We start from the raw sequence: 52,277 nt of genomic DNA on the forward strand, positions 1-52,277 counted from the left end.
GATCGCATTAGTAAGCATTTAATCTAAATGGCAGTTACACAGAATCTGGGATGGGCTCGTTGGCGATCGACCTATTCTTGTTAGTCGACAAGAGATAGAAAAGCGCCGCCGCATCAACTCTGATACTTTGAGCAGCTTTGCAATAGATAATATCCCTGTTAATCCAGATACTCAGCATTTTTTTAAAGATTTTGAAGAAGGTAAAATTGCAACTAGCAAGGAAGTAAAAGCTTTGCTACATGCTCACTATACTAAGATAGCGCTCGAAGATAATTAGCTCTTATAATTTGAGCCCGACGTTGCTAAGCTATTATAGTATTGCTTTTCACAGCCAGTATCGAAAGATGAAACATAATTAATTGTGCTATTCAATCATATTTATCAAATCATTTCACCTATGTAAGATTACTAGTCCAGCATCACTAACTCTCGTCCAGCCATCTCCGAAATAAAGAATAACTACCCTGCCCACAAACATAATAACGTTATAGCTAGTCAGCTTATTCGCTTAGTGAATAGATAAGCATTAAGACCTGATATCACCGTGATGAATTACATCCTTGGGTCTGCTTCTATCTACACTCGCTTGCTTTAATATTACCATCATTATATCCGTGTTCATATGATTCGATATCTTGCAACTGACAATACTATGTGCAAAGACGTTAATGATAAACATGAATAGCAGAAAACTACTTTTATTTCTACCTATCTGACATAGATAAAATCTACTGGATTAGAGGATGGTACGATTGATCAAAAGTAACCATTAATAGATAGACGTAGCGAAGCGCATCATGTCCGCGTTTATAGCTTAGATAGGATGATATTAGAAAGGATGTTTCTGAAGATGTGAAAGATACCTGAAAAACTTAATTATTATGATACCTAATTGATAGAACGACCATTATCTTTTGGATAGGTAAAAGTGATTTTTTCTGATAGGTGGTAAGAATCACCGAAGTGATAGTTTTAATTTAGATGCCTACAAATAATATAGCGATGTACACTATTAGAATAAGAGGTTTCTAGCATGTCAACCTATAAGGAGATGTGTGGCACTCATGCAGAGCACTAGCAAAAAAGCCATGAGCAAATTCAATTCGAGCGGGTTCATTATCTTGAGCTGGAAAATACTCGGGTTCATCATTGCTACGAACCAATATAACTTGCTGATCAGCAAATAAAATATTAAATAACTGTATGAGCCAATCGGTAGCTAATCGTTCGCCATCAACTATCGATTCTGTTGAGTGAGTATCGTCAAGCTGAGTAGTAGACAACTCTTGCCACTGACTTCTGCATTCGTTTAAATACTCATTTTTATCAAGATGTAGTTTGTTGTTGGTTGAATCTTCAGTATGACTCCCTAACTGAGTAAGATGTTGCAGCAACGAACTTGCTTCAGTAGAAGAAAGTAAATCAGAAAAATTAATTTTATTATCGGATAGATTCATAGAGAAGACATTGACTTAATAAATACTAAAGACAAAAAACTTTAGGTAAAAAGGTAAGTAGTAAAAGAGCTTAAACAAATTTGTTATCAAAAAATCTTAACATACTAGCGCTAGCAGAATATGGCACTTTCCGTTAGTATGGCAGGCAATATTATACACCGTTTTTATGAATGAGGCCGCGCATGTCAAGCACTCCAGAAACTAAACCGTCAGCACCTCACGCTGACAATAAAAAAGCGCCTGTATTTACTGGCATGCCTGAGCACATCTCCTTAGATAAGTGGGCAGACACTGGCTATGAATGGTCAGGAGAGGTCAAACCAAGCTTGTTTGATCGTCTTGCTACTACTCTGAGCACTGAACATGAGCAGTCAGATATACAGCTCAACGCTAACTTGTATCGTCGCAATAATGTTTTACATTTAGCATTTACTCTAACAGGTGATGTTTGGCTAACTTGTCAGCGCTGTTTACAACCAATCGCGATAGACTTGTCTGATGATTATGACATCGCGCTACTAGAAAACGACAGTCAGGTTCGTTTAGTTAAAGATGAACAAGATTATTTATTACTGGATGAAATCGTCACCGAGCAGTCGCCAGAGCGTCTGTTACCATTTAAGAAATTGGTAGAAGACGAAATCTTGCTCAAAACGCCAATGGCGCCAAAGCATGACGATTGTGAGATGTCTGTTGAGCAGTTTGGTGAAATACCAGAAGAAGAGGAAGGTGAAAATCCTTTTGCTGCTTTAGCCTCGCTAAAAGGCAAGCTATAAGCACCAAAACTATCTACTCGATGCATTTAAAAAACCTTTTATCAGCTTTGTACAGAAGAGTGCAAGGCAGGGCTTTATTAATTTAATAAACATGCGTATAATGTCCGGTTTATTGCATTCGAGCAACCTGTTGCTTGCTGATAGAAACTGACTGGGTAAATTTTTTATAAAATTCAGCCTTGGTCAGTGCTTTATGTGAGTGGCAATCTATTTAACTAATGATGCTTAAGACTTAGGTTGTTGTGATTATATAGCCTCTGTCAGTATCGACTTAAGCTGAATTTCAAGCTTATCCCTTTTAAGTATAGGAGCTATATCATGGCTGTTCAAAAAAGTCGTAAAAGCCGTTCTCGTCGTGACATGCGCCGTTCACATCACCGTATGGAAATTGCTGAACTAAGCGTAGATGCTACTACTGGTGAAAAACATCGTCGTCATCACATGACTAAAGATGGTTTCTACCGTGGTCGTCAACTGTTCAAAGTCAGCCAAGACGCCTAAGACATTGGCTCTATGATAGCTTAGGCGAAGATAATAATAGTACTGGTGACTATTATTATTTTTGCCTAGTTATTATTAGTCAATAAGCTTTGAGCTAAAAAAAGCCAAGTTATTTCGCTATCATATATTATGTGGCTGGATAACTTGGCTTTTTGTTATTTATAGCTAGACTTATTGCTTAATTCGCTTGTTATTTTTAGTAGATTTAAAAATGTGCTGATATAATCTGCTCGTTTAATTTGGGCAGCGTTACTCTTGCTGTTTGGTTTGCATCCGCTATGATAATCGTGTCTGTCAGTGTATAGTTTACTGACAATCCGTTTTCTTGCATAAATACTTGAAGTAGCGGCCTTGTATAACATCTAATAATATAATACACCCCATTGTTTTTAGGGATATTTCTAATCAGATAAGGAATATTGGTTATGGCTTCTGTACCCGATATGGTAAAAAAGCAACCCGCTCGTATCGCGGTTATTTTTCCTGGACAAGGATCTCAAGCAGTCGCAATGACGAGCGAGCTTGCTGAAATCTATCCAGAGATACGTGATACATTTACCGAAGCGAGTGATGCGCTTGGCGAGGATTTGTGGGCAATCTGTCAGGACGAAGAAAAACTCAATCAAACCCAATATACTCAGCCTGCGCTTTTGACAGCTAGTATTGCTATTTGGCGTGTCTTACAACAAAAAATAGAAGAGACGCCTTGTTATTTAGCTGGTCACTCTCTGGGCGAGTACAGTGCCTTGTGTGCTGCCAATGTGATATCGCTGGGTGATGCAGTCACTTTAGTACATAAGCGCGGTCAGTTGATGCAAGAGGCCGTTATAGGTGTCGATACTGCTATGGCAGCAGTACTAGGACTAGAAGACAACCGAGTCGAAAACCTGTGTGAACAAGCAACCGAACACGTTGATGATGCCGTAGTCGGTGCAGCCAACTTTAATAGTCCAGGACAAGTGGTTATCTCGGGTAACGCTGCTGGTGTTAATGCTGTTATTGATAAAGTCAAAAACACGGGCAAAAAATCTGTTCCTCTAAAAGTGAGTGTGCCTTCTCATTGCGCACTTATGGAACCTGCTAGCAATGCATTGGCTGAGATACTAGCGGGTATCAAGTTTGATCAGGCAACCATTCCTGTTATACAGAATCGCTATGCACGCGTCGAAACCAGTGCGGTCGGTATCAAGCAAGCATTGACCGAACAGCTGAGCGAGCCAGTACTGTGGTCAAAAACCATGCAAGAGTTAGCTGACAAGCAAATTAATATCTTAATCGAATGTGGCAGTGGTAATGTACTGAGCAATTTGGCGAAGCGTCAAGCGCAGCCAATCGCAAGCTATCCTACTGATAAGCCTGCCCGTCTAGAAAAATTATTGGAGGTGTTATTATGAGCCGTACGATTACATTAGTGACTGGCGCTAGCCGAGGTATTGGCAAAGCAGTGGCCAAACGTTTTGCTAAAGAAGGACATTTTGTCATTGGAACTGCGACCACTGAAAAGGGCGCAGAGCTTATCGATGACTACCTTCATGACACTGGTGGTATTGGTCGTGTTTTAGACGTACGTGATACTGCTCAAATTGACAAATTATTTGAAGAGATCGAAAGCGTTTATGGCGCGGTACAAGTATTGGTTAACAATGCCGGTATCACTCAAGATGGTCTACTGATGCGCATGAAAGATGAAGATTGGGAAAACGTTATTGATACCAATCTGACATCGGTATATCGCATGAGCAAACGTGCCGTACGCGGTATGATGAAAGCACGCCGCGGCCGTATTATCAACATCACCTCAGTAGTAGCTCAAATGGGCAATGCAGGCCAATCTAACTATGCGGCGACCAAAGCTGGCGTAGAAGGGTTTAGCCGTACGCTTGCACGTGAGATTGGTTCACGCCAAGTGACCATTAACTGCGTGGCACCAGGCTTGATCGAAACGGATATGACAGATGAGCTTGATGAGCGTCTATTGAACTCTATGTTAGATGCTGTACCTATTAGTCGTCTTGGTCAGCCAGAAGACATCGCTGCAGCGGTACATTTCTTGGCTAGCGACGAAGCCAGCTATATCACAGGTGCTGTCATTCCTGTCAATGGCGGCATGTATATGTAGTCAATATACGAGCGTTACATAGTTATAATAAAAAACTGTGTGAACGAGTGTAAACTATAATAAAGGGTGCTATAATGACGGATACTTTTGAGTCAAAGCCCTGTATGATAACAGGGCTTTATTAGACATCAGACAAACTGTATAACATGTCATAGAGTACTCAGACAGCATTGCTGGTCTGGCAAACGCATTTTATATACCATGCTATAGCGTTAAATAAGGCGATATAGCAGTTTATTAAAAATAATAGATGATAACGGAGTGATCTACATGAGTAATGATATCGAGCTAAGAGTAAAAGCAGCAGTGGCTGAGCAACTAGGTATGAACGTTGAAGACATCAACAACGATGCTTCATTCATGGAAGACCTAGGTGCAGATTCTTTAGACCTAGTTGAATTGGTTATGTCATTTGAAAGTGATTTTGGTATCACTATTCCTGATGAAGATTCTGCAGAATTGACTACTGTTCAAAAAGCAATCGATTACGTACAAGCCCAACTATAATTTGCTGCTTATTTAGTAGATTTATAATGCCGCTTATCTGATTAGATAGGCGGTTTTTTTATGTGTGTATGACTGATATTTTTAAATACAGCAATCGAATTTAACATTGACTACGTCAATTCAACATTATTCAACATACTGTTACTATCTACATTGGCTCACTTTATCTATACTCATAATAGTAAGTCGTAGAAAAAAACGCCAGTTAGACATTTAAAATATTGTTTGATTGCGTGTTTTATTAAAAGAATGACAAATAATAATATTTCAAGGAGTAGATATATGGGTATGTTTAGCTTTGCAAAAGATATCGGTGATAAAATTTTTAACCGTGATGACGAAAAGCATGATGCTAAGACAGAAACGAAAGCAGATGCTAATACACCAGTACAAAGCAGTGAGCCGAGTGCACAATCAGTTGCTAATATTCTGTTGCGCCGTATTCAGCAGCAGAATCTTAATATCAGTAACCTAAAAATTAAATATAATGGTTCTACAGATACTGCAGAAATCAGTGGTAATGCTAAAACTCAAGCTGACCGTGAAAAAGCCATTATCGCTATCGGTAACGTGCAAAATGTTGCAAAAGTTATTGATAACATCGATATCGAAGAAGATGCACCTGAATCTACAATGTATACGGTAAAGTCTGGTGACAGTTTATCTAAGATTGCTAAAGAAGTTTATGGTTCATCTGGCGATTACATGAAGATATTTGAAGCAAACAAGCCAATGTTATCTGATCCAGATAAAATCTATCCAGGTCAAGTATTACGCATTCCTAAGCCCTAATGCTAGAAGAAGCGTATAGAAAAATAATCCTTTAAATATGATATTCTAATCAAAAAAGCCTCTTATCATTAAGAGGCTTTTTTTATATCGTACACTTTAAATAACCATTTTATCTCAGGGAGATTTGATAGTCATAGAGTGATTGGTTAATTAGTCGAGTCTAGCTTATTGTGCTGCTCAGCTAGAGCCCATTCGATATGCTCATCTAGCATGTCATTATGTATAGTTAATTTAGATTTTAACTGTTCGACTACTTCTAAGCTGGCATTAGCATTGCCAAGTCCGATAGCGATATTACGTAAAAAATTCACATAGCCGGTGCGTCTTAGTGGGCTACCTTGAGTGTTCTTCATAAAGTCGGTTTCTTGCCACTGCCATAGTTCAAGCAAGCTACTATTATCCAATCCATGCCTTGGTGCGAAGTCATCGACGGTAGTAAGGTTGGCATAACGATTCCATGGACAGATTAACTGGCAATCATCACAGCCAAAGACCCGGTTGCCTATCGCGTGTCTATATTTAGTATCGATGACGCCATCATGCTCGATAGTCAAATAAGAAATACAAGCAGAAGCGTTGAGCTCATGGGGAGCTACAATTGCTTGAGTAGGGCATATGTCAATACAAGCGCTACAACTACCGCAATGCTCCTTGACTGGTTTGTCATCGGGTAGCTCAAGGCTCAAAAACAGCTCACCAAGCACAAAAAATGAGCCAGCTTGCTTATTTATAAGTAGTGTATGTTTACCTGTCCAACCGAGACCTGCTGCATCTGCAATCGGCCGCTCAAAGATAGGCGCCGAATCGCTAAAAGGTCTAAACACAAATTCTTTTTCTGAACCGATATCCAAATGTTGCCATTCAGGCAGCATTGTTTCTATCTTTAAAGCCAATTGCTTTAAACGGCTACGCATTGTCTTATGGTAGTCGCGCCCTCTTGCATAACGCGCAATGATGCCTTTATTAGGATGGTCGTTATCACTGACAGCACGCGGTGTGGGTGCTTGAGTTAGATAGTCCATACGTACGCTGATGATGGTCTTTGCGCCCTCGACTAACTGATCAGGATGAGCGCGCAGATCATGATTATTATGCATAAACTGCAGCTGGCCCTCATAGCCTTTATCTAGCCACTTCTGTAGTTGTTCAATTTGCTTAGTAAACAAAGGATGATGCACAGATAGAAAACCACAATCAGCAAATCCTAGTGCCTGTGCTTGTGCTGTAATCCACTGCTTAATATCAGCTGTGGTTGTAAATACAGTTGGGTTCGTAATGGTGATTTTGTTTTTATCAGTAGGCATAGATAGTAGGTGCTTATTAGATGGTTTTCTCGTTTGTTTTAATCAGATCATTCATATCTGACAATCAGAGATAATGTAAATACGGCTATGATAAGCCAGTGAGCAATGAGTGCAAGTATAAAAGAAAATAAACTCACATTCATATTGATACATAAGTCGAGGTAAGCTTTTGCTAAGCTGATACGAGAAATGAGCAACCAAATTTAAATAAAATAAAAAATGAGTAGAAACACCAAGGATAAGTTATGAGAAATAATACCAATTTATTACCTATAAAAAATACAAAACCTATCGCGCTATATAATAGTAAGCAGGTTTATGCGATGGAACAGGCTTGGTTTTCACAAGGATACGACAGTTTTGGTTTGATGAAACAAGCGGCTTGGCAAATGACACAGCAAATAGAGCAGATTTATGAGCAAAGAAACGTCAGTGCCAGCCATTCTACCAACACTAACATTTATCACCGTAGTGCTTATCCACGTCAAGCAAGTATCTGGGTAGGGAAAGGTAACAATGGTGGTGATGGCTGGCTTATCGCTTATTATTTACAGCAAGCTGGCTGGCAAGTAGAAGTAATAACAGTTGGCTTTAGTGAAAATTATTTTGATCTCCATGATCAATCAGTAACTTCTAAAACTCCTAACAATGGAGACAGCGATAGTAGCAATATTACTGACTCGATAAAGGCATTACAGATAGCTTTAGCTAGCAGCTGTCACTATCAACGATTTGAAGACATTGTTAGTCACGATGATGCGGATAAAAGAGTTTTGCCAGCTGATATCTATATCGATGCATTATTTGGTATTGGCTTAGATCGTGCACCAGAAGTCGTTTATAAATCAGCTATTAAAGCTTTTAATAACTTTACTCAACAAAATAACGCCTTAGCAATAGCAGTCGATATTCCAAGTGGGTTAGTGGCTTCTACTGGTGAGGTGTTCGAACGCATAGCAATACAAGCTGACGTGACTCTATGTTTGATTGCGCGTAAGTTTGGTCTGCATACTAAAGATGGTACAGACTATAGCGGAGATATAGTCGATATACCGTTGATACCTTATCAAATGGCGCTTCAGCAAACAGCCAGCAATGACACGATACCTGAAAAAAATGCCAGTCAAGCATTTGGGCCAGTTGCCACGCTGCTGACGGCTGCGCATAGTATGAAGCCGCGGCGCCAAAACAGCTACAAAGGTAGCTATGGTCATGTGCTAGTCATTGGCGGAAATCGCATCGATGGCTCTCAGGGTATGGGTGGTGCTGCCATACTGTCTGCAGCCAGTACGATGGCGACAGGTGCTGGTAAAATAACAGTTGCCTGTCATGAGGCTTTTCATGGGTCGTTACTGACTTCATTGCCAGATGCGATGACTATTAATCTACATGACGCAAGCGGCGTAAGAGATTTAATCAAGCAGGCCAGTGTCGTTGCCATTGGGATGGGACTTGGCCGTGACGAAAAAGCCAACGCATTATTTATTGATTATGTACAGGCTGCTATAGAGAGTGAAAAATCAATTGTGATCGATGCTGATGGTCTTTATCACTTGGCATCACTGCACATGGGTAATCATGAGCTAATAACAGAGTTACGAGAATACAGTACTAATCATCGGGTTTGCTTGACGCCACATAGTGGGGAAGCAGCTAGACTACTTGATCAAAAGATAAGTAAGATTGAGTCAAATAGACTGCAAGCTATAAAACAGTGTGCTGCAACATATGGCGGTGACTGGGTGTTAAAAGGGGCAGGATCTTTAGTGCTAGAGCAAGAAAAGGGAGGAGAAAACGTATACGTATGTAATGTAGGGAATGCTGGCATGGCAACCGCTGGCATGGGTGATGTGCTATCTGGGGTGACCGCTGGACTATTGGCACAGCAAGATTTATCAGCAGAGGTACGTAGCTTACATCAAGCGGTTCTTATACATGGGTTTGCAGGAGATGTATTGGTGAGTCAAGCGAATAACAACACCAATACATTGCTAGTGGGGCAAAGAGGGCTACAAGCTCAAGATATGCCAGCAGCCATTCGTCACGTCATGCAGCTTATGATAGTTTGATATTTGCTTTCAAGAGATTTGACTAGGTAGAAGGGTTGGAGCAATACTGAGTAATCGCTTGCTGTACGCGCTCGCGCTTAAGCTCAATCTCACGACCATCTAGATACTGGCGTTTGCCGTTAGCATCCATCTCATAGATACGGCCGCCGACATTGAGGTTAGTTAAATTGTTACGTAGTGATTGGCAGCGTTGAGCATTAGCCTGAGCTTCTTGTTCTTTAATACGTGCTTCAAGTGCTGCTACTCGTTGTTCTTCTGCCGTTTGAGCATTGCTGCTCTGGTTGGGATCTGTTTTTCCTGCCATTTGTCCTGCATTGTTCTGTCTGCCGTCACTACGAAACTCAATCAGTTCAATATTTTTGCCGACTTGCGGCGCATGTTGGCTATATTTTACTTCACCATGTGCCCCAATAGATTTATAAACTTGAATAGCCTGACTGGCATTCATGGACAGCATTAGCATACACGCAGTACTCATCAACAGTTTGGCAGCGGTATTTATCTTAGACGCATATGCCATAGTAGCAATCCTCTTATTTAATAAAAATCAAATGTATATGGGTGTAAATATAACACTTGAACGTTTTATTGGTAGTAATAATGTATCGACTATCGATTCTAGCAAATAATACTTATCAATGTATATTATTTAATAACTAATAGTTTGGGATAGGCTTTAGAAGTTTTTCTTGACAATAACTCGTAAACCATCGAATATAATAGCAGTTGATTGGTCAGTGAGCGGCTTTTACGATGTTGCCGTGGCACTTGAGAAAGAAAACGACGAGTTACTTATCGGTAGCTTATGCAGTTTTATTTCCTTTGTGATAATGATATAGCAAGCGTAGTGGCAAAACGACCACTATTGATAGCGATACATTGTCTCCGGACTTATCTGTCTACAATGACTAAGATAAACTTATTATTTGAAATGTGCTAAATGTGTTTTTAGCAGTTGTATCAAAAGCGATATAGTACGCCGTTGAGAGATTTCCCCAAAGCCTATTGTAAGTTGTAAAGATCTTATAATTTAGCATTGGCTATGAAGTTTTTTTGCTTGTATATATTGATGCATCTGTACAAATAAAGTCACACGAATAAAGTCACAATAGGTACTTGCTAGTATCGAACCTCAATAATAAGCACCTTCTTTTATAGATGCACTCGCATCTTGTCACTGTATATCGATAAACATCCATCACAAAGCTGACCTAAAATACACTGCTATGTTTGATTAGTATTGTCCTATCAGACAGTTTTAATTAAACCTATTGGGCAGATATTCTTGATATGGACAAGAATTAGCGATCATTCAATAAGTAAAAATAACGACGGTAAGTAGTTATTTTTGCTCATAGAATCCCGCAAATTCTCGCCGCAAAAAAAGGTGATGACAGTGACGCAAACCACGCAAAGTCCGAACATGACGGGACATACCCAAACGGGTAATGCCGCCAAAAATTTTGAACAAAAGCAACAACGTCTTGCAGAAGGTAGTGCACAGCCTGTGATGCTATCGGGCGCTGAAATGCTAGTGCAAGCACTGACTGACGAAGGTGTCGAATACATCTTTGGCTATCCAGGTGGCGCGGTCTTACACATTTATGATGCGCTGTTTCAGCAAGAAAATATTGAGCACATCTTAGTACGTCACGAGCAAGCAGCGGGCCACATGGCCGATGCTTATTCGCGAGTCACTGGCAACACGGGTGTTGTATTAGCAACATCAGGCCCTGGTGCAACCAATACCGTGACAGCTATTGCTACTGCCTTTATGGATTCTGTACCAATGGTTGTAATCGCAGGTCAGGTGCCAAGCAGCCTAATCGGTGAAGATGCTTTCCAAGAAACAGATATGGTAGGTGTATCACGTCCTATCGTTAAGCATAGCTTCCAAGTACGTCATGCTAGCGAAATTCCAATGATTGTAAAAAAGGCATTTTATATTGCCCAGACTGGTCGCCCAGGCCCTGTTGTCATTGATGTGCCAAAAGACATGACTGCGCCTAGCGAAAAGTTCGCTTACGAATATCCAGAAGAAGTATTTATACGTTCGTATCAGCCTTCACTCAAAGGTCACAGCGGTCAAATCAAAAAAGCCATTGAAACGCTATTAGCAGCGCAGCGTCCTGTTGTATATGCAGGCGGCGGTGTGATTTGGAGCAATGCGCACGAAGAGTTAACAGATCTTGCACATCGTCTGAATTTACCAGTGACTAATACTTTGATGGGTCTTGGTACATTCCCTGGCTCTGATCGTCAGTTCTTAGGTATGCTTGGCATGCACGGTACTTACGAAGCCAATATGAGCATGCATCATGCTGATGTGATTTTAGCCGTCGGCGCGCGTTTCGATGATCGTGTGACCAACAACGTTAAAAAATTCTGCCCTAACGCAACCATTATTCATATCGATATCGATCCTGCGTCAATTTCAAAAACGATTCTTGCGCACATTCCTATCGTAGGCGATGTGAAGTCGGTCTTAACGGACATGCTAGAGATCGTTGGTCAAGACAAGCAGTTAGAGCAGCACGCATTGCTCGATTGGTGGTCACAAATTAATGAGTGGCGTAAGCGTCATGGTTTACGTTATGACACCAGCACAGATAATGGGATTAAGCCACAAAGTGTCGTACAAGCTTTAGATAAAGTGACTAACAGTAACGCTATTATCACAAGTGACGTTGGTCAGCATCAGATGTTTGCGGCACTTTACTATACTTACAATGAGCCACGTCAATGGCTGAATTCAGGTGGTCTTGGTACCATGGGTGTTGGTCTGCCGTATGCAATGGCTGCCAAACTTGCCAATCCTGAGCGTGATGTGGTTTGTATTACTGGCGAAGGCTCTATTCAGATGAATATCCAAGAGCTATCGACCTGCTTGCAATATAACTTACCAGTTAAAATTCTCAACATTAACAATGCGCAGCTTGGTATGGTGAAGCAGTGGCAAGATATGCTGTATGAAGGTCGTCATGCCCAGTCTTATATGAACTCCTTACCAGATTTTGTCAAATTGGCTGAAAGCTATGGTCATGTCGGTATCAAAATTACTGACCCTGCGACCATGGAGGCACAATTGGCTGAAGCAATGGCTATGAAAGACAAACTGGTATTTATCGATGTTTACGTCGATCGTAATGAGCATGTATATCCAATGCAAATCGCTGGACAGGCCATGCGTGATATGTGGTTAACAAAAGGGGAGCGTACCTAATGCAACAACAACATCTGATTTCGGTATTGATGGAAAACGAAGCGGGTTCGTTGTCGCGGTTAGTCGGCTTGTTCTCACAACGTGGCTACAATATCGAAACTTTGAACGTCGCACCTACTGATGACCCAAGTATCTCACGTCTAACGGTTACGACCATTACTTCACCAGAAAGAATTGAGCAAATCACCAAACAATTGCATAAATTGATTGAAGTGGTTAAAGTGCTTAATCTGACAGAGAACGTACACGTTGAGCGTGAATTGATGCTCATTAAAGTCCGTGCAACAGGCGGTGTTCGTGAAGAGATTAAACGTAGCGCAGATATTTTCCGTGCACAAATCGTTGATGTAAATTCGAACTTATATACGATTCAAATCGTGGGCGACAAAGCCAAACTTGATGGTTTTATCGATGTGATTGGCCGTGAGCGCATTATGGAAGTGGTTCGCTCAGGTGTGATTGGTATTGCCCGCGGTGAAAAAACCCTAAGCATTTAATTGTTTATCAAAACCAGTTTAAACCAATATTTATTTATCTAATCAACAAAGCGCTTATCTTAGTTATTATATTGACTACAGCATAAGCGCTTACTATCCATGGCAAGCCATGATTGAGAACAAGGACTCTATTTATGAACGTTTATTATGACAAAGATTGTGACCTATCTATTATCCAAGGTAAAAAAGTTGCCATTATCGGTTACGGTTCACAAGGCCATGCACACGCGCTCAACCTACAAGATTCAGACGTCGATGTAACTGTTGGTCTACGTGCAAACTCAAGCTCATGGAAAAAAGCTGAAAATGCTGGCCTAAAAGTTGCTGAAGTAGAAGAAGCGGTAAAAGCTGCTGACGTTATCATGATTTTGACGCCTGATGAGTTCCAAAAAGAGCTTTATAATGATGTAATCGAGCCAAACATCAAAGAAGGCGCTACACTAGCTTTTGCTCACGGTTTTGCAATCCATTACAACCAAGTTGTCCCACGTGGCGATCTTGATGTCATCATGGTTGCACCAAAAGCACCAGGTCATACTGTACGTTCAGAGTTCGCTAAAGGCGGCGGTATCCCTGATCTTATCGCTATCTATCAAGACGCTTCTGGTCAAGCCAAACAGTTAGCATTATCGTATGCTGCAGGCGTTGGTGGTGGTCGTTCAGGCATCATCGAAACAACGTTCAAAGATGAGACTGAAACGGATCTATTCGGTGAGCAAGCGGTTCTTTGTGGTGGCGCAGTAGAGCTAGTTAAAATGGGCTTTGAGACACTAACAGAAGCGGGCTATGCACCAGAAATGGCTTATTTCGAATGTCTACATGAGCTAAAGCTTATCGTTGACTTGATGTATGAAGGCGGCATCGCTGACATGAACTACTCAATCAGTAACAACGCTGAATACGGCGAATATGTTACTGGCCCTGAAGTTATCAATGAGCAGTCACGTGAAGCTATGCGTAATGCACTAAAACGCATCCAGTCTGGTGAATACGCGAAGATGTTCATCTCTGAAGGCGCAACCAACTATCCATCAATGACTGCGCGTCGTCGTAACAACGCTGATCATCAAATCGAAATCACTGGTGCTAAGCTACGTGGCATGATGCCGTGGATTGGTGGTAACAAAATCATCGATAAAGACAAAAACTAAGTTTTATACAAATGAAAATCTTATTCAGATAAAAATCTGATTTAGATGAAGTAGCCCGTGTTATCACTTGATAGCATGGGTTTTTTTATGCAAAGTATTTGATAGATACTTTTCGCTTTGACTTGAATATGGGCTATCAGTTGAAAACCAGTAATTGCTGCCCAATATAAGCAGGCACCTTAACATTGGCCAAAGCGCCTTTGCGATTAACATCCGTCATTGTTCTTACCCGTTTCTAAGTATTCGAAGCGGGCGGATGCTTCATTCTCACTTTCTATAGATAATAGGTTGTATGCTGTGCAAATATCTTATGCAGACTGGCTAACGCCGCAATTCGTATATATTACTCTTAGCGCTGTGGTAGCAGTTTTAATTTGGATAGAAGGGGAAATGCTCAAACAGACCGATGGTAAACTGCCTCAATCTAAATTCTTCAAAGTCAGTTCATTGTTAGATACTCTATGGTTCTTCATATCAGTGGTGATTTTATACGTTATTGATTTGACCCCATTAGCTATCGCAGTGCCTGCTGCATATGGCATATACACGACCTTTGGCTGGATATATGGTACCAAGCTACTGAAGCGTAAAGGTATCCCTGACTCTCCTAAAGACTTGGTCATTCCAGCCAAGTATATTGCCTATAGTCAGTCATTTTCATTGGTGTTTTTTGCGTTATGTTTGCTTGTATTGAGTTCAGCATGGCTACCAACATCACCATTGCAGTGATTGATATTCCAACCTACTATCATCTATGTCGACTTATTTAATTAGTGGTTTACTAATGAAGTTGTAGTACATCTATAAATAAAAACTATTTTATATCAATAAGATATAGAACTGATTACTATCGATGTTAGCTTGCAACAATGGTTAGTATTTATTTACAAAAATCAGCAATTTAGACTGTTCCTACCATAGAAAACTGTTATAATCAGACTGTACTCAAAATATTTGAGGCAAAAAATTCAAATTTTCTTTAAGAACATTTAGCATTTTTGGCCGCCGCATTTAGCAAAAAATATTAGGGTATATATCAATTAATCGGTGATGACACAAGTCTCGCCAACAGTTAAAGAGTCAGGAAAATTTATGTCAGATAAAGTTGAAGGCACTGTAAAGTGGTTTAATGAAGCTAAAGGTTTTGGTTTTATCGCTCAAGACAACGGCGGACAAGACGTATTCGCTCACTACAGCGCTATCCAAGGTAACGGTTTCAAAACTCTAGCCGAAGGCCAAAAAGTGTCTTTCATCTTAGGTGATGGCAAAAAAGGCCCACAAGCTGAGCAAATCGAAGCTATCTAATCTCATTTATTATTAGGTTAACTGCTTGTCAGTAAACTTAATGACAATAAGATTATCAATATGCATTGATTACTTTGTTTGTTAAAACAATAAAAATACTGTATCGACTTTAAAAAGAAGCAACCTCTTATCAGGTTGCTTTTTTTATGGGACTTTTTTGATATGACAAAGTGTTCTTTAGATAAATTGCTATTGATTTTGACAGTTAACATCATCAGGTAATAACGAACAATAATTTAATAAAGATGTAATAGATAAGGTTGTATTATGAAGTGGGAAAACTGGCTTTCAATTGACTGGCAACAAGTGCTCGGGATTTCTTTATCTGCTATAGGCTTTTACGTAGGATTGATGCTGTTTACTCGATTGATGGGTTTACGCAGTTTTTCCAAGTTATCAAGCCATGATTTTGCCATGACCGTTGGTATTGGTAGTATATTAGCGTCGACAGTGTTGTCAGATAAGCCTTCTCTACTTCAAGGATTGTTTGCTGTTGCGGTGCTATTCTTGATACAGGGTGTTATTTCAATTATCAGACGCAAAATAAAACCGCTAAAAGCTTTGATAGACAATCAAGCTATTATCCTAATGGCTCATGGTGAATATTTAGAAGACAACTTAAAAGAAGCCAATCTTAGTACCAGCGATGTGCAGGAAGTGCTACGTAAAAATGGTATCAAAGCGAAAACAGAAGTGTTTGCGGTGATTATGGAGACGACAGGTGATATGAGTGTCATCAAAAGTAACGATGTTGAACCTGACTGGTCTTTATTTGACGATATACGAGATAGCGAATTATTGCTTGGCGCTAGTAAGAATAGTAAGTCGCAGGTCTAGCTTGCCTAACTATTCTCATCCGTTAACTTCAAAGAGATAAATAATAACAAAATATTAAGTAAACCTAAGGTTTAGAATGCTATAAAGGGTATGAGCATTTTGAGCTGTTGAACCATAAAAATCTTGAAACGATGCGCTTATAGAGTATTTATTATAGAGTGTTGACAAATTTATGACGCATTATTCACGGCGTTGTCTTGACCTTATCTGCCTGCTGACGCAAGATACATAGGTCTGATAATAACGGTCGGCTTAGCTTTAGCAGATTTCATTAGTAAGAGATACAATGCTAATATGCTCTTAGGTATTGGCTCATCTTTCTTAGTTAACTATATTCTGTTGATGTAGTAATAACCTTGAGCAGTATTTTGAACGACAATTTGAACCACAACGAACCTTTGGTTCTTAACTGACAATTTTTAACTCATAACATTAATAAACGAGGAACGTATGAAAGCATTAGTAGCGGTCAAGCGTGTCATTGATTATAACGTAAAAGTTCGTGTAAAAGCCGACAACTCTGGCGTTGACTTATCAAACACTAAAATGTCAATTAACCCTTTTGATGAAATCGCAGTAGAAGAAGCGGTTCGTCTAAAAGAAGCTGGCATCATTGATGAGATCATTGTTGCTTCAATCGGTCCAAAAGAGTCACAAGAGCAGATTCGTGCAGCCCTAGCGCTAGGTGCTGACCGTGGTGTATTAGTTGTAAGTGACGAAAAGCCATATCCACTACAAGTTGCTAAGATTCTAAAAAGTATCGCCGAAGCTGAAAGCACTGATATTATCTTATTAGGTAAGCAAGCGATTGATGATGACAACAACCAAACTGGTCAGATGCTAGCGGCATTGATGGGTATCGGTCAGGGTACGTTTGCATCAGAAGTAAAAGTTGAAGGCGACAAAGTAAACGTAACGCGTGAAATCGATGGTGGCTTACAAACAGTTGCTCTTGATTTGCCAGCAGTCATCACGACTGACCTACGTTTGAATGAGCCACGTTATGCTAAATTGCCTAACATCATGAAAGCGAAGAAAAAGCCACTTGATGAGAAAACGCCAGCAGATTTCGGTGTTGATATGACATCTAAGCAAGAGATTATTAAAGTCGTGCCACCTGCTGACCGTAAAGCTGGTATTACAGTAGGTTCAGTTGATGAGTTGGTCGATAAGCTAAGAAACGAAGCAAAAGTCATTTAATGTTTTAATGATTGGATACTTCGCTACGGCATATCCTGTACAAGGCTGTGAATTTGACTGCTTTATCTTAGATTAAATGATAGTTTCTCAAATAGCTTTGTACACAAACAACCGCATGAATAGATAATACGAATATATAAAGGACTAAAACCATGGCAATTTTGGTATATGCAGAACATGACAATGCCAGTCTAAAAAAGGCAACTTTAAACACGATCGCTGCTGCTAAACAAATGGGTGATGATATCCATGTATTGGTTGCTGGTAGTGGTAGCCAAGCTGTTGCTGATGAAGCGGCAAAAGCAGAAGGCGTGACTAAAGTACTATTGGCTGACAACGCTGCTTATGAGCATCAATTGGCAGGTAACGTGGCACTATTGGTTGCTGATATCGCTGGTGATTACAGCCATATCCTAGCGGCTGCGACCACGACTGGTAAAAACTTTATGCCACGCGTTGCTGCATTACTTGACGTCAGCATGTTGTCTGAAATCTCAGGTGTAGTAGATGCGCAAACGTTTGAGCGTCCTATCTACGCAGGTAATGCAACGGCAACAGTAAAAACAACAGAAGACAAAGTGGTACTAACAGTACGTACTACTGCGTTTGACCCAGTGGCAAGCGAAGGCGGTTCAGCGACTGTTGAAACTATCGACAATGTACAAGAAACTGGCAAAGCTAGCTTTGTGAACGAAGAAATGGCTAAGTCTGATCGTCCAGAATTGACGTCAGCTGGTATTGTTGTTTCTGGTGGTCGTGCATTGGCAAACGGTGAAAACTTCACCAAGTACATTGAGCCATTGGCCGATAAGCTAGGCGCTGCTGTTGGTGCATCACGTGCCGCTGTTGACGCCGGATATGTACCAAACGATATGCAGGTCGGTCAAACGGGTAAAATCGTTGCACCGCAGCTATATATCGCAGCTGGCATCTCAGGCGCGATTCAGCATTTGGCTGGTATGAAAGATTCTAAAGTCATCGTTGCTATCAACAATGACCCAGAAGCACCTATCGCTAGCGTTGCTGATTACTTCTTAGAAGCCGATTTGTTCGAAGCATTGCCTGAGCTAACTAGCAAGGTTTAATATATAGTCACAGAACTACTAAACGGCTACGGCGTTACCCTCCTTAGATTTACTACTTGTATAATCTGTAGTCGGCTGCCTTGTATCCGTTTTAGACTTCTTTGACTATATCAGTAGTAGACGTATAATAAAAAACCCACTATCAATTGGTAGTGGGTTTTTTTATGCTTGATAGATAGGGTTTTGATAGTAGTTATAAATGCAGGCTAAGAGTATTGTCTTTGGCGTAAGGTCTCATATAGACATAAAGACCCTGCAATCGCTACATTTAAGCTCTCTTGACCATTTGGCTGCGGTAATGCTATCGGCGTGGCACATTGCATTAGCTCGTCGCTAACGCCTTGACCTTCATGCCCCATAACCCAAGCCACAGGCGCAGATAAGTCGTGCTCGTAGATGATAGTGTCTGTATGTGAGCTAGTCGCCAAAAGCGGCACTTGTACGTGATCCAAAATATCTTGCGTACTCAAGCCTTCATAAATAGTCAGTGCAAACTGTGCACCCATACCTGCTCGTAGCGTCTTAGGAGACCACGCTTGAGCGGTCGCACTGGTACATAGAATATTGCGGATACCGACGGCTGCTGCTGTACGTAGCAGCGTACCAACATTTCCGCTATCCTGCACGTCGTTCAAGATTAAGCAGTCCTCATCGATCATCGATAGGCTAGGCGTTGGCACTTTGATCACTGCCATGATATCGATGCCAGTACCTAAGCTACGAATACTCTCATAAAGTGCGTCTGACAAAGTAAGAATAGGCGTACAAGTGGGCAGGCGAGTCAATACCTGCTGAACTTCAGGGTGACTACGCGCTGACTCAGACAGTAGTATTTGGGCGAAAGGATAATCACTACGCAGCCCAGCATCTATCAAATGGACGCCTTCTATGACTGTCTGACCGTTCTTTTTACGCTGGCGTGCTTGGGACAACAGTGCTTTTACAAGCTTCACTGTTGTGTTCTTATCTGAGGTAATCAGCTCGGTGGGATTTAATACCATAGTGGATCGCTTAGAGAAGAGTAAAGGAGTCGTTTAGATAACCAGTAAAATGTCTATTATTGATTTAGCATTCTGCTGGCTGTTCTTAACAGGCGTGCAAATCAATTATTTTTCAGAATAATTGACGTGTAAATCTTTCACGTAATTGACTTCGTTTTTGCTACCGAGCACCACAGGAACACGCTGATGGATATCAGTCGGTTCGATATCTAAGATACGATTGACAGCATCTGTCGCACCGCCACCCGCGCGCTCAATCAATAAGCTCATTGGGTTGGCTTCATACATCAAGCGTAATTTACCCGCTTTATGAGCATATTTGGTATCAAACGGATAAGTGAACAGACCACCGCGGCATAAGATGCGATGGACGTCACCAACCATGGCGGCTACCCAGCGTGTATTAAAATCACGTCCACGTACCCCAGTCTCGCCAGCGATTAACTCATCAATGTACTGTTGCATCGGTGCACGCCAGTAACGATAATTTGAGCTATTGATAGCATATTCGCTCGTATCGGCATCGATTTGAACATTGTCTTCTATCAGTACATAGTCAGATGTCTCTGGGTCTAGGCTAAACATCACAACTTTATCAGCGATGGTTAGCGCTAGGACAGTAGAGGTACCATATAGTAGATAACCGGCTACTAGCTGTTTGTTACCTGCCTGTAGATAGTCGCTGTTTTCACTGGTTTGACCTTGGCGATCATACGGTAAGATAGAAAAAATCGTGCCCACTGCCATATTGATGTCGATATTTGATGAACCATCTAATGGGTCAAATAGTACCAATAGGCTACCATCATCATTAGCAGGAGTCGCGTCATCGAGCTCTTCTGAAGCGACGCCAGCACAATGTGCATTTTTTGCCAATGCATCTAGTAGTAGGTCATTGGCCAATACGTCTAATTTTTTCTGATCTTCGCCTTGGACGTTTTGATTACCCGCTTCGCCCAAGATGTCTGCTAAAGCGCCTTTTCTGAGCAGTTGTGAAATTGTCTTACCGACATCAGTGACAGTGGTAATCACGTCATTGAGTGCAGGGCTAGTGGCATATTGGTTTAGATAGTCTGCTAAGGTCGTCATAAGGCTTCCTAATAAATGGTATGGAAAGTAAAAGAACGGATAGGTGTCAAAGTAAAGAAGTAGGTGGCATTTAGCACACCTGAAATAGGTAAATTCTTAAATAGCTAATACGGCATCTTTGTCCCGACCACAAAATCGGCTACACTATATCTATTGTTATTCATTTATAGTTTCGTCAGAATTATTCTCTATGAGAATACAGCATGTCTACTCACGCTTTCTAATTGTCTGCTGAGGCTATTTTTTGGTCGAATTTGATTACGGTAAATTGTAGCAAATAAGCGTCAAAATGTCCTTTGTATCTATGCCTATCAGTGATAAATGATCGAACAAAGATGAATAAGTGATTACTATAGACTCATATAAACCCACAATAAAGACTCGCCATTATGTCAAATTCTATCGATAGTAGCGCTACACAACCAGTCTCACCGACTGATTATGCAAAATTTGATCCCAGTACGATTCATCAAAGGCTCAATACCTCATTGAGTCGTCCGCAGCTCAACACCGATGGCAGTATCCGGCATTTCTTAGGTGTTGAAGGTCTTAATAAAGCACAGCTCAAAGCTATTATCGCAAAAGCAGAGACTTTCTTTGATGAAAATGGACAGCTCATCAATCGTCCTGAGTTAGACGGTTATACGGTCATGAATTTGTTCTTTGAACCATCGACACGTACGCGGACGACTTTCGAGGTCGCAGAAAAACGCTTGGGTGCCAATGTACTCAATATCGATATCGAACGTTCTAGTACCAAAAAAGGCGAGAGTCTGCGCGATACGCTGTGGAATCTACAGGCAATGACTGCGGATATTTTTGTGGTTCGACATTCAGCATCAGGTGCCGCGCATTTTATGGCGACAGAAGTGACGCCTGATATCGCAATTATCAATGGCGGTGATGGCTGGCATGCGCATCCTACTCAAGGAATGCTCGACATGTTGACCATTCACCGTGAAGCGTCGCGCCCATTTGAAGAGCTATCTATCGCAATCGTTGGTGATATTAAGCACTCACGCGTCGCCCGTTCTGATATCAGTGCACTGCAAACACTAGGTGTGACAGATATCCGTGTTTGTGCGCCGCGCACTTTACTGCCCAAAGGTATTGAGCGTTTTGGCGTGCAAGTATATGAAAACATGGATGAGTGTGTCACTGATTGTGATGTGATTATGGGATTAAGAATACAAAATGAGCGTATCGGTTCGCCGCTCTTGGCATCATCAAGTGAATACTATAAGCATTATGGGATCACGCCAGAGCGAGTAGCGCTCGCTAAACCTGATGCATTGGTGATGCATCCGGGGCCGATGAATCGTGGTGTTGAGATTGCCTCTAGTGTAGCTGATGGCGCACAATCCGTTATCTTAAAGCAGGTAAATAACGGTATCGCCATTCGTATGGCGGTCTTGTCGCTTGCGATGGAAGGTCAGCGTGCTCATCAAGCGGCTGGCAAGTAACCGTCTATCGCGCGACTTGTTCTCATTTATTTTATTTTATTGATACGGTAATAACGTTATGTCTACCATGCTTAATACTGATGTACCCATCCTTAATCATTTACCAAAAGCATTTAAAGATGCATTGCCACAAACTGCAATAGAAAAACTGTCTACACTCGAATCTGGCCGTGAAACGTGGTTGCTACCACCACTAGTAGATCTATGCGCACGCTTGCGTGAGCCAGGCCAGCAGCAACACGGCACGCTAAAATCAGAAGGCAGCGCAGCTCGTGGTAATGGATTTTTGCATGTAGTCACACCTCCTGATACCAATCCTATTTTAGAAAATGGTTCACTTTTAAAGGGCTTGCGTGAGCGCGCCTTAAGTGATGGCGGGATTTACTTGCATATTTTGGGTGCATTGACCACAGGGTTAGAGGGCGAGCGACCCTCTAACATCGCAGGGCTTAAAAAGGGCGGCTGTATCGCAGTATCTAATGCGCGTAGACCTTTTCGTAATGATTTAGTATTGCTACGCACACTAGAATACGCGGCGACTTTTGGTATGAAAGTATTCTTTTATCCTGATGAGCCAAGTCTGTCTGGAGATGGCGTGGCACATGAGGGCTATATTGCTTCTTATCATGGTCTGCAAGGGATTCCTTGGATTGCGGAAACTGTTGCGTTGTCTACGCAGCTACTGATGGTTGAAGAGACCGGAATCGCTGCTCATTTTAGCCAGTTATCATGTAAGTCTTCCATTGAGCTTATGCGCTGGGCAAAAGATAAAGGCTTGCCTGTTACGTGTGATGTTGCGATGCATCAGCTGTATTTAACTGATGACAATCTTGAAGGCTTTAATGCTCAGGCATATGTGTTACCACCACTGCGTAGTAACACGGACCAGCAGGCAATCCGCCGTGGGTTAAAGGATGGCACTATCGATGCCATCTGTAGTCATCACGAGCCACTGAATAGTACGGCCAAAAAAGCACCGTTTGCTGAGAGTACGCCAGGTATCTCAAACTTTGATACGTTTATGGCGCTGGCTTGTCAGCTGGTAAATGATGAGGTGTTAACACTCTCGCAACTGGTAGACAAAATCTGCCTAAATCCTGCAAAAATCGCAGGTATTAGCGAGCAGTATGAAGCTATCGGCGGTGCAGTATTAGTCGATCCTAACCTTGAGTGGCAAGTAACCGCGCAATCGATGCTATCGAGTGGTAAAAATACGCCGTTTTTCAATCAGCAGTTGCAAGGACGTGTTGTGGAGACATTCTTTGGCTAATTTGCCCCGACAGGATAACCGTCTGCCGCCATCCTCGAAGGATAAAGGGGTTACCATGAATGGTCAGCAAGAAAAATCGCGCAGTACGGCGAGTGAGTCTATCAAAGCGGTGGCCATTTATGAGGTAGTCAAAGGTGTTGGTGCGTTACTAGGAGCAGGGGCATTATGGTGGTGGCATACCAATCTTGAGCATTGGCTGACGACCGCAACGGTTACTTGGCAGCGCAGCTTCGGCCATATGCTTGCCCCGCAAATCGATAGTGCCGTACGTATTGCTCAGCAGGCAAGTAAAAACTGGCCGATGTTTTTATTATTGATATTTGCATATGCCAGTTTGCGTTTCCTCGAAGCCTATGGCTTATGGCATGACAAAACATGGGCGTATTGGTTCGGAGTGTTAGGCTATGGGGTGTTTATTCCTATAGAAATCTACTATCTGATCGTTAGCCCGTTTGACTGGTTTAAGCTTGGAATATTGGTTTCTAATCTGCTCATTATTATTGTGGTTTATCGCAATATGAAACGAAAGGGCTTGATATAACGTTTAAATTTAAGTTAAAAAATCCAGCATAAGACAAGTATCTTATGCTGGATTTTTTGTGCCTGCTATATTTTTAGTCTATACGTCTACTGTTTTTTCATCCGTACGAATGCTTTTAGCGACTTTACCGACGCTTAGACCTTGTACCAAAATGGAGAATATCACTACTGCATAAGTGAGTGCCAATAGAATCTCTCGTTCAGCCCCGATCGGTAGCTGTAATACTAACGCGACTGAAATACCACCGCGTAAGCCGCCCCATGTCAGAACTTTCCATGCGCCTGTAGGCAAATCAAGCTGACGATGAAAGGTTTTGGTCGTCATGCCTACCACGATAAATCGAGCAATCAGCGCAATCAAAATCGTCAAACCACTAGCAATAAATAAATTGCCTGAATAAGCAATCATCACCACTTCTAGACCGATGAGCACAAACAAAATGGCATTTAAAATCTCATCAATCAATTCCCAGAACAAATCAATATAGTGCCGTGTCTTATCACTCATGGCTAGCTCGCGACCACGATTACCAACCATTAGACCCATCATGACCATGGCGAGTGGCCCTGATAAATGCCAATGACTGGCCAGCGCGTAGCCACCAATGACACCTGCTAATGTCAATAGCACCTCTTCTTGATAGCTATCAATGCTTTTGAGCAAGTAGTACAAAATCGCACCAAGTACCAGTCCGAAAACAACGCCACCACCAGCTTCAACCGCTAATGTATGTGCGACATAGTTGGCAGTAGGAATATCGCCGCTAGATAAAATCCCTAGCAATAAAACGAAGATGACTACGCCGATCCCATCATTGAACAATGACTCGCCAGCGATGACAGTCTCGATACTCTTTGGAGCGCCTGCTGACGACAAAATACCCATCACAGCAATGGGATCGGTAGGGGAGATAAGCGCCCCAAATAACAGGCACCAGAGAAACGGCAGGCCGAAACCAAACAACGGCAACATAAAATAAATCGCAGTCGCAATGAGCATCGCCGATATGATCGTACCAAGTCCAGCAAGGATGCCGATAGGTAACTTGTAGCGTCTTAAGTCACCAATATTGACGTGTAATGCGCCTGCGAATAGCAACATCGATAGCATACCGTCTAAGAGCACTTCGGTAAAATCAAGTTGCTCCAATAAACTGACTTCGTAATCAATTAGCTGATCAAACCCTAAGAAGCCTAAAAATATCGCACCGATTGACAGTAAGATAGAGATGACCATGACACCGATAGTGGTCGGCAAACCAATAAAACGGTGATTAATATAAGTTAATGAAGCGGTAATCGACAAAAATATGGCGCTGATTTCTAGGATGGTGAGGCTGGTTGCAGATGCCATAAAAAGTAGGTCTCATATAAATATAAAAAGTATCCAAAGCGCAGGGCTTATAGGGACGTTATAAGTGTTGCTAGCTATAGGTGTTGTGCTTATAAGTAATGTGTTTATAAAGGCTAATATTGCCATCTATTTAAACAGTTAATTGGTCATATCATTAACTAGACTGTGTCTGTAACGCTTGACGAATATCGGCTTCAAACTCACTCACGTAATTAAAATGCTTGTGCTGAGCATCATTATCAAGGATAAATTGTTTGGCTTGTTCGCACATAGCGACCAAGTCATCGACCAGCTCTTGGTAATTTAAATTCTCTTCACCAGCTCGCTGAATCAGATGCAATTCATGTAATAGCGTTTGCTGCTGCGCGCTGTTTACCCGTGCATAGTTCAGATTGACCATTGCCTGACATAGTGCTTTTAAGACCATTAGGTCAGCAGCTGCATAACGACGTATCTCACCAAGTGATACATTGATAAAATCAGAAATCTTTGGGATATGAGTGACTAGTGCCAATATGGCCAGTCGCTTCTGTTTGATAGTATTTTCAGAGCTATCGTTAGTCTCTGATTGCGGTATGTGAAAATGATAAGGGCTTGGTGGCTGACGCCGCATCATGATACTCAGACAGCTGGTTAGAGACTGGACGCAATTGACCGCAGTCTTTGGATCATTGATACCAGGGGATAGTGCGCGTACAGCAATTTCCGTCATTTGACCTAAGCTATAGGCGATGTCGTTGGAGTGCGCCAATCGTTGCTCAAGTCGCAGGCAACCTGCCAGACGTTGCCAAAACAGTCCATCAGGCGCTCGCGGTATCACTGCCAGATGCGGGGTTGCTGTCTTCTGTTGGTTGTTTGGATGAGATTCAGGTCGCTGATAAAAGTAGCCAATGACGTTTTTGTCAGTGACGTAATTACCGAGGTTGACATGCATCTGTACCACGCCACCATAATCCTGTGACAGCGCAATCAATGACTCAAGATAAATCTGCTGTAAATAACCTGAATTTGGTGAATAAATCGGCATAGCAGGCCAGTTTTGGAACTGCTCGATATCATGGTGCTCAGCATCGCGTTGATGTTGAATATCACATCGATCGTTATACCAATAGTAAATGTTTGCAATCGCATCGTTGCTAGCATTTTGAATGACGTGTGACGCTTGAATGGCATGTACCATATGCTGTACAAAATAAACCAAGAGCAGCGCACAGATAATTGCCATGATAATGGCAAAAGTCACTGCCAATTGCGGCACACCAAAAGCCACGTCAGACTTATGGATAGACTTCAATACCAGTAAGCTATAGCTAAATGTACCGATAAAAGCGCCAAGTACAAACTGATTTGGTGTGTCGGTCAAAAAGTTACGTAGCAGCCTTGGACCAAACTGTGAGGATGCCATCGACAGGACGGCGATTGTAATCGAAAATGTCGTACCGGCCACGCCCAGTACCGCACCAGCGATGGCGGTCATAATCGCGCGCGCTGCCTCGTCATCACCAGTAAAAGCAAAGGAGATCTCTTTTACCGTTTCACGATCAAAATGCTGATCAATTGCGACTAGCAAAGGAGCAAGTAAAATACCGACAATGACACAAGCGGTTGGAATAAACCAATAGGAGCCAATCAGCCATTGCCACAAATTATTTAGGCGATCAGGTAAGTCAGTCAGCGTTTGTATTGACCACAACTTAGTGAACTGCTTAAGCCTGTTTTGAGCTGCATTGATCGTACGTGTCCAGATGCTGTCTCCATCATTTTTATTCACTGTGATGAGCCTTAGGGTTATCTGCTTCTGTAATAATAGCGTTCTTGTGCACACGTCTGGTCATATCTGTCTCAGTATGACTCTCACTAGTCCCTAAAGGTATGATGGCTTCATTGTCGTGATCGTCATATTCAATATCACTGTCTTTGTCATAAGCCATCGGCTCTAGATGCGGTGAGGCTTCGAGATTTGAATTATTACCGTTGTAAGCACTCTCACCATGTCTATCTAGATTATCATGTCGTTGTACGTTTTCAGTGGCGGCAGAGGTTTTTCTAAATAGTTTACGGTTATCGCTATGCTTGCTAGTAGACTGTTTACGCGGTTCGCTATTGGCAAAGATAGCATTTAGCGGCAGATGCAGTTGCTGTTTGGCGTACGCTTCAGTATTCTCAAAACGTTTTACCAGTAAACTTAGCCAAGGCTTTTGACCTTCCAATTTCATCTCATCCAACTCGTCCTTGATAGGAAGTGGATAGGGCAAGGTACGATAAAAGTCCCATAACGTCATCCTACTCAGGTTTCTTTTGAGTACATAGTCGTCATCATCTGTCATGGTAATCAGATTGCTGTCTTGTAGGTAGTTGATATAGGTATACCATTTTGGCAGCTCTTTGCGACCTAAGACATTACGCAGTGCTTGCTCGCTAACAGCTTCACCTTTTAAGTGGTGGGTATAAACCAAATTCAACATGTCTAACAAGCTGAGTAACGGGTGACGAGGGTAGACTTCTTCTGTCTCAAAAATCGTCAAGGTATAACTGATCTCAACGCCTAATAAAATCAAATTCCACGACAGATAAATCCATAGTAGAAAAATAGGCAAGGCAGCAAAAGCGCCGTAAATCGCTTCATAGCTAGTAAAGTTAGCCATCACTGTACCAAACAGATGCTTCATTAATTCAAAGACAATGGCCACGAACACGCCAGCGATGGCTGCATTTTTTGCTGGTACGCGCGCCTTTGGAATAAACCAGTACATACCGATAAAGCCCGCCATCGTAATACCAATCGATGCCATTTGTACCCAAAAGCTCCAGTCGATACCGTAGCCTGCAATTTGACGATTGAGAAAGCTCAGACTCTGTACAGTACTTGAAGCGATAAAAGCGGTACCCAATACTAACGGTCCTAGGGTAACGATAGTCCAATAACGCAGCATGCTTTTGATGCCACCAGAGCGATCTTCTACTCGCCAAATCTGGTTAAACGCGCGCTCGATAGTGGTTAAGGTCATGATAGTCGTAAAGAATAAAATCATGGCACCGATAATGGTTAGATTGGAGGATTTTTCGGCGAAGTCATTGATATACTCACTGACTTGCATGCTCGATTGCGGCAACAGATTGCTATAAATGACGTCATAAATCTGCGCTCTAACTGATGCGAGTGCTGGTACAGATGATAAAATCATCAGTAATACCGTTAATACCGGTACGATCGACAGCATAGTGGTGTACGTCAGTGAAGCTGCCTTTTGCTGGCAATTATCTTCAAAAAAATGCCGAGTCAAAAACCGTAAGAACTGAAACCAGCGCTGCTGTAAAAACGGGAGTTTTTGAGATAATTTTTCCATGTCGACCATTAAGCAAAAGTAAGAGTGACAATAGTGTAACAAAGATGAACGGTTATCATCTGCGGTTTAATTGTGTCAAAATGCACTACCTAGCACATCAGATACAATATAAGTCAGGTTATCAATCATGGTTATTTGCATGACAGTGAATGACTCGGGCATAATGTGCACATATTCTACAATGCCAGTTAGTCATATATTTCGCCGCATTTTTGGTGGCCAGTATGGCTAACGATTTTATAAGGAAGCTTTGCTAATGAGTCAGACCGACCCTTATGTTTTGGTGCTTTATTATTCTAATTACGGTACGACTAAGACATTAGCATATGCTATCGCTCAAGGTATTGAGGATGCTGGAATGACCGCGCGTATCCGTACGGTACCGACAGTGGCACCTGAAACCACGTCAAGTAAGCCTGCGATACCTGATGAGGGTGACTTGTACTGTACGATGGATGATCTAAAAGACTGTAGTGGTCTTGCGCTTGGTAGCCCAACCCACTTTGGTAATATGGCCGCACCCATGAAGTATTTTTGGGATAATACCGTGACCCTATGGCTGGCAGGGAACCTACAAAACAAACCAGCCTCAGTGTTTACGGCGACAGGTTCCATGCATGGTGGCCAAGAAACAACATTGTTGACGATGATGTTGCCGTTGATGCACCATGGTATGGTCATCGTAGGGGTGCCTTATGCAGAGCCAGCATTGAACCGCACTCATCGCGGTGGCACGCCTTATGGTGCCAGTCATGTCAGCGGAGCATCGCATGATCAGCCAGTATCTGCTGATGAGCGAGATTTGGGTATTGCGCAGGGTCGCCGTTTAGCGATTACTGCGGCTGCATTAGCACAGGCTAATTGGAACCGATAAGTAACTTTTATAAACCTGCGGTCTAGAAGCGTCTGAGTCTCAAAGTCTATGATTCAATGCTTATAACCACTCGGTTATAACCAAGTGGTTATAATAAAGAGCTACTTCAGCAGTATATTATTCATTTAGGAAATCAAAATATCTAATGGCTACAACCCGCTCTAATACAAAGCCTCTTAAAACGGTTAAGCCTATCGCACCTATTGCACAGCGCTTAAAGGTTACGTGGTTAATTTGGCTCGTTTATAGACTGCTCGGATTGCCTATCTTTATCAGTATCTTTAATCCTAGTAGCCCTGATATCATTGGCGGTATTGCTTGGCAGGCGTTATGGCTAGTGCCAGCGTTGATTCTGACGCCATGGATATTGCGCGGTCGTTCACCTTATGCATTGTTGATAAGCAGTATGTTCACTCTGGTATATTTGGGCGCGAGTGGCGTGGTGCTGTTTACCCGTATATATGGCAGTAGCTGGGCGGAAATCGCCGTATACTTAGCGGATTTCTTACTATTGCTTGCTATCAATGTTTGGCTATTTATTTTGCTTAAACGCCTGCCTTCGATGAACAATGTTGTGAAGAAACCTCGTCAATAATTGAGTTTACCTGAAGCCTAATAAGTTATACCTATCAATCTAAAACCATAAAAAAGCGGCGCCCCATCTGGGGCGCCGCTTTCTTGTTTACAACTTTCAAGATAAGTAGATTAGTTAATCTTAGTTAATTCCAAATCCATTTTCTTACCATCGTTAATTTGACTAACTTTAACTGGCATATAGTCCAAGCTTGGGGCTAACCAAAAACTGGTAGAGCGGCTATCATCATCGTGGACGCGGTCAACACGTACCGTATCAAAGGTACCCGCTGGTACGGTAATCTTAGTGCTGCCTGATTTTTTAAATGGCGTCTTCTCGATTTTGTCTTTTTTTGCCATGTAGTAGTTACCAGAGAATTTACCGTTTAATAAATCTTGGCGAATCTGTACCTCAAGGCTCAAGTCATCAAAGGCTTGTTGCGACATATTCATAGTCGTCGACTTGCCCTTATAGTTACTGGTGACTTTTTTACTGCTTGGGTTAAAGTCTAGTTTATGCGTGCGACCCATGCCAAGTAGTTTGTAGGTGGTGCTTGCCTGCGTGGGACTGACGTTGTTGCCATTAATCGTAAAAGTGCTGTTTTGCGAAGCACTTGCCACACCAGCGACGCGAGCCTTAACGTTATATTTCCACGTATTACCAGATTTGCTTAGCGTACGAGTTGCTGTGCCTTTGTACTTGTCCTCAACGGTAAAACTATAATCGGCAGTTGATGGTTGGACGGTTTTTGCGCTAGCAAGGGTAGGTGCGGTCATACTCAAAGCTCCAACGGTAGAGATACTGATGCCTGTCACCAAGGCAGATAAAAATTTAGATGGACTGCGTTTTGCGTTATTAGCATTATCAATATTGCCGCTTGATGACTTCTTGTGCATTGATGAAAAACTCATAGATACCCCTTCATTAATTTATTGCTGATATAGCAATTTTTTCGTTCGTTCTTATTATGTTTACCAGACCTATAATGGTCATACGCTGTTACATTTTCAAGCGTGATGTCATACCGCTTCGTGTAGTGCGTGTAGCAAATGTTTCTATAGTTAATTTGGTATTGGTCAAAATATAAATTCAGCTCGTCAATATCTTTAAATATTCCTACTTCTTGTCCTTTGTCTAACTAGCATACTGACTCTATTAAACGTGATGCATCGATACGAGCTGTTGATTGATGAATTTTTGCAAAATAATCTTGTAAATTTTTGGGCTTTACACTTGAACCGAACTCACCTTGCCCCCACTTTTTGTTACAAGCTCAAGGCTTATCTATAAAGCGTTGTTTTTGGCAGTGTTCCCTATAGATACTGGTTTTGAGACCATTAATTCAAATAAACCCTTAATTTTATTAACCAACTTTTGGAGTCATATCGATGAACATTCGTCCTTTACATGACCGTATTGTCGTCCGCCGCATAGAAGAAGAAACAAAGACTGCTGGTGGTATCTTGCTTCCTGGTTCAGCACAAGAGAAACCTTCACAAGGTGAAGTGCTTGCAGTTGGTAATGGTCAAGTTCGTGACAATGGTGAAACTCGTGCGTTAGATGTAAAAGCTGGCGACAAAGTTTTGTTCGGTCAATATGCTGGTCAAACCGTAAAGGTTGACGGTGAAGAACTATTGATTATGAAAGAGTCTGATGTATTGGGTGTGCTAGAAGGCTAGTCCTTTTGAGTATTATTTTATACTCAGCACATTTTGATAGCAGTTTCTGATAATCGCTTTTGATAAGCAACTATCAAATCAATCAATTGTATTCTCATACTTATAATAGTGGAGTAATTTAACATGGCAAAAGACGTAAAATTCGGCATTGATGCCCGTAAACAAATGATGGACGGCGTAAACGTTCTAGCAAATGCAGTACGTGTAACACTAGGCCCTAAAGGTCGTAACGTTGTTATCGACAAATCATTTGGCGCACCTACCATCACTAAAGATGGTGTTTCAGTTGCCAAAGAAATCGAGCTAGAAAACAAATTTGAAAACATGGGTGCACAGCTGGTACGTGAAGTAGCTAGTCGCACAAACGACGTGGCTGGTGATGGTACAACAACTGCGACGGTATTGGCTCAGTCAATCTTGCAAGAAGGCATGAAGTCAGTGGCTGCTGGCATGAACCCAATGGATCTTAAGCGCGGTATTGATAAAGCAGTACGTGCTGCAGTTCAAGAAATCCATAACCTATCAACGCCAGCTGATGACGAAAAAGCCATTGCGCAAGTTGGTTCTATCTCTGCTAACTCAGACACCAAAATCGGTGAGCTGATCTCGCAAGCGATGCAAAAAGTTGGTAAGCAAGGCGTTATTACCGTTGAAGAAGGTTCAAGCTTTGAAGATACCCTAGAAGTTGTCGAAGGTATGCAGTTTGACCGTGGTTATATCAGCCCGTACTTTGCAAACAAGCAAGACAGCTTGACTGCTGAGTTTGAAAACCCATACATCTTATTGGTTGACAAAAAAATCAGTAACATTCGTGAAATCGTGCCATTACTTGAGCAAGTTATGCAGCAGAGCAAGCCATTGCTTATCATTGCTGAAGACGTAGAAAACGAAGCGCTGGCAACTCTAGTTGTAAACAACATGCGCGGCGGCCTAAAAACTTGTGCGGTTAAAGCACCAGGGTTTGGTGATCGTCGTAAAGCCATGCTAGAAGACATCGCAACGCTAACTGGCGGTACCGTAATCTCTGAAGAGATTGGCCTAAGCTTAGAGACTGCGACGCTTGAGCAATTGGGTACGGCTAAGAAAGTCACCGTTGGTAAAGAAAACACCGTAATCGTTGATGGCGCTGGTAACAAAGCTGACATTGAAAACCGTGTTGAATCTATCAATCGTCAGATCGCTGAATCTACTTCTGACTACGACAAAGAAAAGCTACAAGAGCGCGTTGCAAAACTAGCAGGCGGCGTAGCAGTTATCAAAGTCGGTGCAGCAACTGAAACCGAAATGAAAGAGAAGAAAGACCGTGTTGATGATGCGCTACATGCGACTCGTGCAGCGGTTGAAGAAGGCGTTGTACCTGGTGGCGGTGTTGCGTTAGTTCGTGCGATGAACGCACTATCTGAGCTAAAAGGCGACAACGATGATCAAGACGCAGGTATCAACATCCTACGTCGTGCGATGGAAGCACCACTACGTCAAATCGTCACCAACGCTGGTGAAGAAGCCTCAGTGGTAGTGAATGCAGTAAAAAATGGTACTGGTAACTACGGCTACAATGCTGCCTCTGGCGAATATGGTGATATGCTTGAAATGGGTATCCTTGATCCAGCAAAAGTGTCTCGCTCAGCACTAGAGAATGCTGCATCTGTTGCTGGTCTCATGCTAACTACTGAAGCCATGATTACTGATTTACCGCAGAAAGATGATGGTATGGCTGGCATGGGCGGTGCTGGTGGAATGGGCGGTATGGGTGGAATGGGCGGCATGATGTAATTGATGCCTCGACTGAATTTGTACGACGTTGTTAACCTCGTTCGATGTACTATCAGTACAGTCTTTACTCGGTTTCCTAGTCGTACTGCTTCAGTCAACCCATAAAGCGTTTTTCACTACAAATATAACTACCGTAGTAAAAGTGTTTTAATTACCAAAATCCCTGTTATCGAAAGATAGCAGGGCTTTTTTATGCTCGATAATAAAGTTGTGTAAGAATTCAAATTAACCAGCTATTTATACTTATCTTAATAGACTTAACGTATATGAAGGCAGTGCTCGAGATTGCTCATCAGTATTAAAAGTCTCACACAAAAATAGGTAAAGTTGTCTTATTGATGACCTTTCTCACTGATAAATGAGTGTGTATGTCTTTTACGCTAGCAAGCTTGTGCAGCTTACGGGTGAACCGCTCATAACCATCGAGATTGGGGCTGACTACTTCTAACAAATAATCGTAAGAACCTGACACCACATGTCCATTGATGACCTCGTCCATATTGGATAGGGCATTCTCAAAGGTTGCAATAGATTCTTCTTGGTGGCTGTTGAGACTGACCTCCACAAAGAAACTCATCATAATGCCCGCTTTGGCTTTATTGATGTTCGCTTGATAGTTCTCTATATAACCCTCATCTTCCAAACGTTTTAGGCGCCGCGCGCAAGGAGAAGGCGACAGCCCTATACGGTTAGCCAGTTCTGCCGTAGATAAGCGCGCTTCTTTTTGAAGCACTTCCAAGATATGACGGTCGATTTTGTCCATAATTTACCTTTTGGCTTTTTAAGCCAATAATTTTTATTTAATTAGCATTATCCACCAAATATTCGCAAAATTGCAATGAATGAATAGAGATAAAAGCGCGTATTTTAATCGATAATTGGTCTTTGTATAGCAGCATAAGACACGACTATGAATACGATATTCCACTCCTCATCGCGCAAAAATCCTTTGTTTGTAATGTCGCCACTAACCAAAGGCTATGTGGCAATGAGCGTTGTCTTATTTATTTGGTCAGGCTTTGCGTTGACTGTGCGAGCGGTTGGAGCATCGTCGCTAAGTATTGCGGATGTCATGCTCATTCGCTTTAGTGTGCCGCTGGTCTTGTTGACTCCTTGGGTACTCTCTAGTTGGCATGAAGTCAAAAGTATAAGACTGCCAGATATCATGTTCGTTTTACTTGGTGGCGTGCCTTTTCTTCTGTTAGCTGCTTTTGGCGCAAGTACAGTGCCAGCAGCTTACGTTGGTACTATTTTGACAGGTACGCCAGTCTTCTTTGCCGCATTATTGTCTTTTATTTTTTATCGTCAGCGAATATCATTGAGGAAATTTGCCGCATTAATCCTTATTCTCTTTGGTATCGCGACTATGATTGGCGGGCATGCGCAGTCAATACCTAATAGTCTTCTGTACGGTGTGGGGTTACTGTTGATGGCAAGCCTGATTTGGGCGGGTTATACCTTAGGGTTAAAAAGCACCAAGTTGAGTCCAATAGCTATCGCTATCGTGCTCTCTTATACCTCATTCTTTCTGACATTGATGATGGTTCTGTCTGGTATTGTAGAGACCAATATAGGTTCTGTATCTTTTGATGAAGCGCTTCCGTTTATCCTAGTACAAGGACTTGGTGTAGGGGTAGTATCAACCATTGCGTTTTCTTATGCAGTCAAACAACTGGGCTCCATTCGTACCTTATTACTCGGCTCTTTGTCCCCAGGATTAACCGCTATACTGGCCACGCTGATACTCAATGAGTCTCTATCAGTTATTATGATATGCGGCATCGTACTCAGTACCATTGGTGTCATCTTGTCCAATCGAGCGAAATAAACTAATTAAGGAAGTATCATGATGTTAAACAATATGCCTATCATCAATGGTGATCCACTGTGGGCATTGTTAGGTAGGTTTCGCGCTGACCAGCGTAAACATAAAATAGATCTATTGGTTGGTGTCTATCGGGATGAGTATGGCAATACGCCTGTGATGAAAACCGTGCAAGACGCAGAGATACATCTTGCTCATGAAGCTCATTCAAAAGCTTATGGCATGCTATCGGGTAACGCTAATTTTAACCAGCAAATGGCAAAATTTGTACTGGGTGACAGTCCAAGTCTAAAAGACCAGTGCACGATTCAGACGGTTGGGGCATCAGGTGCATTACGACTCATTGCTGATTTGATCGCCACGCTCTCTCCAGATTCAACCGTTTGGATCAGCGACCCTGGCTATATCAATCATCGTCCGCTGATGGAAGGTGCTGGGTTAACGGTTAATACATATCCATGGCAAAATAAAAATGGACAGTTAGATATTGATGCGTGTTTTGCTGCGTTAGAAAAAGCAAAAGAAGGAGACTGTAACTATCCCCTAAACTAACACAGCTCAAACGTAGAATTTCTTATAAAATACCCATAAGGAGTTTTGATATGAGCAAACGAATGACTGAGACCCAAATCGTATCGATATTAAAAGAAGCAGAAGCTGGGATACCTGCTAAAGAGCTGTGCCGTAAATACGGGGTAGCTAGCTCGACATTTTACAAATGGAAGTCTAAATACGGCGGTATGGAAGCCTCTGATGTCAAGCGACTAAAAGAGCTTGAAGAAGAAAACCGTAGGCTTAAACAGATGTATGCTGATTTAAGCCTTAAAGCGCAAATGCAGGAAGAGATCATAAAAAAGCTATAGCGCCTGTACCCGAGCGCAAAGTCTGGGCGCAAGAATTGCAGGCGCAGTATGGTGTTAGTATTGCATTGAGCTGTCAGGTGGTCTGTATGAGTCGAACCGCTTACTACTATAAGCCTAAGCTATCTGATGATAGTGAGATTATTGATGTCTTAAATGAGCTAACAGATAAGCACAATCGTTGGGGCTTCCCAAAGTGTTTTAAGCGTATACGCAAGCTTGGCTATTCATGGAATCATAAGCGAGTACACCGTGTTTATACAGCGTTAAACTTAAACCTACGCCGTAAGTCTAAAAGACGGCTACCAGCACGTAACCCCCAGCCGTTAAGTGTGCCAGACGCATTGGGTCATACTTGGTCTATGGACTTTATGAGCGATAAGCTGCATAACAATATTCGCTTTCGAACCTTTAATGTGATTGATGATTACAACCGTGAAGTATTAGGCATTGATATTGGTACCAGTATGCCTTCACTCCGAGTAATTCGCTACCTTGACCAGCTAGCTGAGTGGCATGGTTACCCTAAGCAAATAAGGGTAGATAACGGCAGTGAGTTTACATCCAGCGTATTCACTGATTGGGCATCAGCTCATGGTGTCTATGTTGACTATATTGAGCCTGGCTGTCCTTATCAGAACGCTTACATTGAAAGGTTTAATCGCAGTTATCGCAATGAGGTTTTGGATTGTTATTTATTCAATGATTTAAATGAAGTCAGTCAACTGACTGAGGAATGGATCACGGTTTATAACACCGAAAGACCCCATGATTCACTTAATGATATGACACCTGCCGAGTACAGACAGGTGGCTTAATTATTCTACGATGATGTTGTGTTAAGAATGGGGTATTTACACCCTCAACTGGCTGACGCTATCATATCGATTGTTTCACGTTAGAGAATAATTCTTATCGCTCAGTGCAATGGTTTTATCCATTAATCGCAACAGCAAGAAGGACACGACTATTTATACTTTATATTGGGATAAGGGTGGCGCTAACATGGCCACCCATGCTGTCTTTGAAGAGTTAGGCGTTTCTTATGAAATGATAGAAATAGACCTGTCTAAAAACATGCAAAAATCAACTGAGTATCTAGCCATTAATCCAAATGGCAAGGTACCTACGTTAGTGCATCAGGGACAGGTTATTTATGAGTCTGCGGCAATTTTAATGTATGTGTTAGATCAGCACCCAGAGTCTGGGCTAGCACCTGACACAGGATCTCCTAGGCGCGGTGTTTATTACCAATATTTATTTTGGATGTCTTCTTCACTGCAAGAAGCTGCTAATCGTTGGGCTCATCCCGAGCAGTACATCAGCGGCGAGCACAATTTGCAGCAAGTGAAAGATAAAGCGAATGATGTACTAAGCCACTGCTGGGATATTATTGAAAAGGAGTTGGCGAATAATGGTCCATGGTTGTTAGGCGATAAATTAAGTGGAGCTGATTTTCATTTATTTATGATTGCTCACTGGAGTCAGCGATATGCGAGTCGAGCACAAGACTGGACACACCTAAATACACACTATCAAACCATGCTAAACCGTGCCTCGGTACAAGAAATGATGGCACAAGAAGGATTGTTGTAATCTGTTCATATGTTCAACTAAAAGATATTAAATGACTGGACTAGAAGCACTGAATACAATGCTTCTAGTGACTTCTAGCGATTGTAGTAAATATAGTTTTTATATCAAGCTACTGATCCGCCGCATCTCGTCTAAACGTCCAAGTCTTATTATCAGACGCGTCTTCACAATAGTAATAGCCTGCCAAATCAAACTGCTTTAGCTGCTCAGCATTGGTCAGCTTATTATCAGCAGCATATTTCACCATCAAACCACGGGCTTTTTTGGCATAAAAGCTAATCACTTTGTATTGACTGTTTTTCTCGTCTTCAAATCGTGGCGTAATGATATCTGCCTTCAGTGCTTTTTTCTTTACCGCCTTAAAGTATTCATTAGAAGCCAAATTAACCAATGTTTTGTCATCGCTGTCAGCCATACGCGCATTGATAACATTAGTGACTTCCTCGCCCCAAAACTCATAAAGATTGTCACCGCGCTCATTTTTCAGCTTGGTGCCCATCTCTAAACGATAAGGCTGGATCAGATCGAGCGGCTTTAGTACTCCATACAATCCAGACAAAATGCCTAAGTGCTCATTGATATAAGTAGCGGTATCTTTGTCCATATGATACATATCAAGCCCAGTATAGACATCACCATCGAATAAATAGCCTGCAGGCTTGGCGGCATTATCAGAGTCATCATTATTAAACGGTTGCTCTTCGCTCCAATGCCATTGTTGATTGCGCGTAGCATTAAGCTGAGCCAAATCGTCAGATATACTCATCAATTCTTGTAGGTCAACGGGCTCTTTTGACTTCAGTACTTTCATCAATTCTTGTGAGCGCTCGATTAGCTCGGGCTGGCTATAGTAGTTGCCTAAATTTAGTGGTATAGCGTCTGTTTCGTTCAGGGATTTTGCAGGGGAGAGCAAAAAATACATGGTTATTCCTTATTATAATGAATCGATGACGGGTTTTTTCGAGTGTCAAGTATTCTTATTATACGGTATGCATGGGTGGAACTTGACTTCACCTTGCTTATTTTATGTTTATTGACGTTATATTTTTAATAAAAAAACAGATTTAGGGTTAGAGAATAAATGGAGGTAGGCCTGTATCTATAAGGGCTAAGCGTTTTTTGGAAAAATAAAAGGCTTTAATATACCAACAAAAAGTATGCCAATGGTGTAAATACCTAAATTTTTATTTTACTTGTGGGTCATCATTAGACAATGAAACTTGACGAACGATATCTCTATAATAAAAAGGCATGATGGTAAAGTAGCTATCATTTATTAAATTGATAACCTTTGGTCGCTGTAATGGATTAATCATGATCAATGGGTTTTGTCCCCTGTGCTTTTTAGATGTGCGTTGAGGGTATTAAAGGTAGTCGTGAGACGTAAATATAGTCATTGGACGTAAGTAAGGAGACGGTATGAAAATCGGTGTAATCAGTGCAGATATCACGAGCGAGAGCCGTGTAGCCATAACCCCAGACGCAGTAAAAAAATTGCGTAAACTTGGGTTTGAAGTCGTCATTCAGTCAGGTGCAGGCCAAGCAGCATACTATGCTGATGAGTTGTATCAGGCTGCGGGTGCCGACATTGCCAGTAGTCGCACCGAGGTGATCACCCAGTCTAAGATTATTACCACCGTCAATGACCTACCAGCGGAAGCCACTGAAAGCTTATCGTCTGGTCAGATCGTCATTGGCATGCTTGACCCGTATCGCAACACTCAGCTTGACACTTATGCAGCCAAAGGTGCGACAGTCTTTGCGATGGAGTTATTGCCTCGCACCCTGTCACGCGCACAAAATATGGATGTATTGTCATCACAAGCCAACCTTGCTGGTTATAAAGCCGTATTGCTCGCGGCCAATGAGTATTCACGTCCTTTCCCGATGTTTATGACTTCAGCGGGTACGGTTAAGCCAGCCAAAGTCGTTATCCTAGGTGTTGGTGTTGCAGGTCTACAAGCCATCGCAACCGCCAAGCGTTTGGGCGCTGTGGTAGAAGCCAGTGACTTACGTCCGACCGCTCGCGAGCAAGTAGAGTCACTCGGTGGTAAGTGGCTAGATGTGCCGATGAGTGCAGAGGAAGCTGAAACAGCCAAGTCTACCGGTGGTTATGCGTGGACACCATCCGAGCAGTATGTCAAAGATCAAGCGGCAGTCGTGGACAAAGCCTTGAGCAATGCGGATATCGTCATTACTACTGCACAAATTCCTGGTCGTAATGCTCCGCGCTTGGTACATGGCGCAACACTTGCCAAAATGAAGGCAGGTTCTGTACTGATCGATATGGCTGCTGGTACCGGTGGTAACGTCGAAGGCAGTGTGCCTAACGAAACCATTACCACAGACAACGGCGTACGTATCGTTGGTGCCGCCAATATTCCATCTATGCTAGCCGCACAGTCTTCAGATTTGTATGCCAATAACCTTGTTAACTTTATTACGACATTGATTGCACCTGCTGGTGATGACGCATCAGCTAGCTTGGCACTTAACGTAGACATGGAAGACGAGATTCAGGGCGCACTGGCAGTGACACATGACAGTCAGGTACGACTAGCCAAACGCTAGTTTGAACAGTCTATTACCACATACTTTGTCACTACACATTTGCCAGTAATGAATAAATTTTTAGGAGGATTAGATGATTGCCACTATTTTAGCTGCAGCGCCAGCCGGTGCGGCCATGAGTAGCACACCATTTGTAGCGATTTTCACTGTATTTGTGCTCGCTATTTTTGTTGGATACTACGTGGTTTGGGGCGTTACGCCTGCATTGCATACGCCATTGATGGCAGTAACCAACGCTTTATCAAGTATCGTCATCGTGGGTGCGATGCTACAGACCGTCACGATTGATGGTTCAATGTTTACACCGACCAGCTTGCTTGGTGCCTTTGCAGTATTTTTAGCCAGTATCAATATTTTTGGTGGCTTTGCTGTGACCGAGCGTATGCTTGCAATGTTTAAACCGAAAGTAAAAAAAGCACCAGTAGCAACCACTGATGCCGGAGGTGACGCATGAACGATTTCTCAGCAATGATTGCGGAAAATGCAGATTGGTTCTACCTAGTCGGCGCTATCCTCTTTGTTTTAACTTTGCGTGGTTTATCTAGCCCAAAGACAGCGATTCGTGGTAACCGTTTTGGTATGGCAGCGATGGCGATTGCCGTTGTGACAACCTTCTTTTTAGCAGAAGGCCCTGTGCTTTGGTTGATTATCGGGGCGATGGTTTTAGGTGCCCTCGTTGGTATGTGGAAAGCGAAAACAGTCGCAATGACCCAGATGCCAGAAACGGTTGCTTTAATGCATTCATTCGTCGGTTTGGCAGCGGTTGCGATTGCACTTGCGACGGTATTACACACTGAACAGCAGCATGGCGCCGTTGCTCGCATCGAGCTATTTATCGGTTGCTTCATCGGTGCAATTACATTCTCAGCCTCGGTCTTTGCCTTTGGTAAATTGGCCGCGAAAAGCTGGGCGAAAACATTGGTTGGCGGCTGGGTAAAACCGGTTCAGGCGCTACTATTCATTGCAATGATTGGGTTCGGTGGCATCTATTTCGTCACTGACTCACTACCAGCATTTTATGCGATGGCAGTGATTGCAGTTATCTTCGGTTGGATGTGGATTGCGCCAATTGGCGGCGGTGATATGCCAGTAGTTGTATCACTATTGAACTCATTCTCAGGTTGGGCAGCAGCAGGTATTGGTTTTACCCTTGGCAACTCGATGCTGATTATCGCAGGTTCGCTGGTCGGTTCATCAGGTGCGATCTTGTCTTACATCATGTGTAAAGCCATGAACCGCTCACTACTTAATGTCTTGTTTGGTGGCATGGGCACGTCAGCTGTGGCAGCAGGCGGCGATGATGGGGCACCGAAGAATTACAAAGCAGGCTCAGCAGAAGACGCAGGGTTCCTGATGTCTAATGCCAGTAGCGTGGTCATCGTACCAGGTTACGGTATGGCGCAAGGCCGTGCACAGAATGCAGTAAAAGAGCTATATGAGTTGTTAAAAGAAGAAGGTGTTAACGTTCGCTTTGCTATCCATCCAGTTGCGGGTCGTATGCCAGGTCATATGAACGTCCTATTGGCTGAAGCTGATGTCCCTTATGATGACATTTTAGAGATGGACGAGATTAACTCAGACTTTGCAAGTACAGATGTGGTATTAGTTATCGGTGCAAACGACGTTGTGAATCCATCTGCGAAAGATGATCCTACTTCGCCAATCTTTGGTATGCCGATTCTAGAAGTCAGCAAAGCCCAGACGGTCATGGTCATCAAGCGTTCAATGAGTACCGGTTATGCAGGTCTGGATAATAGCTTGTTCTACATGGACAAAACGATGATGATCTTTGGCGATGCTAAGAAAATGGTAGAAGAGATGGTACGTACTATCAATGGTGGTGGTCATTAATCTCTAAGCTATGTTTTTAACTATGATTATTTGCAGATAAGTTTTTAGATAAAGAAAGTCACTGAGGTGGCTTTTTTTGCGTTAAAGTGGGCGGCATTTATGAACCGACTATAGAATGAGATTATTTCCAATTACGGTGAGTTTTTAATGATCACAATATTAACTGTGCTTTATGTACTCACTATATGGTATGCGCTAACCTTTTAACCCATCTGAACAGCTTCAACGATAGACGATTACCAATTATAAATACGATGAAATAAGAGAAAAATTTATGAACATGCTACTGCGTTTTTTTATTATGGTCAGCTTACTTAAGCAACAGCTCAAGCATCAATCGACGAGCGAAACTATCAGTCTAGAGACATTGACTGCACCGACCGTCCGTCATTATCGAATTTTGCCCCACGATATGGGATTTCGCGATCATTTACCCAATTATCGTTATTTATCATTTATTGAGCTAAACGTGACACGCTGGGTAAAGGCGTGCTGTCATAAAAAAGGCATTAAGTCGCTGAATTGGGTGATTGCCATGCAAGAGATGATTTATCTGAAGCAAATTAAATTTTTGGATAAAATGACGCTTAGCAGTGCAGTCGCAGGATGGGATCATAAATATGTGTATTTTGAACATCGCTTCTTTGTCAAAAACCAGCTGATGGGCGTTGGTATGACCAAGTTTGTTTTTACAGATAGTAAAGGTATGCGCACACCAGAAGTATTAGATATGATGGGCGAGCAATTGACAGATACCATTAACACATGGAATGAGCACCAAGTCGCGGTAAAATCGACTAAATCAGCCTAAGCCACATCGCAAAACAGTATTGAAACCCAGTATTGAAAAACAGCATCGTAAAATAACTTGGCTATAATCATTTGCTGAATTTTGGTAGGATAGAGCCCATCAAGTCGTCAGTATTAGGACGATGGCATTACTTTTAAGACGATGATTCTCAAAACGACTAAAAATAAGGTACCGTTATGACACCACAAAAATTAAAATGGACAGACAGTTTAGATATCGCGATTGAGCTTTACGAGAAGTTTCCAGAAACAGATCCGCAGTATATTCGCTTTACTGATTTGCATCGCTGGGTAACTGAACTTGAAGGCTTTGATGATGATCCACAAAAATCAAATGAAGGCATCTTAGAAGCCATTCAAATGAACTGGATTGATGAAGCCGATTAATCGACTTGATCTGCCAGCATTGCCATAAACAGAAAATCAAATAAACAGATAGAAAAGGCCGCATCATGACATCACAAATTAAAGAGCTACCAGAAGCGATAGCTTGTAGCGGTATCAGCGTTCGTACCACCAACAACGCTGAGATAAGCCATGACACTGCCAAGCTTGGCAGATTATGGCAGAAGTTCTATCAAAACCATGTAAAGCAGCTTTCTGAAGGTGAAGACATTTACGGTATCTTTCACAACTATGAGAGTGATGATTTGGTAGGCGCTTTTGATGTCGTGGCGAGCTGGAAAGTAGACAGCGAGCAAGAGCAGCAAAGCGCTGGTAATTTAGTAACAGTCAATATTCCGGCTGGAAAGTATTTGGTATTCTCTGAACAAGGTCGAATGCCTAATACAGTAATGAATGCTTGGGAGAAGGCATGGACCTATTTTAATGATCCAAGCTGTGAGCATACCAGAACTTATAATGTCGATTTTGAGCAGTATGTCGGTGGTAATTTAGAGTTTGGGCAAGTGGATCTTTATATTGGTATTGAGTAAGGCTGTCAACACTATAAGAAGTCGACTTGACTATAGTAATCTGTGACGCGGCATCAAGTGAGCTTTAGATGGATGGTTTTTAAAATACTTAGGCGTAGCTTATTGTCTAACAAACCATAATGCAGTTATAAAAAACCCCACATCTATTTTATTATAGCTGTGGGGTTTTTTATTATGAGTAATTCATCAAAATTATTTATTCAATGCTAGTTAAAAAGCTTTAGTTACACCAATGGTAAAGGTACGTGGTAGGTTTGGTCTAGCACCGTATGGCGTACGACTCACAATAACTTGTTTGTCAGCGATGTTTTCAACCTTACCAAAGATTTTAGCATCATAACCGATAGGGTAGTGGGTAATAGCATCAAAAGTGAATAACGAATCAGTCTCGCTACGCGGCTCATTGGTACGATTACAGCCCACTGATTCACAAATGCCGCCAGCGTATTTAGCAGTCAAGTAAGTATCCCAACCTGAATCCATCTCGATTCCGGCGCGCACACTGGCTTGATTTTTGGGCACTAGCGTTAAGCGATCGCCATCTAACGTGTCTTTGTAGTCCTCGGCAAGCTCAGCTTGGGTGTAAGTGTAAGTGGCATGCAGTGGAATACTGAATCCATCTCCATCAAAGCGAGTGCCAGCCATTAACTCAAGCCCTGCGATTACCGCAGAACCACTCTCTTTTTCGTTACCTGATGTTATGGGATTTGAGCTACTACCGCAAGGTACATTTTCTGAGCAGTTTCTGATCACAGAATCAAAGTCACTATAAAAGCCAACCGCTTCCATATAATTACTACCAGCACGATAGCGTGTACCAATTTCGTAGTTGATGCTCTGTTCAGGATCCGTGTTGTCATCTTCGGACACCCCAGCGCCTAGTGGGCTGAAGCCTTTGTGGACACCCCCTATCAGCTGTACTTCATCATTGAGCTGGTAGCTTGCGGATAAACCGGGCAAAAATATAGACTGATTATTGCTCACGCGTGCTTGAGTATCAGTATCAACACCGCGTGTCTCTTCAGTATCAATATACTCGTAACGCATGGCTAGATTTAGAACTAAGGGGTCAGTCACTTGCCACTTATCAGTCAGCCAAAGACTAGTTGCATTGGCTCTTTCTTCACGGTTATTGCTAGCGCTAGGGGCTTTCGTACTTTGATAAATTAAATCACCGTCAACCTGATTAAAAGTATCGATTGGCTGATAACGCTCAACTTTGTCACGGTGATAGCGTGCGCCCACATCAATGTTGTGATCGCCATAGGCACTTAAAATGTCAGTGTTGAAGTTCGTCTGAACACCGGTACTATAATAAGTGCGATCATTGGCTTGGATACTAATACCTGCTAAATCCTCGGTACCATCTAACTGCCCTTGAGTGACATCACCTTCATAAAAATCATTGATTTTATTACCGCTAAGCTTATACCAATTACGATGGGTTTTATTATAATAAGCGGTCGTACGTAGCTCGCTATTGTTATCCGTGATCCAGTTGTGCGTCAAGTTAAGTCCGGTATGTTCGTCTTGTATATTATCAAGCGCAGACATCGGGTAGCGTCTGTTAGGGTTTTCATTGAAGTCAGCATCTGTTAAACCTAAGTAAGTCTCATCACTAGATCTATCAGAATACTGCGCTTTAGCAAATAAACTATGCGCAGGATTGATCTGATAACGACCTTTTAGGACATAATCTTGATTGTCATAGTCGCCAATGTCTTTACCATCAATCTCTTTAAAGCCTTTGCCTCGTTGTTGCACAGTTTCAATTGAGCCTGCAAAGTCGCCTTCGCGTCCACCAGCATAAGCATGAACATCCACACCGCCACGGTCGTTGATTGAGGTCATCGCTTGGCCGCCATTAGTGGCAGGAATAGGGGTTGATAGATAGTTAATAACGCCGCCGGTCGTTTGCGGCCCATAACGTAGCAGCGGCGCGCCTTTTAGAATCTCAACTCCTGACATACGCAGCGCTGTTGGATGGTAATAAGCGGCAGGGGCAGCATAAGGAGCGGGCGCGATAGGAATACCGTCCTCCATTAAATGCACCTTACTACTACGTCCACCAATACCGGCACGAATACTGATATTAGGACGTAAGCCCAACCCATCTTCTTCAGAGACGTAAACCCCTGGCACGGTCTTTAAAACTTGGTTAATATCTGTAATTTGCTCATTTTCTAACTGTTCGTTATCAACGTAATAACCAGAACCCGTCATTAACGGTACATTGTCTTTACTGCCGATAACAGTAATTTCGTCTAAGGTTACCGAGATTGCTGATTCTTCGGGATTGCCTTGCTGGGTATCAACACTTTTTGCATAAACTGCCTGCATGGACAAGGCTAAAGTGGACAATAAAAATACAGTAACAGACTTATAAGGATGAGACATCTCACGGACTCCAAAAGGGAAGCATAAAAATTAATACCGCATTTTTATAAAAGTGAATATTAACAATAATGATTATCGTTTGCAAGTAATAAGCAACATTTATGTATTCTGCTTTCAATGGATCTACAAAAATTTTAGTGGTGGTCACCTTAAGTGACTGTTAATACAGGGTTATTTATATGTTGTAATAATACTTAAAACAAATAAAGGCAGCGCTAAACATTTAAGCACTGCCTTTATTGTTGTTTTTTTATTAACATCATTGATACTGTAGAGCCTAATTAAGCAATAAATGCTCTAAAATCCCTTCATAAATCTGCGCCAATTTGCCCAAATCATCGATTTCGACTTTTTCATCGACTTGATGAATCGTCGCATTACGTACACCCAATTCGACGACTTGGGCACCTGTTGGGGCAATAAATCGACCATCAGACGTACCACCAGAAGTAGATAGCGTTGTATCGACATCGGTCACTTTTTTGATGGCGTTCTGACATGCCGAAACCAGTTTTCCTTCAGGGGTTAAGAATGGCTGACCAGATAATTTCCAATGAATATCGTAGCTCGCTTTACTGTTGGCAAAGTGCTTATCAAAGATAGCATGCGTTTTTGCCTTTAGTTCATCCTCAGTCGTTTCAGTTGAGAAACGGAAGTTAAAGACCACGTTTAGCGTTTCAGGAATGACATTGGTTGCGCCAGTGCCGCCGTTGATATTCGATATTTGTAATGATGTGGCTGGGAAGTAGTCGTTGCCGTTGTCCCATGCGGTAGAAGTCAATTCAGCAAGGGCAGACATCGCCGCATGAATTGGATTAGATGCTAGATGTGGATAGGCGACATGGCCTTGTTTACCTGTAACGGTAAGCTCAGCACCTAGCGAGCCACGACGACCGTTTTTGATGATATCGCCTAACGTATCGGTACTTGATGGCTCACCAACGAGACAGTAGGTGATTTTTTCTTGACGAGCTTCTAAAGTCTCGATCACTTTGACCGTACCATTAATTGACGGCCCTTCTTCATCTGAAGTGATTAAAAAAGCAATTGAGCCATTGTGCTCAGGATGATTGGCGACGAAGCGTTCGGCTGCGACAGTAAAAGCTGCAATACCCGTTTTCATATCGGCGGCACCGCGTGCCCACAGATACCCATCAGCGATAGTTGGAGTAAACGGAGGGTAGGTCCAGTTTTTCTCATCACCCGTTGGCACGACGTCAGTATGACCAGCAAAACAAATCACTGGATCGGTAGTACCGCGGCGTGCCCATAAGTTTTTGACTTCGGCATGTTCACCGCTTTGTTTTCTATCGCCAAAATACATAAACTCGCAATCAAAACCTGCCTGCTCTAACCGTGCTGACAACATATCTTGGCAACCATCGTCATCGGGCGTTACTGAAGGGCGCTCTAACAGTGCAATACTTAAATCTAAGGTTTCTTGCTGATGGGTTTTGCTATTATTTTCTGAACTCATGACAGTCCTAGGTAAGTTGAGTTAATGTTTTTTGCTATAAAAGATAGCTTATTTTTTATCAGGTCTATTTGGTACTAATTATTTATGCGTTGCAAATATATAAAGGTTAATCGATTTCTATAGCTAAAAAAATATTAGTCTCTGTCTAAGTAAATTTTTTCATAATCACCATAAAATTTTGCTAAATACTCTGTAATACATTTTTCGGCTAGAGTATTGCTATAAGTTTTAGCTTTGTCTCTGTCATAATTACTGATATTGCCACCAGCGAAAACAACTTCGCCCATTTGATAACTTGTTCCTAATAATTCTAAAGTTTTATTACTAATATCGAAAGTGGCATGTCCTTCTGGAAACACTGGCGTCATCCATCTTGTTCCATCAAATGCAAGTAGACACCCGTTCTCATACTTGAACTCAGTAGTGATAGCAGTTGGTGTAACTATTACAGGTTTTTCAGAGGTGGATTTTGGTAGGTGATAGGTAAAGAAAGGCTCACTGATTTGTTGAGTGAAGGCTTGATGATTAATAGTCGTGCAGCTTGCAAGCAAAGGTAACATAATAAGTAAAACAGAATGGTTGAATAGATTCTTACGCATTATTATTGTCCTTAATTAACAAATCTTACTTAGAGCCGTAGCGAATGATAGATATACTCAGGGCGTAGCAAACAAAACTACAGCATCATCACGTCTTAGCCAAGTAGCGATAGAGTAGCGTTGACGATGCGCAATTTGTACTTGATGACGTAAATCGCTATCGAAAATAATCAGTCTATTGGCAACTGGCATCACTTCATGGTGCGTGCCATGTTTGTCAACGACCTCTAGTGCACCGCCATCGGCTGCTTCCCAATTATCATTGAGATAAAAAACCGCCGAGATAACACGTTCATCACGTCCAGCAGGGTTGTCACTGTGCCATTGATAGCCAAAACCAGTCGGATAGCACGCATAATGCGCTTCGCTATGGCGAATACCAGCAAATAAACTACGATTGAATAGCGAGGCCAAAGCATTGATGCTTTGTAGATAGTAATAGCCTGCAAAAAAGTTTTCAGTAATCCAGCGTATTCTATCACCGCGAATATCACTGATGCGAACACCAGCGGTCAGCTCTGCATCACGATAGTCAACAAAACCGCTTTCTGCTTGTAGTGCTAATAAGGCAGTACTATTGAATACGTCATCAATGATGAGCCAGCCGTCAGTGACAAAGGTATCAAGCTGTTTATCCGTCAGCTTATCATCCCAGTCCACCGCAAAGTCAGACATTTGCAATACGTGCTGAGTAGGAATTTCTTGGCTAACATCATGAGTATTTGGCAGCAGTAATGGTGGATTATCCTGACCTATCGGACGATCAACGACCAACGCTGTCTTGTTAAGGTTGCTAATAATCTGCGTCATTTCATCTCATTATTATCAATCAGCTGTCAATATACCGTCATTCAATACGTTTTTATTGAAAGCACTTACTAAAACCACATTATCTTTTACTCTGCCTATGCTACCATAGATGCAATTTTTCTTATTTAAACTTTTGAGATTATGAACTATAAACACGCCTACCACGCTGGTAACTTTGCTGATGTGGTTAAACACATTTTATTGGTACAACTGCTTAATCAACTGGGGCAGAAAAACAAACCTTTTTATGTGCTTGACGCTTATGGCGGTCGTGGACTGTATTCACTAAGCAGTGAAGAAGCGCGCAAAACAGGTGAGGCCAAAGGCGGTATTCAAGCTTTTCTAAAAGCAGATACCGAAAAGGCACCAGCTGCTGTCAAAGATTATATGGAAGGCATCAAGCAAGCCAAATTCACTTATGACAATAAAGTCTATCCTGGTTCGCCATGGTGGGTGGCCCATCACGTCGAAAAAACCGCCGCTAAAAAGCCTGATGCTGGCGTGCGTGCTGAGGCTTTTGAAGCCAAAGCGACTGAATACGATGCGTTAAACTATCAGCTACATAAGTTGCCAATTGGTATCCAGCATCGTGATGCTTTTGAAGGTATTACCGCTGTTATTCCACCAAAAGAAAAGCGCGGTTTGATTTTCCTTGATCCCCCTTATGAGCAAGAGCATAAAGACTTTACGCGCCTTATCGACCTATTGGTCGCGGCTTATAACAAGTGGCCACAAGGTACTTATGCGCTTTGGTTCCCAATCAAAAACATCGAAGCCGTAGAGCTCTTCTATAAAAAGCTCAAACGTACTGAAATGAGACGTCAGCTGGTTTGTGAGCTAAACATTTATCCTAATGATGTTGCAGTTGGTCTGAACGGTACAGGTCTACTGGTTATCAATCCGCCATGGCAGTTTGATAATCATGCACGTGAGATATTACGTTTCTTACAGCCAGTACTAAAAGTAGAAGACGCGCCAAACTTGACGCCTGATAGTGCGACCAATGTGCGCTGGCTCGTCGGCGAATAGCAATAACGGCCAATAAGGATATTAAGATGACGACTCAGCCACCTATCGGCCAGCCGAATAATGCACCTGTGAACAATGCGTCCTTAAATGACGGCTCGCTGCAAGATAATGCAGCGACACAGCCACCGTTTATTGATGAGCACGAGTTTAATATCCGCCTAGCGGATAACGACAGCTATGATGGTTTGACATTTGAGGTGATTGAAGCTGAAGTAGCCGAAGGTAAGCGAGTGGTTAGTCGCGGTGTTTATTTGGCACCCAATCTGATCACTACCTTATCGCTACTGTCAGGCTTTTACTCGATTTTGGCGAGTACCCAAGGCGAGTTCTATAGGGCAGCTTTGGCTATCTTTTTATCCGCTATTCTTGATGGCGCAGATGGACGTGTCGCACGTATGCTCAATGCGCAAAGTCCATTTGGTGAGCAATATGACTCTTTAGCAGATATGCTAGCGTTTGGCGTTGCCCCTGCTATTTTGATTTATAGCTTTGCTTTAGAGCCATTGGCTCGTATCGGCATTGGCTGTGCGTTTGTCTTTACTGCTTGTGCTGCTTTTCGCCTTGCACGCTTTAATGTTCAGGTCGGTATCGTCGATAAAAAATACTTTGTTGGTTTGGCAAGTCCGCTTGCTGCCATATTGGTGACGTCCGCTGTGATGGTTGCAGTCGATCATAACGAGTGGATTGGTCAATATGATACAGCTGTCATGCTATTGTTTGCAGCTTGGGTAGTGACTTGTGGTCTACTGATGGTCAGCAATGTCAAATACTATAGCTTTAAAGAATTTGACAAAAAGAAAGTACCTTTTGTAGTGCTTATTATTGGGGTGTTAGTCATGAGCATCGTGCTCTATGATATTCCTGTTGGTATCTTAGCCATCGGTATTATCTATGCGTTATCAGGTATCGTGACTACGATTAAAACGAAAGTGAAAAGTTAAACGCTGTATTTAGATTTTATATAAGGGAACTTACCGTCAGGTAAGTTCCTTTTTTTACGCACTCTATATACTGCTGAAGTACACCAGCCCATATAAAAAAGCTAAATCTATAGATATAAAAGACAGTATTTAAAGTTTGATAGCGATAACAATAGGTTAGGTAAATAGAGTATCGCTGATAGAAAATAACTGAGATTATTTATAGAGTTTCCTTGTTTTCTATCTAAAACTCCGTATAATGCCACCCAGTCGAAAGGGAAGTAGGTTACAGGTTTGAGCAATGCAAATTGTTTAAATTAAATAGCAAATACTTCTTGACTAAATAAATATAGCGTCTATAATACGCACCTCATCAAGACGAGCTGGAGGTAGATAGTGTGTAGATTACACATTAATAACCCAGTTAACTTATTGAAACAAATTAAAAAAAGAAGTTGACAGACTATTAAAACATGATATGATGGTCAGCTCGCTAAATAGGATAAGCCACATTGGCTGACTTGTTTAGTTTGAAATACTAGCACTGGACGACAGTGTCAGACATTATTTAAAAGCATAACTAAAGAACAACTTGTGTGGATTTTTGCTGATTCAGAATGCTAAAAAATAAAGTTGACTATCTTTTCTTTTCGGAAAGATTATTAACTATAAAAATTATCATTTAAGACAGCAGAAAAACTCAAAGTTAATTCATTACGAACATAATTTTTAGCGATTTTGCCAGATTAGATGAGCCAAGTTTAGAAGCTTCTTTAAAGAGCTTCATAGCAAGATTAAACTGAAGAGTTT

At 42.0% G+C, this 52,277-nt stretch carries 49 protein-coding genes; 34 read left to right on the plus strand and 15 right to left on the minus strand.

What is annotated here, in order from left to right; all coding sequences use genetic code 11:
• Window positions 1-1,028: 1,028 nt before the first annotated feature.
• Window positions 1,029-1,457 (minus strand): elongation factor P hydroxylase, encoded by a 429-nt coding sequence (locus FQV37_RS14380; protein ID WP_160022576.1) that lies wholly within the window; start codon window positions 1,455-1,457, stop codon window positions 1,029-1,031.
• Window positions 1,458-1,639: 182 nt separating this feature from the next.
• Here FQV37_RS14380 and FQV37_RS09325 point away from each other — a divergent pair, with 182 nt between their 5' ends.
• The 6 genes from FQV37_RS09325 (at window position 1,640) to lysM (ending at window position 6,152) form a co-directional block, all read left to right on the plus strand.
• Window positions 1,640-2,233 carry a YceD family protein gene (locus FQV37_RS09325; protein ID WP_160022578.1) on the plus strand — a complete coding sequence of 198 codons (594 nt, stop codon included), beginning with the start codon at window positions 1,640-1,642 and terminating at the stop codon, window positions 2,231-2,233.
• 318 nt (window positions 2,234-2,551) lie between these two features.
• Complete coding sequence (gene rpmF, locus FQV37_RS09330; protein WP_057758809.1) at window positions 2,552-2,734, plus strand: 50S ribosomal protein L32; 183 nt, start codon at window positions 2,552-2,554, stop codon at window positions 2,732-2,734.
• Window positions 2,735-3,159: 425 nt separating this feature from the next.
• Window positions 3,160-4,128: an ACP S-malonyltransferase gene (gene fabD / locus FQV37_RS09335; RefSeq protein WP_160022580.1), complete on the plus strand. Its 969-nt coding sequence runs from the start codon at window positions 3,160-3,162 to the stop codon at window positions 4,126-4,128.
• Window positions 4,125-4,853 (plus strand): 3-oxoacyl-ACP reductase FabG, encoded by a 729-nt coding sequence (gene fabG, locus FQV37_RS09340; protein WP_057758813.1) that lies wholly within the window; start codon window positions 4,125-4,127, stop codon window positions 4,851-4,853. Before fabD ends, fabG begins: the two co-directional genes overlap by 4 nt.
• A gap of 270 nt (window positions 4,854-5,123) precedes the next feature.
• Window positions 5,124-5,360, plus strand: coding sequence for an acyl carrier protein (gene acpP / locus FQV37_RS09345; RefSeq protein WP_057758815.1), 237 nt, complete (start codon window positions 5,124-5,126; stop codon window positions 5,358-5,360).
• A gap of 282 nt (window positions 5,361-5,642) precedes the next feature.
• Window positions 5,643-6,152, plus strand: a complete 510-nt coding sequence (lysM, locus tag FQV37_RS09350; RefSeq protein ID WP_057758817.1) for a peptidoglycan-binding protein LysM — start codon at window positions 5,643-5,645, stop codon at window positions 6,150-6,152.
• Window positions 6,153-6,298: 146 nt separating this feature from the next.
• On the opposite strand, the gene queG is transcribed toward lysM, so the two are convergent.
• A complete protein-coding gene (queG, locus tag FQV37_RS09355; protein WP_160022582.1) occupies window positions 6,299-7,456 on the minus strand; it encodes a tRNA epoxyqueuosine(34) reductase QueG in 1,158 nt (385 codons plus the stop codon).
• A gap of 245 nt (window positions 7,457-7,701) precedes the next feature.
• Between queG and FQV37_RS09360 the strand changes: the two genes are divergently transcribed.
• Window positions 7,702-9,525, plus strand: a complete 1,824-nt coding sequence (locus FQV37_RS09360) for an NAD(P)H-hydrate dehydratase (protein WP_160022584.1) — start codon at window positions 7,702-7,704, stop codon at window positions 9,523-9,525.
• Between the two features lie 22 nt (window positions 9,526-9,547).
• Here the strand turns inward: FQV37_RS09360 and FQV37_RS09365 are convergent, their stop codons facing one another.
• Window positions 9,548-10,045 carry a DUF4124 domain-containing protein gene (locus FQV37_RS09365; RefSeq protein ID WP_102092415.1) on the minus strand — a complete coding sequence of 166 codons (498 nt, stop codon included), beginning with the start codon at window positions 10,043-10,045 and terminating at the stop codon, window positions 9,548-9,550.
• Between the two features lie 990 nt (window positions 10,046-11,035).
• Between FQV37_RS09365 and FQV37_RS09370 the strand changes: the two genes are divergently transcribed.
• The 8 genes from FQV37_RS09370 to FQV37_RS09405 all read left to right on the plus strand — a co-directional run bounded on the left by FQV37_RS09370 (window position 11,036) and on the right by FQV37_RS09405 (window position 18,823).
• Window positions 11,036-12,748, plus strand: a complete 1,713-nt coding sequence (locus FQV37_RS09370) for an acetolactate synthase 3 large subunit (RefSeq protein WP_197411831.1) — start codon at window positions 11,036-11,038, stop codon at window positions 12,746-12,748.
• Complete coding sequence (gene ilvN, locus FQV37_RS09375) at window positions 12,748-13,245, plus strand: acetolactate synthase small subunit (protein ID WP_057758828.1); 498 nt, start codon at window positions 12,748-12,750, stop codon at window positions 13,243-13,245. The genes FQV37_RS09370 and ilvN overlap by 1 nt, the downstream gene beginning before the upstream one ends.
• A 134-nt stretch (window positions 13,246-13,379) precedes the next feature.
• Window positions 13,380-14,396, plus strand: coding sequence for a ketol-acid reductoisomerase (gene ilvC / locus FQV37_RS09380; RefSeq protein WP_101204856.1), 1,017 nt, complete (start codon window positions 13,380-13,382; stop codon window positions 14,394-14,396).
• A gap of 297 nt (window positions 14,397-14,693) precedes the next feature.
• Window positions 14,694-15,125 carry a hypothetical protein gene (locus FQV37_RS09385; protein WP_160022586.1) on the plus strand — a complete coding sequence of 144 codons (432 nt, stop codon included), beginning with the start codon at window positions 14,694-14,696 and terminating at the stop codon, window positions 15,123-15,125.
• A 363-nt stretch (window positions 15,126-15,488) separates the two neighbouring features.
• Window positions 15,489-15,701: a cold-shock protein gene (locus FQV37_RS09390; RefSeq protein ID WP_057758834.1), complete on the plus strand. Its 213-nt coding sequence runs from the start codon at window positions 15,489-15,491 to the stop codon at window positions 15,699-15,701.
• A gap of 267 nt (window positions 15,702-15,968) precedes the next feature.
• Complete coding sequence (locus FQV37_RS09395) at window positions 15,969-16,538, plus strand: DUF421 domain-containing protein (protein WP_160022588.1); 570 nt, start codon at window positions 15,969-15,971, stop codon at window positions 16,536-16,538.
• A 450-nt stretch (window positions 16,539-16,988) separates the two neighbouring features.
• Window positions 16,989-17,738 (plus strand): electron transfer flavoprotein subunit beta/FixA family protein, encoded by a 750-nt coding sequence (locus FQV37_RS09400; RefSeq protein ID WP_160022590.1) that lies wholly within the window; start codon window positions 16,989-16,991, stop codon window positions 17,736-17,738.
• Between the two features lie 152 nt (window positions 17,739-17,890).
• The gene (locus FQV37_RS09405) at window positions 17,891-18,823 is read left to right on the plus strand and encodes an electron transfer flavoprotein subunit alpha/FixB family protein (protein WP_057758839.1); all 933 of its coding nucleotides are present in this window, start codon (window positions 17,891-17,893) and stop codon (window positions 18,821-18,823) included.
• 206 nt (window positions 18,824-19,029) lie between these two features.
• Here FQV37_RS09405 and FQV37_RS09410 read toward each other — a convergent pair whose 3' ends face one another.
• Together FQV37_RS09410 and FQV37_RS09415 are read right to left on the minus strand one after the other, a co-directional pair.
• Entirely contained in the window at window positions 19,030-19,824 is a 795-nt protein-coding gene (locus FQV37_RS09410) for a TrmH family RNA methyltransferase (protein WP_160022592.1), read from the minus strand.
• 105 nt (window positions 19,825-19,929) lie between these two features.
• On the minus strand, window positions 19,930-20,913 hold the full coding sequence (locus FQV37_RS09415) for a class 1 fructose-bisphosphatase (protein WP_160022594.1): 984 nt from the start codon (window positions 20,911-20,913) through the stop codon (window positions 19,930-19,932).
• A gap of 389 nt (window positions 20,914-21,302) precedes the next feature.
• Between FQV37_RS09415 and FQV37_RS09420 the strand changes: the two genes are divergently transcribed.
• From FQV37_RS09420 to FQV37_RS09430, 3 genes are read left to right on the plus strand one after another with little or no spacing between them, the layout of a single operon-like run.
• Entirely contained in the window at window positions 21,303-22,376 is a 1,074-nt protein-coding gene (locus FQV37_RS09420) for an aspartate carbamoyltransferase catalytic subunit (RefSeq protein ID WP_160022596.1), read from the plus strand.
• Window positions 22,377-22,434: 58 nt separating this feature from the next.
• Complete coding sequence (locus FQV37_RS09425) at window positions 22,435-23,646, plus strand: dihydroorotase (protein WP_240991000.1); 1,212 nt, start codon at window positions 22,435-22,437, stop codon at window positions 23,644-23,646.
• A 55-nt stretch (window positions 23,647-23,701) separates the two neighbouring features.
• Window positions 23,702-24,187, plus strand: coding sequence for a DUF2127 domain-containing protein (locus FQV37_RS09430; protein WP_379544943.1), 486 nt, complete (start codon window positions 23,702-23,704; stop codon window positions 24,185-24,187).
• 78 nt (window positions 24,188-24,265) lie between these two features.
• Here the strand turns inward: FQV37_RS09430 and FQV37_RS09435 are convergent, their stop codons facing one another.
• From FQV37_RS09435 to FQV37_RS09445, 3 genes are all read right to left on the minus strand, one after another.
• The gene (locus tag FQV37_RS09435) at window positions 24,266-25,540 is read right to left on the minus strand and encodes a cation:proton antiporter (RefSeq protein ID WP_160022600.1); all 1,275 of its coding nucleotides are present in this window, start codon (window positions 25,538-25,540) and stop codon (window positions 24,266-24,268) included.
• Between the two features lie 154 nt (window positions 25,541-25,694).
• Window positions 25,695-27,311 (minus strand): DUF2254 domain-containing protein, encoded by a 1,617-nt coding sequence (locus FQV37_RS09440; protein ID WP_160022602.1) that lies wholly within the window; start codon window positions 27,309-27,311, stop codon window positions 25,695-25,697.
• Complete coding sequence (locus FQV37_RS09445; protein WP_160022604.1) at window positions 27,304-28,887, minus strand: YihY/virulence factor BrkB family protein; 1,584 nt, start codon at window positions 28,885-28,887, stop codon at window positions 27,304-27,306. The genes FQV37_RS09440 and FQV37_RS09445 overlap by 8 nt, the downstream gene beginning before the upstream one ends.
• A gap of 256 nt (window positions 28,888-29,143) precedes the next feature.
• On the opposite strand from FQV37_RS09445, the gene wrbA reads away from it, so the two are divergent.
• The gene (gene wrbA / locus FQV37_RS09450; RefSeq protein ID WP_160022606.1) at window positions 29,144-29,761 is read left to right on the plus strand and encodes an NAD(P)H:quinone oxidoreductase; all 618 of its coding nucleotides are present in this window, start codon (window positions 29,144-29,146) and stop codon (window positions 29,759-29,761) included.
• Window positions 29,762-29,906: 145 nt separating this feature from the next.
• On the plus strand, window positions 29,907-30,356 hold the full coding sequence (locus tag FQV37_RS09455; protein ID WP_160022608.1) for a hypothetical protein: 450 nt from the start codon (window positions 29,907-29,909) through the stop codon (window positions 30,354-30,356).
• 110 nt (window positions 30,357-30,466) lie between these two features.
• Here the strand turns inward: FQV37_RS09455 and FQV37_RS09460 are convergent, their stop codons facing one another.
• Window positions 30,467-31,246, minus strand: a complete 780-nt coding sequence (locus tag FQV37_RS09460) for a DUF3108 domain-containing protein (protein ID WP_160022610.1) — start codon at window positions 31,244-31,246, stop codon at window positions 30,467-30,469.
• Window positions 31,247-31,723: 477 nt separating this feature from the next.
• On the opposite strand from FQV37_RS09460, the gene groES reads away from it, so the two are divergent.
• Window positions 31,724-32,014: a co-chaperone GroES gene (gene groES, locus FQV37_RS09465; RefSeq protein ID WP_057758860.1), complete on the plus strand. Its 291-nt coding sequence runs from the start codon at window positions 31,724-31,726 to the stop codon at window positions 32,012-32,014.
• 123 nt (window positions 32,015-32,137) lie between these two features.
• On the plus strand, window positions 32,138-33,787 hold the full coding sequence (gene groL / locus FQV37_RS09470; protein ID WP_160022612.1) for a chaperonin GroEL: 1,650 nt from the start codon (window positions 32,138-32,140) through the stop codon (window positions 33,785-33,787).
• 307 nt (window positions 33,788-34,094) lie between these two features.
• On the opposite strand, the gene FQV37_RS09475 is transcribed toward groL, so the two are convergent.
• Window positions 34,095-34,550: an Lrp/AsnC family transcriptional regulator gene (locus FQV37_RS09475; RefSeq protein WP_160022614.1), complete on the minus strand. Its 456-nt coding sequence runs from the start codon at window positions 34,548-34,550 to the stop codon at window positions 34,095-34,097.
• A 147-nt stretch (window positions 34,551-34,697) separates the two neighbouring features.
• Here FQV37_RS09475 and FQV37_RS09480 point away from each other — a divergent pair, with 147 nt between their 5' ends.
• The 4 genes from FQV37_RS09480 to FQV37_RS09495 all read left to right on the plus strand — a co-directional run bounded on the left by FQV37_RS09480 (window position 34,698) and on the right by FQV37_RS09495 (window position 38,068).
• Window positions 34,698-35,615 (plus strand): DMT family transporter, encoded by a 918-nt coding sequence (locus tag FQV37_RS09480; protein ID WP_240991001.1) that lies wholly within the window; start codon window positions 34,698-34,700, stop codon window positions 35,613-35,615.
• Between the two features lie 18 nt (window positions 35,616-35,633).
• Window positions 35,634-36,164, plus strand: coding sequence for an aminotransferase class I/II-fold pyridoxal phosphate-dependent enzyme (locus FQV37_RS09485; RefSeq protein ID WP_160022616.1), 531 nt, complete (start codon window positions 35,634-35,636; stop codon window positions 36,162-36,164).
• Window positions 36,165-36,214: 50 nt separating this feature from the next.
• A protein-coding gene (locus FQV37_RS09490; protein ID WP_420877002.1) for an IS3 family transposase occupies window positions 36,215-37,290 on the plus strand; the annotation gives its coding sequence in 2 pieces (ribosomal slippage) (window positions 36,215-36,461 and window positions 36,461-37,290; 1,077 coding nt in all).
• Between the two features lie 109 nt (window positions 37,291-37,399).
• The gene (locus tag FQV37_RS09495) at window positions 37,400-38,068 is read left to right on the plus strand and encodes a glutathione S-transferase family protein (RefSeq protein ID WP_160022618.1); all 669 of its coding nucleotides are present in this window, start codon (window positions 37,400-37,402) and stop codon (window positions 38,066-38,068) included.
• 109 nt (window positions 38,069-38,177) lie between these two features.
• On the opposite strand, the gene yaaA is transcribed toward FQV37_RS09495, so the two are convergent.
• The gene (gene yaaA / locus FQV37_RS09500; RefSeq protein ID WP_160022620.1) at window positions 38,178-38,990 is read right to left on the minus strand and encodes a peroxide stress protein YaaA; all 813 of its coding nucleotides are present in this window, start codon (window positions 38,988-38,990) and stop codon (window positions 38,178-38,180) included.
• 497 nt (window positions 38,991-39,487) lie between these two features.
• On the opposite strand from yaaA, the gene FQV37_RS09505 reads away from it, so the two are divergent.
• The 6 genes from FQV37_RS09505 to FQV37_RS09530 all read left to right on the plus strand — a co-directional run bounded on the left by FQV37_RS09505 (window position 39,488) and on the right by FQV37_RS09530 (window position 44,235).
• The gene (locus tag FQV37_RS09505; RefSeq protein WP_160022622.1) at window positions 39,488-40,639 is read left to right on the plus strand and encodes a Re/Si-specific NAD(P)(+) transhydrogenase subunit alpha; all 1,152 of its coding nucleotides are present in this window, start codon (window positions 39,488-39,490) and stop codon (window positions 40,637-40,639) included.
• Between the two features lie 115 nt (window positions 40,640-40,754).
• The gene (locus tag FQV37_RS09510; protein WP_197707696.1) at window positions 40,755-41,093 is read left to right on the plus strand and encodes a proton-translocating transhydrogenase family protein; all 339 of its coding nucleotides are present in this window, start codon (window positions 40,755-40,757) and stop codon (window positions 41,091-41,093) included.
• Complete coding sequence (locus FQV37_RS09515) at window positions 41,090-42,490, plus strand: NAD(P)(+) transhydrogenase (Re/Si-specific) subunit beta (RefSeq protein ID WP_160022624.1); 1,401 nt, start codon at window positions 41,090-41,092, stop codon at window positions 42,488-42,490. Before FQV37_RS09510 ends, FQV37_RS09515 begins: the two co-directional genes overlap by 4 nt.
• Before the next feature lie 274 nt (window positions 42,491-42,764).
• On the plus strand, window positions 42,765-43,301 hold the full coding sequence (locus FQV37_RS09520; RefSeq protein WP_160022626.1) for an acyl-CoA thioesterase: 537 nt from the start codon (window positions 42,765-42,767) through the stop codon (window positions 43,299-43,301).
• A 176-nt stretch (window positions 43,302-43,477) separates the two neighbouring features.
• The gene (gene iscX, locus FQV37_RS09525; RefSeq protein WP_021812734.1) at window positions 43,478-43,687 is read left to right on the plus strand and encodes a Fe-S cluster assembly protein IscX; all 210 of its coding nucleotides are present in this window, start codon (window positions 43,478-43,480) and stop codon (window positions 43,685-43,687) included.
• Window positions 43,688-43,752: 65 nt separating this feature from the next.
• Window positions 43,753-44,235, plus strand: coding sequence for a GyrI-like domain-containing protein (locus tag FQV37_RS09530; protein ID WP_160022628.1), 483 nt, complete (start codon window positions 43,753-43,755; stop codon window positions 44,233-44,235).
• Between the two features lie 210 nt (window positions 44,236-44,445).
• On the opposite strand, the gene FQV37_RS09535 is transcribed toward FQV37_RS09530, so the two are convergent.
• The 4 genes from FQV37_RS09535 to FQV37_RS09550 all read right to left on the minus strand — a co-directional run bounded on the left by FQV37_RS09535 (window position 44,446) and on the right by FQV37_RS09550 (window position 49,518).
• A complete protein-coding gene (locus FQV37_RS09535) occupies window positions 44,446-46,632 on the minus strand; it encodes a TonB-dependent receptor family protein (RefSeq protein WP_160022630.1) in 2,187 nt (728 codons plus the stop codon).
• A gap of 277 nt (window positions 46,633-46,909) precedes the next feature.
• Window positions 46,910-48,109, minus strand: coding sequence for a succinyl-diaminopimelate desuccinylase (gene dapE, locus FQV37_RS09540; RefSeq protein WP_160022632.1), 1,200 nt, complete (start codon window positions 48,107-48,109; stop codon window positions 46,910-46,912).
• 134 nt (window positions 48,110-48,243) lie between these two features.
• Window positions 48,244-48,708, minus strand: a complete 465-nt coding sequence (locus tag FQV37_RS09545; RefSeq protein ID WP_102093256.1) for a hypothetical protein — start codon at window positions 48,706-48,708, stop codon at window positions 48,244-48,246.
• 57 nt (window positions 48,709-48,765) lie between these two features.
• Window positions 48,766-49,518, minus strand: a complete 753-nt coding sequence (locus FQV37_RS09550; protein WP_160022634.1) for a 2OG-Fe(II) oxygenase — start codon at window positions 49,516-49,518, stop codon at window positions 48,766-48,768.
• Between the two features lie 141 nt (window positions 49,519-49,659).
• Between FQV37_RS09550 and FQV37_RS09555 the strand changes: the two genes are divergently transcribed.
• Both FQV37_RS09555 and pssA read left to right on the plus strand, forming a co-directional pair.
• The gene (locus FQV37_RS09555; RefSeq protein WP_057758888.1) at window positions 49,660-50,547 is read left to right on the plus strand and encodes a 23S rRNA (adenine(2030)-N(6))-methyltransferase RlmJ; all 888 of its coding nucleotides are present in this window, start codon (window positions 49,660-49,662) and stop codon (window positions 50,545-50,547) included.
• Window positions 50,548-50,573: 26 nt separating this feature from the next.
• Window positions 50,574-51,488 carry a CDP-diacylglycerol--serine O-phosphatidyltransferase gene (pssA, locus tag FQV37_RS09560; protein ID WP_240991002.1) on the plus strand — a complete coding sequence of 305 codons (915 nt, stop codon included), beginning with the start codon at window positions 50,574-50,576 and terminating at the stop codon, window positions 51,486-51,488.
• Window positions 51,489-52,277: the final 789 nt, after the last annotated feature.

The sequence above is a fragment of the Psychrobacter nivimaris genome, assembly GCF_009812035.1.
Classification (GTDB): domain Bacteria; phylum Pseudomonadota; class Gammaproteobacteria; order Pseudomonadales; family Moraxellaceae; genus Psychrobacter; species Psychrobacter nivimaris.

What these genes read in the sequence shown, in the direction of transcription:
- FQV37_RS14380 (WP_160022576.1), bottom strand. Translation starts at nt 1,457, where the DNA reads ATGAATCTATCCGATAATAAAATTAATTTTTCTGATTTACTTTCTTCT.
- FQV37_RS09325 (WP_160022578.1), top strand. Translation starts at nt 1,640, where the DNA reads ATGTCAAGCACTCCAGAAACTAAACCGTCAGCACCTCACGCTGACAAT.
- rpmF (WP_057758809.1), top strand. Translation starts at nt 2,552, where the DNA reads ATGGCTGTTCAAAAAAGTCGTAAAAGCCGTTCTCGTCGTGACATGCGC.
- fabD (WP_160022580.1), top strand. Translation starts at nt 3,160, where the DNA reads ATGGCTTCTGTACCCGATATGGTAAAAAAGCAACCCGCTCGTATCGCG.
- fabG (WP_057758813.1), top strand. Translation starts at nt 4,125, where the DNA reads ATGAGCCGTACGATTACATTAGTGACTGGCGCTAGCCGAGGTATTGGC.
- acpP (WP_057758815.1), top strand. Translation starts at nt 5,124, where the DNA reads ATGAGTAATGATATCGAGCTAAGAGTAAAAGCAGCAGTGGCTGAGCAA.
- lysM (WP_057758817.1), top strand. Translation starts at nt 5,643, where the DNA reads ATGGGTATGTTTAGCTTTGCAAAAGATATCGGTGATAAAATTTTTAAC.
- queG (WP_160022582.1), bottom strand. Translation starts at nt 7,456, where the DNA reads ATGCCTACTGATAAAAACAAAATCACCATTACGAACCCAACTGTATTT.
- FQV37_RS09360 (WP_160022584.1), top strand. Translation starts at nt 7,702, where the DNA reads ATGAGAAATAATACCAATTTATTACCTATAAAAAATACAAAACCTATC.
- FQV37_RS09365 (WP_102092415.1), bottom strand. Translation starts at nt 10,045, where the DNA reads ATGGCATATGCGTCTAAGATAAATACCGCTGCCAAACTGTTGATGAGT.
- FQV37_RS09370 (WP_197411831.1), top strand. Translation starts at nt 11,036, where the DNA reads ATGCTATCGGGCGCTGAAATGCTAGTGCAAGCACTGACTGACGAAGGT.
- ilvN (WP_057758828.1), top strand. Translation starts at nt 12,748, where the DNA reads ATGCAACAACAACATCTGATTTCGGTATTGATGGAAAACGAAGCGGGT.
- ilvC (WP_101204856.1), top strand. Translation starts at nt 13,380, where the DNA reads ATGAACGTTTATTATGACAAAGATTGTGACCTATCTATTATCCAAGGT.
- FQV37_RS09390 (WP_057758834.1), top strand. Translation starts at nt 15,489, where the DNA reads ATGTCAGATAAAGTTGAAGGCACTGTAAAGTGGTTTAATGAAGCTAAA.
- FQV37_RS09395 (WP_160022588.1), top strand. Translation starts at nt 15,969, where the DNA reads ATGAAGTGGGAAAACTGGCTTTCAATTGACTGGCAACAAGTGCTCGGG.
- FQV37_RS09400 (WP_160022590.1), top strand. Translation starts at nt 16,989, where the DNA reads ATGAAAGCATTAGTAGCGGTCAAGCGTGTCATTGATTATAACGTAAAA.
- FQV37_RS09405 (WP_057758839.1), top strand. Translation starts at nt 17,891, where the DNA reads ATGGCAATTTTGGTATATGCAGAACATGACAATGCCAGTCTAAAAAAG.
- FQV37_RS09410 (WP_160022592.1), bottom strand. Translation starts at nt 19,824, where the DNA reads ATGGTATTAAATCCCACCGAGCTGATTACCTCAGATAAGAACACAACA.
- FQV37_RS09415 (WP_160022594.1), bottom strand. Translation starts at nt 20,913, where the DNA reads ATGACGACCTTAGCAGACTATCTAAACCAATATGCCACTAGCCCTGCA.
- FQV37_RS09420 (WP_160022596.1), top strand. Translation starts at nt 21,303, where the DNA reads ATGTCAAATTCTATCGATAGTAGCGCTACACAACCAGTCTCACCGACT.
- FQV37_RS09425 (WP_240991000.1), top strand. Translation starts at nt 22,435, where the DNA reads ATGTCTACCATGCTTAATACTGATGTACCCATCCTTAATCATTTACCA.
- FQV37_RS09430 (WP_379544943.1), top strand. Translation starts at nt 23,702, where the DNA reads ATGAATGGTCAGCAAGAAAAATCGCGCAGTACGGCGAGTGAGTCTATC.
- FQV37_RS09435 (WP_160022600.1), bottom strand. Translation starts at nt 25,540, where the DNA reads ATGGCATCTGCAACCAGCCTCACCATCCTAGAAATCAGCGCCATATTT.
- FQV37_RS09445 (WP_160022604.1), bottom strand. Translation starts at nt 28,887, where the DNA reads ATGGAAAAATTATCTCAAAAACTCCCGTTTTTACAGCAGCGCTGGTTT.
- wrbA (WP_160022606.1), top strand. Translation starts at nt 29,144, where the DNA reads ATGAGTCAGACCGACCCTTATGTTTTGGTGCTTTATTATTCTAATTAC.
- FQV37_RS09455 (WP_160022608.1), top strand. Translation starts at nt 29,907, where the DNA reads ATGGCTACAACCCGCTCTAATACAAAGCCTCTTAAAACGGTTAAGCCT.
- FQV37_RS09460 (WP_160022610.1), bottom strand. Translation starts at nt 31,246, where the DNA reads ATGAGTTTTTCATCAATGCACAAGAAGTCATCAAGCGGCAATATTGAT.
- groES (WP_057758860.1), top strand. Translation starts at nt 31,724, where the DNA reads ATGAACATTCGTCCTTTACATGACCGTATTGTCGTCCGCCGCATAGAA.
- groL (WP_160022612.1), top strand. Translation starts at nt 32,138, where the DNA reads ATGGCAAAAGACGTAAAATTCGGCATTGATGCCCGTAAACAAATGATG.
- FQV37_RS09475 (WP_160022614.1), bottom strand. Translation starts at nt 34,550, where the DNA reads ATGGACAAAATCGACCGTCATATCTTGGAAGTGCTTCAAAAAGAAGCG.
- FQV37_RS09480 (WP_240991001.1), top strand. Translation starts at nt 34,698, where the DNA reads ATGAATACGATATTCCACTCCTCATCGCGCAAAAATCCTTTGTTTGTA.
- FQV37_RS09485 (WP_160022616.1), top strand. Translation starts at nt 35,634, where the DNA reads ATGATGTTAAACAATATGCCTATCATCAATGGTGATCCACTGTGGGCA.
- FQV37_RS09495 (WP_160022618.1), top strand. Translation starts at nt 37,400, where the DNA reads ATGGTTTTATCCATTAATCGCAACAGCAAGAAGGACACGACTATTTAT.
- yaaA (WP_160022620.1), bottom strand. Translation starts at nt 38,990, where the DNA reads ATGTATTTTTTGCTCTCCCCTGCAAAATCCCTGAACGAAACAGACGCT.
- FQV37_RS09505 (WP_160022622.1), top strand. Translation starts at nt 39,488, where the DNA reads ATGAAAATCGGTGTAATCAGTGCAGATATCACGAGCGAGAGCCGTGTA.
- FQV37_RS09510 (WP_197707696.1), top strand. Translation starts at nt 40,755, where the DNA reads ATGAGTAGCACACCATTTGTAGCGATTTTCACTGTATTTGTGCTCGCT.
- FQV37_RS09515 (WP_160022624.1), top strand. Translation starts at nt 41,090, where the DNA reads ATGAACGATTTCTCAGCAATGATTGCGGAAAATGCAGATTGGTTCTAC.
- FQV37_RS09520 (WP_160022626.1), top strand. Translation starts at nt 42,765, where the DNA reads ATGAACATGCTACTGCGTTTTTTTATTATGGTCAGCTTACTTAAGCAA.
- iscX (WP_021812734.1), top strand. Translation starts at nt 43,478, where the DNA reads ATGACACCACAAAAATTAAAATGGACAGACAGTTTAGATATCGCGATT.
- FQV37_RS09530 (WP_160022628.1), top strand. Translation starts at nt 43,753, where the DNA reads ATGACATCACAAATTAAAGAGCTACCAGAAGCGATAGCTTGTAGCGGT.
- FQV37_RS09535 (WP_160022630.1), bottom strand. Translation starts at nt 46,632, where the DNA reads ATGTCTCATCCTTATAAGTCTGTTACTGTATTTTTATTGTCCACTTTA.
- dapE (WP_160022632.1), bottom strand. Translation starts at nt 48,109, where the DNA reads ATGAGTTCAGAAAATAATAGCAAAACCCATCAGCAAGAAACCTTAGAT.
- FQV37_RS09545 (WP_102093256.1), bottom strand. Translation starts at nt 48,708, where the DNA reads ATGCGTAAGAATCTATTCAACCATTCTGTTTTACTTATTATGTTACCT.
- FQV37_RS09550 (WP_160022634.1), bottom strand. Translation starts at nt 49,518, where the DNA reads ATGACGCAGATTATTAGCAACCTTAACAAGACAGCGTTGGTCGTTGAT.
- FQV37_RS09555 (WP_057758888.1), top strand. Translation starts at nt 49,660, where the DNA reads ATGAACTATAAACACGCCTACCACGCTGGTAACTTTGCTGATGTGGTT.
- pssA (WP_240991002.1), top strand. Translation starts at nt 50,574, where the DNA reads ATGACGACTCAGCCACCTATCGGCCAGCCGAATAATGCACCTGTGAAC.